This is a genomic window from Streptomyces sp. H27-H1 (genome assembly GCF_026627445.1).
Classification (GTDB): Bacteria; Actinomycetota; Actinomycetes; order Streptomycetales; family Streptomycetaceae; genus Streptomyces.
Window position 1 is genome coordinate 115,344 of the sequence record NZ_JAPNLJ010000004.1, and the last position, 56,589, is coordinate 171,932.

General features: G+C 71.9%; 52 protein-coding genes, 2 tRNA genes and 2 pseudogenes (2 of these 56 running past the window's edge). 43 read left to right on the plus strand and 13 right to left on the minus strand.

The features are described from left to right. Nucleotides 1–856 carry the 5' portion of a M48 family metallopeptidase gene (locus OTB20_RS05350; RefSeq protein ID WP_267815438.1) on the minus strand. It extends 248 nt beyond the left edge of the window, so the window shows 856 of its 1,104 coding nt (coding positions 1–856); the start codon lies at nt 854–856; its stop codon lies off the left edge, out of view. 141 nt (nt 857–997) lie between these two features. Between OTB20_RS05350 and OTB20_RS05355 the strand changes: the two genes are divergently transcribed. The 14 genes and pseudogenes from OTB20_RS05355 (at nt 998) to OTB20_RS05420 (ending at nt 15,385) form a co-directional block, all read left to right on the plus strand. After that, entirely contained in the window at nt 998–1,165 is a 168-nt protein-coding gene (locus OTB20_RS05355; protein ID WP_267815439.1) for a hypothetical protein, read from the plus strand. Between the two features lie 71 nt (nt 1,166–1,236). Continuing rightward, nucleotides 1,237–1,854 (plus strand): nicotinate-nucleotide adenylyltransferase, encoded by a 618-nt coding sequence (nadD, locus tag OTB20_RS05360; protein WP_267815440.1) that lies wholly within the window; start codon nt 1,237–1,239, stop codon nt 1,852–1,854. A 24-nt stretch (nt 1,855–1,878) separates the two neighbouring features. Then, a complete protein-coding gene (locus OTB20_RS05365) occupies nt 1,879–3,582 on the plus strand; it encodes an LCP family protein (RefSeq protein WP_267815441.1) in 1,704 nt (567 codons plus the stop codon). A 140-nt stretch (nt 3,583–3,722) separates the two neighbouring features. Next, nucleotides 3,723–4,169, plus strand: a complete 447-nt coding sequence (rsfS, locus tag OTB20_RS05370) for a ribosome silencing factor (RefSeq protein WP_267753261.1) — start codon at nt 3,723–3,725, stop codon at nt 4,167–4,169. Nucleotides 4,170–4,249: 80 nt separating this feature from the next. After that, entirely contained in the window at nt 4,250–4,882 is a 633-nt protein-coding gene (locus tag OTB20_RS05375) for a histidine phosphatase family protein (RefSeq protein ID WP_267815598.1), read from the plus strand. 112 nt (nt 4,883–4,994) lie between these two features. Next, nucleotides 4,995–5,067 (plus strand) — tRNA-Ala (locus OTB20_RS05380). 137 nt (nt 5,068–5,204) lie between these two features. Further along, nucleotides 5,205–5,438 carry a hypothetical protein gene (locus tag OTB20_RS05385; protein ID WP_254383020.1) on the plus strand — a complete coding sequence of 78 codons (234 nt, stop codon included), beginning with the start codon at nt 5,205–5,207 and terminating at the stop codon, nt 5,436–5,438. A gap of 146 nt (nt 5,439–5,584) precedes the next feature. After that, nucleotides 5,585–5,657: transfer RNA gene (locus OTB20_RS05390), tRNA-Ala, on the plus strand. A gap of 255 nt (nt 5,658–5,912) precedes the next feature. Then, complete coding sequence (gene leuS, locus OTB20_RS05395; protein WP_267815442.1) at nt 5,913–8,786, plus strand: leucine--tRNA ligase; 2,874 nt, start codon at nt 5,913–5,915, stop codon at nt 8,784–8,786. A gap of 187 nt (nt 8,787–8,973) precedes the next feature. Continuing rightward, nucleotides 8,974–9,648, plus strand: a complete 675-nt coding sequence (locus OTB20_RS05400) for a hypothetical protein (RefSeq protein WP_267815443.1) — start codon at nt 8,974–8,976, stop codon at nt 9,646–9,648. A 233-nt stretch (nt 9,649–9,881) separates the two neighbouring features. Further along, nucleotides 9,882–10,727: a DegV family protein gene (locus OTB20_RS05405; protein ID WP_267753266.1), complete on the plus strand. Its 846-nt coding sequence runs from the start codon at nt 9,882–9,884 to the stop codon at nt 10,725–10,727. Nucleotides 10,728–10,825: 98 nt separating this feature from the next. After that, entirely contained in the window at nt 10,826–11,815 is a 990-nt protein-coding gene (locus OTB20_RS05410; RefSeq protein ID WP_267815444.1) for a ComEA family DNA-binding protein, read from the plus strand. Beyond that, nucleotides 11,812–14,355 (plus strand): annotated as a pseudogene (locus OTB20_RS05415) (ComEC/Rec2 family competence protein); the annotation flags it as partial. The gene OTB20_RS05410 and the pseudogene OTB20_RS05415, both read left to right, overlap by 4 nt. A gap of 169 nt (nt 14,356–14,524) precedes the next feature. After that, entirely contained in the window at nt 14,525–15,385 is an 861-nt protein-coding gene (locus OTB20_RS05420; protein WP_267815599.1) for a YceI family protein, read from the plus strand. Between the two features lie 15 nt (nt 15,386–15,400). Here the strand turns inward: OTB20_RS05420 and OTB20_RS05425 are convergent, their stop codons facing one another. Further along, a complete protein-coding gene (locus OTB20_RS05425; RefSeq protein WP_267753270.1) occupies nt 15,401–15,643 on the minus strand; it encodes a hypothetical protein in 243 nt (80 codons plus the stop codon). 74 nt (nt 15,644–15,717) lie between these two features. On the opposite strand from OTB20_RS05425, the gene holA reads away from it, so the two are divergent. Then, a complete protein-coding gene (gene holA, locus OTB20_RS05430) occupies nt 15,718–16,710 on the plus strand; it encodes a DNA polymerase III subunit delta (RefSeq protein WP_267815600.1) in 993 nt (330 codons plus the stop codon). A gap of 469 nt (nt 16,711–17,179) precedes the next feature. On the opposite strand, the gene rpsT is transcribed toward holA, so the two are convergent. After that, nucleotides 17,180–17,446 (minus strand): 30S ribosomal protein S20, encoded by a 267-nt coding sequence (rpsT, locus tag OTB20_RS05435; protein WP_112449264.1) that lies wholly within the window; start codon nt 17,444–17,446, stop codon nt 17,180–17,182. 225 nt (nt 17,447–17,671) lie between these two features. On the opposite strand from rpsT, the gene lepA reads away from it, so the two are divergent. From lepA to hemW, 3 genes are all read left to right on the plus strand, one after another. After that, on the plus strand, nt 17,672–19,537 hold the full coding sequence (gene lepA / locus OTB20_RS05440) for a translation elongation factor 4 (protein WP_267815445.1): 1,866 nt from the start codon (nt 17,672–17,674) through the stop codon (nt 19,535–19,537). A 235-nt stretch (nt 19,538–19,772) separates the two neighbouring features. Beyond that, on the plus strand, nt 19,773–21,665 hold the full coding sequence (locus OTB20_RS05445; RefSeq protein ID WP_267815446.1) for an AMP-dependent synthetase/ligase: 1,893 nt from the start codon (nt 19,773–19,775) through the stop codon (nt 21,663–21,665). A gap of 56 nt (nt 21,666–21,721) precedes the next feature. Beyond that, nucleotides 21,722–22,954, plus strand: a complete 1,233-nt coding sequence (gene hemW, locus OTB20_RS05450; RefSeq protein ID WP_267815447.1) for a radical SAM family heme chaperone HemW — start codon at nt 21,722–21,724, stop codon at nt 22,952–22,954. An 89-nt stretch (nt 22,955–23,043) separates the two neighbouring features. Here the strand turns inward: hemW and OTB20_RS05455 are convergent, their stop codons facing one another. Together OTB20_RS05455 and OTB20_RS05460 are read right to left on the minus strand one after the other, a co-directional pair. Then, on the minus strand, nt 23,044–23,841 hold the full coding sequence (locus OTB20_RS05455) for a DUF3097 domain-containing protein (protein ID WP_267815448.1): 798 nt from the start codon (nt 23,839–23,841) through the stop codon (nt 23,044–23,046). 28 nt (nt 23,842–23,869) lie between these two features. Further along, complete coding sequence (locus OTB20_RS05460) at nt 23,870–24,595, minus strand: MBL fold metallo-hydrolase (RefSeq protein WP_267815449.1); 726 nt, start codon at nt 24,593–24,595, stop codon at nt 23,870–23,872. 140 nt (nt 24,596–24,735) lie between these two features. Here OTB20_RS05460 and hrcA point away from each other — a divergent pair, with 140 nt between their 5' ends. The 6 genes from hrcA (at nt 24,736) to OTB20_RS05490 (ending at nt 30,223) form a co-directional block, all read left to right on the plus strand. After that, the gene (gene hrcA, locus OTB20_RS05465; protein WP_267815450.1) at nt 24,736–25,752 is read left to right on the plus strand and encodes a heat-inducible transcriptional repressor HrcA; all 1,017 of its coding nucleotides are present in this window, start codon (nt 24,736–24,738) and stop codon (nt 25,750–25,752) included. Continuing rightward, complete coding sequence (gene dnaJ, locus OTB20_RS05470) at nt 25,753–26,889, plus strand: molecular chaperone DnaJ (RefSeq protein WP_267753280.1); 1,137 nt, start codon at nt 25,753–25,755, stop codon at nt 26,887–26,889. It abuts the gene before it with no gap. 168 nt (nt 26,890–27,057) lie between these two features. Next, on the plus strand, nt 27,058–28,149 hold the full coding sequence (locus OTB20_RS05475; protein WP_267815451.1) for a nitronate monooxygenase: 1,092 nt from the start codon (nt 27,058–27,060) through the stop codon (nt 28,147–28,149). After that, entirely contained in the window at nt 28,146–28,889 is a 744-nt protein-coding gene (locus OTB20_RS05480; protein WP_267815452.1) for a 16S rRNA (uracil(1498)-N(3))-methyltransferase, read from the plus strand. The genes OTB20_RS05475 and OTB20_RS05480 overlap by 4 nt, the downstream gene beginning before the upstream one ends. A gap of 65 nt (nt 28,890–28,954) precedes the next feature. Beyond that, nucleotides 28,955–29,314 carry a histidine triad nucleotide-binding protein gene (locus OTB20_RS05485; RefSeq protein ID WP_267815454.1) on the plus strand — a complete coding sequence of 120 codons (360 nt, stop codon included), beginning with the start codon at nt 28,955–28,957 and terminating at the stop codon, nt 29,312–29,314. Between the two features lie 3 nt (nt 29,315–29,317). Continuing rightward, a complete protein-coding gene (locus OTB20_RS05490) occupies nt 29,318–30,223 on the plus strand; it encodes a ribonuclease Z (protein ID WP_267815455.1) in 906 nt (301 codons plus the stop codon). A 39-nt stretch (nt 30,224–30,262) separates the two neighbouring features. On the opposite strand, the gene OTB20_RS05495 is transcribed toward OTB20_RS05490, so the two are convergent. Beyond that, nucleotides 30,263–31,702, minus strand: a complete 1,440-nt coding sequence (locus OTB20_RS05495) for an MFS transporter (RefSeq protein ID WP_267815456.1) — start codon at nt 31,700–31,702, stop codon at nt 30,263–30,265. A 249-nt stretch (nt 31,703–31,951) separates the two neighbouring features. Here OTB20_RS05495 and OTB20_RS05500 point away from each other — a divergent pair, with 249 nt between their 5' ends. The 6 genes from OTB20_RS05500 (at nt 31,952) to OTB20_RS05525 (ending at nt 37,052) form a co-directional block, all read left to right on the plus strand. After that, complete coding sequence (locus OTB20_RS05500) at nt 31,952–33,052, plus strand: PfkB family carbohydrate kinase (RefSeq protein WP_267815601.1); 1,101 nt, start codon at nt 31,952–31,954, stop codon at nt 33,050–33,052. Between the two features lie 189 nt (nt 33,053–33,241). Further along, nucleotides 33,242–34,288, plus strand: a complete 1,047-nt coding sequence (locus OTB20_RS05505; RefSeq protein ID WP_267815457.1) for a PhoH family protein — start codon at nt 33,242–33,244, stop codon at nt 34,286–34,288. A gap of 13 nt (nt 34,289–34,301) precedes the next feature. Next, nucleotides 34,302–34,799 (plus strand): rRNA maturation RNase YbeY, encoded by a 498-nt coding sequence (gene ybeY, locus OTB20_RS05510; protein ID WP_267753291.1) that lies wholly within the window; start codon nt 34,302–34,304, stop codon nt 34,797–34,799. Further along, entirely contained in the window at nt 34,796–36,100 is a 1,305-nt protein-coding gene (locus tag OTB20_RS05515) for a hemolysin family protein (protein ID WP_267815458.1), read from the plus strand. The genes ybeY and OTB20_RS05515 overlap by 4 nt, the downstream gene beginning before the upstream one ends. Then, the gene (locus OTB20_RS05520) at nt 36,097–36,459 is read left to right on the plus strand and encodes an MmcQ/YjbR family DNA-binding protein (RefSeq protein ID WP_267815459.1); all 363 of its coding nucleotides are present in this window, start codon (nt 36,097–36,099) and stop codon (nt 36,457–36,459) included. The genes OTB20_RS05515 and OTB20_RS05520 overlap by 4 nt, the downstream gene beginning before the upstream one ends. Nucleotides 36,460–36,695: 236 nt before the next feature. Then, nucleotides 36,696–37,052: a cytidine deaminase gene (locus OTB20_RS05525; RefSeq protein WP_267815460.1), complete on the plus strand. Its 357-nt coding sequence runs from the start codon at nt 36,696–36,698 to the stop codon at nt 37,050–37,052. Nucleotides 37,053–37,082: 30 nt separating this feature from the next. Here OTB20_RS05525 and OTB20_RS05530 read toward each other — a convergent pair whose 3' ends face one another. Further along, nucleotides 37,083–38,420, minus strand: a complete 1,338-nt coding sequence (locus OTB20_RS05530) for an MFS transporter (RefSeq protein WP_267815461.1) — start codon at nt 38,418–38,420, stop codon at nt 37,083–37,085. Nucleotides 38,421–38,491: 71 nt separating this feature from the next. Between OTB20_RS05530 and OTB20_RS05535 the strand changes: the two genes are divergently transcribed. The 4 genes and pseudogenes from OTB20_RS05535 to era all read left to right on the plus strand — a co-directional run bounded on the left by OTB20_RS05535 (nt 38,492) and on the right by era (nt 42,984). Next, nucleotides 38,492–39,523 carry a GlxA family transcriptional regulator gene (locus OTB20_RS05535; protein ID WP_267815462.1) on the plus strand — a complete coding sequence of 344 codons (1,032 nt, stop codon included), beginning with the start codon at nt 38,492–38,494 and terminating at the stop codon, nt 39,521–39,523. Nucleotides 39,524–39,631: 108 nt separating this feature from the next. After that, on the plus strand, nt 39,632–41,068 hold the full coding sequence (locus tag OTB20_RS05540) for a beta-xylosidase (RefSeq protein WP_267815463.1): 1,437 nt from the start codon (nt 39,632–39,634) through the stop codon (nt 41,066–41,068). 74 nt (nt 41,069–41,142) lie between these two features. After that, nucleotides 41,143–41,529: pseudogene (locus OTB20_RS05545) on the plus strand (WxL protein peptidoglycan domain-containing protein); the annotation flags it as partial. A gap of 504 nt (nt 41,530–42,033) precedes the next feature. Beyond that, nucleotides 42,034–42,984, plus strand: coding sequence for a GTPase Era (gene era / locus OTB20_RS05550; protein ID WP_420716334.1), 951 nt, complete (start codon nt 42,034–42,036; stop codon nt 42,982–42,984). Between the two features lie 117 nt (nt 42,985–43,101). Here era and OTB20_RS05555 read toward each other — a convergent pair whose 3' ends face one another. After that, the gene (locus OTB20_RS05555) at nt 43,102–43,767 is read right to left on the minus strand and encodes a class I SAM-dependent methyltransferase (RefSeq protein WP_267815464.1); all 666 of its coding nucleotides are present in this window, start codon (nt 43,765–43,767) and stop codon (nt 43,102–43,104) included. 128 nt (nt 43,768–43,895) lie between these two features. Here OTB20_RS05555 and OTB20_RS05560 point away from each other — a divergent pair, with 128 nt between their 5' ends. Then, on the plus strand, nt 43,896–44,120 hold the full coding sequence (locus OTB20_RS05560) for a hypothetical protein (protein WP_267815465.1): 225 nt from the start codon (nt 43,896–43,898) through the stop codon (nt 44,118–44,120). A gap of 5 nt (nt 44,121–44,125) precedes the next feature. Here OTB20_RS05560 and OTB20_RS05565 read toward each other — a convergent pair whose 3' ends face one another. From OTB20_RS05565 to OTB20_RS05575, 4 genes are read right to left on the minus strand one after another with little or no spacing between them, the layout of a single operon-like run. Continuing rightward, complete coding sequence (locus OTB20_RS05565; protein ID WP_267815466.1) at nt 44,126–44,956, minus strand: GNAT family N-acetyltransferase; 831 nt, start codon at nt 44,954–44,956, stop codon at nt 44,126–44,128. Between the two features lie 4 nt (nt 44,957–44,960). Then, entirely contained in the window at nt 44,961–45,197 is a 237-nt protein-coding gene (locus OTB20_RS42720; protein WP_420716335.1) for a pentapeptide repeat-containing protein, read from the minus strand. After that, entirely contained in the window at nt 45,128–45,397 is a 270-nt protein-coding gene (locus tag OTB20_RS05570) for a protealysin inhibitor emfourin (RefSeq protein ID WP_267815467.1), read from the minus strand. Before OTB20_RS05570 ends, OTB20_RS42720 begins: the two co-directional genes overlap by 70 nt. A gap of 10 nt (nt 45,398–45,407) precedes the next feature. After that, a complete protein-coding gene (locus tag OTB20_RS05575) occupies nt 45,408–46,463 on the minus strand; it encodes a M4 family metallopeptidase (protein ID WP_267815468.1) in 1,056 nt (351 codons plus the stop codon). Nucleotides 46,464–46,839: 376 nt separating this feature from the next. On the opposite strand from OTB20_RS05575, the gene leuA reads away from it, so the two are divergent. After that, nucleotides 46,840–48,603 (plus strand): 2-isopropylmalate synthase, encoded by a 1,764-nt coding sequence (leuA, locus tag OTB20_RS05580; protein ID WP_267815469.1) that lies wholly within the window; start codon nt 46,840–46,842, stop codon nt 48,601–48,603. 288 nt (nt 48,604–48,891) lie between these two features. Continuing rightward, nucleotides 48,892–49,587, plus strand: coding sequence for a TerB family tellurite resistance protein (locus tag OTB20_RS05585; protein WP_267815470.1), 696 nt, complete (start codon nt 48,892–48,894; stop codon nt 49,585–49,587). Between the two features lie 18 nt (nt 49,588–49,605). On the opposite strand, the gene OTB20_RS05590 is transcribed toward OTB20_RS05585, so the two are convergent. Continuing rightward, complete coding sequence (locus OTB20_RS05590) at nt 49,606–50,508, minus strand: alpha/beta fold hydrolase (protein ID WP_267815471.1); 903 nt, start codon at nt 50,506–50,508, stop codon at nt 49,606–49,608. Nucleotides 50,509–50,571: 63 nt separating this feature from the next. On the opposite strand from OTB20_RS05590, the gene OTB20_RS05595 reads away from it, so the two are divergent. From OTB20_RS05595 to OTB20_RS05620, 6 genes are all read left to right on the plus strand, one after another. Then, the gene (locus tag OTB20_RS05595) at nt 50,572–51,204 is read left to right on the plus strand and encodes a TetR/AcrR family transcriptional regulator (protein ID WP_267815472.1); all 633 of its coding nucleotides are present in this window, start codon (nt 50,572–50,574) and stop codon (nt 51,202–51,204) included. 511 nt (nt 51,205–51,715) lie between these two features. Beyond that, nucleotides 51,716–53,296 (plus strand): nucleobase:cation symporter-2 family protein, encoded by a 1,581-nt coding sequence (locus OTB20_RS05600; RefSeq protein WP_267815473.1) that lies wholly within the window; start codon nt 51,716–51,718, stop codon nt 53,294–53,296. A 115-nt stretch (nt 53,297–53,411) separates the two neighbouring features. Then, nucleotides 53,412–54,725, plus strand: a complete 1,314-nt coding sequence (locus OTB20_RS05605) for a phospholipase D-like domain-containing protein (RefSeq protein WP_267815474.1) — start codon at nt 53,412–53,414, stop codon at nt 54,723–54,725. A 52-nt stretch (nt 54,726–54,777) separates the two neighbouring features. Then, on the plus strand, nt 54,778–55,524 hold the full coding sequence (gene recO / locus OTB20_RS05610) for a DNA repair protein RecO (RefSeq protein ID WP_267753320.1): 747 nt from the start codon (nt 54,778–54,780) through the stop codon (nt 55,522–55,524). An 11-nt stretch (nt 55,525–55,535) separates the two neighbouring features. Further along, nucleotides 55,536–56,363, plus strand: coding sequence for an isoprenyl transferase (locus OTB20_RS05615; RefSeq protein ID WP_267753322.1), 828 nt, complete (start codon nt 55,536–55,538; stop codon nt 56,361–56,363). A gap of 11 nt (nt 56,364–56,374) precedes the next feature. Next, nucleotides 56,375–56,589 carry the 5' portion of a YcxB family protein gene (locus tag OTB20_RS05620; RefSeq protein ID WP_267815475.1) on the plus strand. It continues 298 nt past the right edge of the window, so only the first 215 of its 513 coding nucleotides appear in the window; its start codon is at nt 56,375–56,377; the stop codon falls past the right edge of the window.

The following is a 56,589-nucleotide window of genomic DNA, read 5'->3' on the forward strand; positions in this document are numbered from 1 at the left end:
CGCGCCGCGGGTAGTGGCCGTCCATGATCCGCTGGTAATCCCGGTTCCGGGACCACTTCTTCAGCTCGGCCGCCCGCACCGTCGTGAAGGGGTGCGTCCGCGGCAGCACGTTGAGGATCTTCAGCACGGAGTCGCGCAGATCGCCGCTCTTCTCGTACTCCTCGGCCTGGGCGAGGAACGCGTCGACATTCATCTCGTGGAGGTGGTTTCCGCCCGCGAGCTTCATCAGCCCGCGCATCGAGGCGTTCACGTCCTGTCCCACCAACAGCCCCGCCCGGTCCGCGGACAGCTCCGACTTGCGGAACCACTCGCGCAGCGCCGTCACGATCCCCATGATCGCCACGTTGCCCAGCGGGATCCACGCGATCTTGAGCGCCAGGGTCGTCAGGAACAGCAGGATCGTGCGGTACACGGCGTGCCCCGACAGCGCGTGGCCCACCTCGTGGCCCACCACCGCCCGCATCTCCTCCTCGTCGAGCAGCTCGACGAGTCCCGTGGTGACCACGATGATCGGCTCGTCCAGCCCGATGCACATGGCGTTGGGCTTCGGGTCCTGCTGCACGTACATCTGCGGGACCTTCTCCAGGTCCAGGATGTAACAGGCGTCCAGGAGCATCGCGTGCAGGTGCGGGAACTGCGTCTCGCCCACCCGGACGGAGTCCGACAGGAACAGCAGTCGCAGACTGCGCTCCGGCAGCAGCCCGCTCAGTGCCTTGAACACCGTGTCGAAGCCGGTCAGCTTGCGCAGGGCGACGAGCGCGGAGCGGTCCGCCGGATGCTCGTACGCCCGTGAGGAAATACCGGGGAACCTCTTGCGGTCCCGCGCCGGTGCCTTCTCGAATCCCGTTCCCGTCATAGCGCCCTCCCCGTTGATGTGTGCGGCTGGCCGCCGGTCTATCCTCTCCAACGCCTGAGTCGGCGTGAGCGTGCCCCAGGCCCCCGCATACGATGTGAGCGAAGTCTCCGCCCGCTCCCCGACTCGATAGGTACCTGCCTGATGAGCCTCGCCTCCACCGCCCACAACCTGGTCGTCCTCGCCTCGGAGGGAGCCGAGCACCACGGCGGCAACCACGACAGCCTGAGCCCGTACCTGACCGGCGGCGCCGCCTTCGGCATCCTGCTTCTGCTGCTGTGGGTCACCACGCGCCTGAACCGGGACCGCTGAAACCGCGGACGCCGAGTACGCGCCCGTAGGCGGGTCCCTGCCGCGCCACCGGGCCAGTAGGCTCTGCGCTCATGGGAGAGCAGGAAATGCCTACCGGCCCGGTCAAGCGCAGGCTCGGGGTGATGGGCGGGACATTCGACCCGATCCACCACGGACACCTGGTGGCCGCCAGTGAGGTGGCCGCGCTGTTCCACCTCGACGAGGTGATGTTCGTACCGACCGGCGAGCCGTGGCAGAAGTCGCAGCGGGCCGTGTCGCCCGCCGAGGACCGGTATCTGATGACGGTCATCGCGACCGCCTCGAACCCGCAGTTCTCGGTGAGCCGGATCGACATCGACCGCGGCGGCCCGACGTACACGATCGACACCCTGCGGGACCTGAGCGCGCTCAACGACGACGCCGACCTCTTCTTCATCACCGGCGCCGACGCCCTCGCACAGATCCTGACCTGGCGAAACGCCGAGGAGCTCTTCGCCCTCGCGCACTTCATCGGCGTCACCCGGCCGGGCCACGTGCTCACCGACGACGGCCTGCCCGAAGGGGGCGTCTCCCTCGTCGAGGTGCCGGCGCTGGCCATTTCCTCCACGGACTGCCGTGCCCGCGTGGCCAAGGGCGACCCTGTCTGGTACCTGGTGCCCGACGGCGTGGTCCGCTACATCGACAAGCGTGAGCTGTACCGGGGAGCCTGAGCTTCCGGAGAGAGGGGCCCCGCGGTGAACGACCGAAACGAGCCGTACGACCCGTATGCCGGCCAGGAGCAGCAGCTCGTCGGCTACGACGCGTACGGGCGGCCGCTGTACGGCCAGGCGCCCGCGCAGCCCGCCCCCGACCCCGGGCCCCCCTACGAGCAGCAGCAGTACGAGCAGGACTACGGCTACGACTACCAGGGCTACGGCCAGCCGCAGGGCCAGCCGCAGCCTCCGCAGTACTACCCGCCGCAGCAGCAGTACCCCCAGGCCCCGCAGTACGGGTACGACACCCAGGCCACGCAGCAGTACGACACCCAGGCCACCCAGCAGTGGATCCCGCAGCAGGCCGCCGCCGATGCCCCGGCGCAGGCGCCCGTACGCCCGCCCGTGCCCGAGCCGGAGCTCCGTCCCGCCGCGGCGCAGGTCCCGGAGCCCCGCCGGGCCGACGGGCCGGGCGCGCAGGGGCCCTCGTACCAGACCGGGCAGTTCGACTTCATCGACCAGCCGGACGAGGACTCCGAGGACGTCATCGACTGGCTCGCCTTCACCGAGAGCCGCACCGAGCGCCGCGAGGAGGCCCGCCGACGGGGCCGCAACCGGGTCGTGGCGCTGATCGTCGTCCTGGCGCTCTTCGTCGTCGCCGGACTCGGCTACCTCTGGTACGCGGGCAAGCTGCCGTTCCTGGAGGGCCCCGGCAAGGCGTCGAACGGCGCGGCCGCGTCCGGTCCGCAGAAGCGCGACATGATCGTCGTGCACCTGCACAACACCAAGAAGGGCGGCACCTCCACGGCGCTGCTCGTCGACAACGTGACCACCAAGCAGGGCGCCACCGTCCTGGTGCCGAACACGCTGACCGTCTCCAAGGACGACGGCACCACCGCCCCGCTGGGCAAGGCCGTCGAGGGCGGCGGTCTGGGCGTACGGGAATCCCTCGACTCGGTGCTCGGCACCCGCATCGGCGGCACCTGGCGGCTGGACACCCCCTTCCTGGAAAACTTCGTGGAGCTGGTCGGCGGCATCGAGGTCGACACGGACGTGGCCGTCCCGGCGGACGACGCGGCGAAGGTGCCGGCCGTCGGACAGGGCCCGAAGCAGAGCCTCAGCGGTGCGATGGCCGTCGCGTACGCCACGTACCGGGCCCAGGGCGAACCGGAGGCCAAGCAGCTGGACCGGCTCGGCAAGGTCTTGCTGGGCCTGCTGCGCAAGGTGCCCGGTGATCCGAAGTCGGCGGCGATGACGGTGGAGACCACCGGGCAGATCCTGGATCCGGCGCTGAACGCGCAGACGCTGGGAGCGCTGCTGGCCAAGCTCGGCGAGCACGCCAAGGTGGGCGCCTACCGCACCGACGTGCTCGGGGTGAAGCCGGACGGCGGCCTCACGGACGAGGCCAACAAGAAGGTGGTCAAGGAGGTCCTCGGCGGCTCCGTCACGGACGCCCAGCCCGGGGCCCTGCCGAGGGTCGGCCTGAAGGACGCCACCGGCAACGACAAGACGAACACGGCGGCGAAGGCGGCCCTGCTCAACGGCGGCTACACCCTGGTGGACGGCGGCAAGGCCGACAAGACCGTGGCCGCGTCACAGATCACCTACCAGGACGACGCGCAGCGCGAGAAGGCGATCGAGGTCTCCAAGACGCTGGGACTGCCCGAGACGGCCGTGAAGAAGGCCGAGAACGCCGTGAACGCGGACGTCGTGGTGACGCTGGGCAAGGATTACAAGCCGTCCTGAGCCGTCCTGAGCCGTCAGAGGCCTTCTGCGGCCGCGCCCGTCGGGCGCGGCTCCGCCCGCGCGACACGCTGCGCGCGGGCGGTGTCGGCGGTACATGAGACCCTTGTAAGGATCTGCCCGCCAACCCGAAAGCATGGCCAGTGACCGCCACGGACCGCTCCATCGAGCTCATCACCGCCGCCGCCCAGGCCGCGGCCGACCGGCTCGCGCACGACATCATCGCGTACGACGTCAGCGACGTGCTGTCGATCACCGATGCCTTCCTGCTCGCCTCGGCCCCCAATGACCGCCAGGTCAAGTCGATCGTGGACGAGATCGAGGAGAAGCTCCAGAAGGAGCTGGGCGTCAAGCCGGTGCGCCGCGAAGGCGACCGCGACGCCCGCTGGATCCTGCTCGACTACATCGACATCGTCGTCCACGTGCAGCACAGCGAGGAGCGGGTCTTCTACGCGCTGGAGCGCCTGTGGAAGGACTGCCCCGAGATCGACCTGCCCGAGGACGCCAAGCTCACGAAGGGCAAGGGCGAGGAGCACGCCGCCCTGCGCGCCACGCAGAGCGATGAGGAACTGGACGGTGATCTGTTCTGAGCACCACCAACGACGGCACCACCAACGACGGCACGACCCGTGACGCCGGGGCCCCGCGCGGTACGACCGGCGACGGTCGGATCAGCCGCAAGATCGTCCTCTGGCGGCACGGCCAGACCGCGTGGAACCTGGAGCGCCGCTTCCAGGGCTCCACGGACATCGAGCTGACCGAGGCCGGTGTGGCGCAGGCGCGCCGTGCCGCCCGGCTGCTCGCCTCGCTGAAGCCCGACGCCATCATCGCCTCGGACCTGCAGCGCGCCGCGGCCACGGCCGCCGAGCTGGCGGCCGTCACCGGTCTGGCCGTGGAGCACGACGAGGCGCTGCGCGAGACGTACGCCGGCGAATGGCAGGGGCTCACGCACGACGAGATCCTGGCCAAGTACGGCGACCAGTACGCGGCGTGGAAGCGCGGCGAGGCGGTCCGCCGCGGTGGCGGCGAGCTGGAGACAGAGGTCGCCGACCGGGCCGCGCCGGTGGTGCTGGAACACACCGACCGGCTGCCCCCCGGCGGCACGCTCGTGGTGGTCAGCCACGGCGGCACCATCCGTACGACGATCGGCCGCCTGCTGGGCCTGGACTCGTACTACTGGGAGGGTCTGGGCGGGCTCTCCAACTGCTGCTGGTCCGTCCTCGGTGAGGGCGCGCGAGGCTGGCGGCTGATGGAACACAACGCCGGCACGCTGCCCGAACCGGTGCTCGGCGACGACGACTGAGACCGCCTCGGAGCGGCTCCCACCCGGATTTCACTTTCCGGCTGGTCACAGGCTAGAGTTCTTCTTGTTCGCAGCGCAGAACACCGGAAACGGGGGGAGCGCGGCGGAGAGCGGGGCTATAGCTCAGTTGGTAGAGCGCCTGCATGGCATGCAGGAGGTCTGGAGTTCAATTCTCCATAGCTCCACAATCAAGATCCCGTCCCCAACAGGGGGCGGGATCTTTGCTTTTGTTCGCAGCTGCCCGAGCGGGCACCGGCATGGCAGAATCGGACGGCCGGAGGGGGGACGACGACGGCCCGACGCGGGAGGGAGTCGCTGACGGATGGGTGCACACCGGCGGCGGTGCGACTGGTGCAACAACGGCACGCCGATCGTGCGGGACATGGAGCCGGTCAACCCCGACTACCAGTACTGGTGCGAGGAATGCGCGCGGGCGCTGGTCATAAAAGGCGACCCGATCGAGACGTACCGCGAACTGGAGGGCGAGCCGATCTACGGGCGCCTGCTCGACGAACACTGCACGCTCAAACGGTTCTACCAGTTCGCCCGGGCGTGATGCGGACGAATGTGATGAACCGCCACGAAACGGACATGGCCCGGGACGCACGGAAACCGATTTTTGGACCAGGGCCATCACCGTGTAATGTTTGAGACGTCGCCAAGGGGAACCGGAAACGGGCCACGAAACGGCAGGCAAGACAAGGGGCTATAGCTCAGTTGGTAGAGCGCCTGCATGGCATGCAGGAGGTCTGGAGTTCAATTCTCCATAGCTCCACAGTGAAGAAGCGGGCCACCCGGAACGGGTGGCCCGCTTCTCGTTGTCCGGGTGGCGGGCGGTTCGAGCGGGCGCCGAGGCCGCTGCGGTACCCTGACGCCATGCGTGCCGTACGCCTTCTGCTTACCGAGCCGCGCTGAACAGTTCCGACCTCCACGAGACGGTCGGCCCCGGCGCGGCGCCCCCTCCTGTGCGAGGGGTTTTTTCGTTTGGGCAGCAGAGACGGCAGAGACGATCGATGGAGCTTCAGAAATCATGAGCGAGACGAACACCCCGGCCCCCGAGGCGGCCGAGGCGCACCGTTACACGGCTGCCATGGCCGCCGACATCGAGGCACGCTGGCAGGACGTATGGGACGCGCGGGGCACCTACGAGGCCCCGAACCCGGCCGGTGACCTGGCCGGTGACCCCTCGGTCGTGGCGCGGCCCAAGAAGTTCATCATGGACATGTTCCCGTACCCCTCGGGCGCGGGCCTGCACGTCGGCCACCCGCTCGGGTACATCGCCACCGACGTCTTCGCCCGCCACCAGCGGATGACCGGCCACAACGTCCTGCACACCCTGGGCTTCGACGCCTTCGGCCTGCCGGCCGAGCAGTACGCCGTGCAGACCGGTACGCACCCGCGAGTGTCGACCGAGGCGAACATCGAGAACATGAAGGTCCAGCTGCGCAGGCTGGGTCTGGGCCACGACAGGCGCCGGTCCTTCGCGACGATCGACCCGGACTACTACAAGTGGACCCAGTGGATCTTCCTGCAGATCTACAACTCCTGGTACGACGTGGACGCCGCGAAGGCCCGGCCCATCGCCGAGCTGGTCGCCTCCTTCGAGGACGGCACCCGTGAGCTGCCCGGCGGCGCCTCCTGGGCCGCGCTGAGCGCGGGCGAGCGGGCCGACGTACTGAACGAGTACCGGCTGGCGTACGCCTCGGACGCGCCCGTCAACTGGTGCCCCGGGCTGGGCACCGTACTGGCCAACGAGGAAGTCACCTCCGACGGCCGGTCCGAGCGCGGCAACTTCCCCGTCTTCAAGGCCAAGCTGAGCCAGTGGAACATGCGGATCACGGCCTACGCCGACCGTCTGCTGGACGACCTGGACGCGCTGGACTGGCCCGAGGCCATCAAGCTGCAGCAGCGCAACTGGATCGGACGCAGCGAGGGCGCGCGCGTGGACTTCGCCGTCGGCGACGGCGACGCCATCACCGTCTTCACCACCCGCCCCGACACGCTGTTCGGCGCCACCTACATGGTGCTGGCCCCCGAGCACGAACTGGTCGCGAAGATCGTCCCGGCCGAGTGGCCCGAGGGTACCCGCCAGGTGTGGACCGGCGGCGCCGCGACCCCCGGCGAGGCCGTGGACGCGTACCGCAAGCAGGCCGCGTCGAAGTCGGACGTCGAGCGCCAGGCGGAGGCCAAGGACAAGACCGGTGTCTTCACCGGCGCGTTCGCGGTCAACCCGGTCAGCGGCGAGCAGGTCCCGGTCTTCATCGCGGACTACGTGCTGATGGGCTACGGCACCGGCGCGATCATGGCCGTCCCGGCGCACGACACCCGCGACTTCGCGTTCGCGCAGGCCTTCGAGCTGCCGATGCGCTGCGTCGTACAGCCCTCGGACGACCGCGACGAGGACCCGGGCGAGTGGGACGACGCCTTCTCCTCCTACGACGGCACGATCGTCAACTCGACGGGTGAGGGCATCGCCCTGGACGGCCTGGGCGTGGTCGAGGCGAAGGCCGCGATCACCGACTGGATGGCCGGGCGCGGCATCGGCGAGGGCACCGTCAACTTCCGGCTGCGCGACTGGCTGTTCAGCCGTCAGCGCTACTGGGGCGAGCCCTTCCCGATCGTCTACGACGAGGACGGCGTCGCCTACCCGCTGCCCGAGTCGATGCTGCCGCTGGAGCTGCCGGAGGTCGAGGACTACTCGCCGCGCACGTTCGAGGCGGACGACGCGACCTCCAAGCCGGAGACCCCGCTGTCGCGCAACGAGGCGTGGGTCAACGTCGAGCTGGACCTGGGCGACGGGCGCGGGGTGCGCCCGTTCCGCCGCGAGACCAACACCATGCCGAACTGGGCCGGCTCCTGCTGGTACGAGCTGCGCTACCTGGACCCGAACAACGCGTCGGCCCTGGTCGACCCCGAGATCGAGCAGTACTGGATGGGCCCCCGCGAGGGCCAGCCGCACGGCGGTGTCGACCTGTACGTGGGCGGCGCCGAGCACGCGGTGCTGCACCTGCTGTACGCGCGCTTCTGGTCCAAGGTGCTGTTCGACCTGGGGCACGTCTCCTCGGTGGAGCCGTTCCACAAGCTGTTCAACCAGGGCATGATCCAGGCGTACGTCTACCGCGACGAGCGCGGCTTCCCGGTCACGGCCACCGAGGTCGAGGAGCGCGACGGCAAGTTCTTCTTCGAGGGCGAGCCGATCAAGCGCGAGATGGGCAAGATGGGCAAGTCCCTGAAGAACGCCGTCACGCCGGACGAGATCTGCGAGGAGTACGGCGCCGACACGCTGCGCCTGTACGAGATGGCGATGGGCCCGCTGGACGTTTCGCGTCCCTGGGACACCCGCGCCGTCGTCGGCCAGTACCGGCTGCTGCAGCGCCTGTGGCGCAACGTGGTCGACGAGGAGACGGGCGCCGTGACGGTCGTCGACTCCGAGCCGGGCGAGGACACCCTGCGCGCGCTGCACAAGGCGATCGACGGGGTCGGCGCCGATATGACCGCACTGCGGTTCAACACCGCCATCGCGAAGATCACCGAGCTGAACAACACCCTGACGAAGGCGGGCCGGCCGCTGGAGCGCTCGGTCGCGGAGCGGCTGGTGCTGCTGGTCGCCCCGCTGGCGCCGCACGTCGCGGAGGAGCTGTGGCAGCGGCTGGGCCACGCCGAGTCGGTCGTCCACCAGGACTTCCCGGTCGCGGACCCGGCGTACGTGGTCGACGAGAGCGTCACGTGCGTCGTCCAGATCAAGGGCAAGGTCAAGGCCCGCCTGGAGGTGTCTCCGGCGATCTCCGACGCCGACCTGGAGCAGCTGGCGCTGGGCGACGAGGCGGTCGTCGCGGCGCTGGGCGGGGCGGAGATTCGCAAGGTGATCGTGCGCGCGCCGAAGCTGGTGAACATCGTCGTCTGACGGGTCGGCCTGACGGGTCGGCCTGACCGGTTGGTCTGACCGGTTGGTCTGACGGGCCGTTTCGACGGGTCGGTCTGACGATCTAGGGGTAATCCCGTACGGGCAGGTTGGGGGTTCGATTGGAACCCGCGGCCTGCCCGTGGCGTTTACGGTGGAAGAGACCTAAACGGCTGGGGAAGGGAACCTCATGGAGGCGGCTTTTATCATCGTGGCCGTGGTGCTGCTGCTGGTTGCCCTTCTGGGGCTCGGGGCCTATGTGGCGACGAAGGCGGTCAAGGCCGCGGCGCGCGGCGTGGACAGGACCATCACCCAGGCCCGCCGCACCGTGGAGGACACCACCTTGAAGGCACGCAGCTTCGGCCAGGTCGGTGTCTCGGGCGCGCTGGCCCAGTTGAGGCTGGACCTGCGGGCGTCGATGCGGGCGACGCAGCAGGCGCTGTACCAGGGGGTCCAGGCGGACGCCTCGCTGAAGGAGTCGATCGGGCTGTTCGAGCGGCTGAGCCAGCACGGACACGAACTGGACGACGAACTGAAGCGCCTGGAGGCGGAGCCGGACCGCAAGCGCACCGCGGACAGCCTGCCCGAGCTGCGGGAGCGAACGGCGCAGATCAAGCAGGCGGCGGACTCGCTGCGCTGGGCGGCGCGCGACCGCGCGCGGCGCTTCGCGTCGGACGACCTGTCGGATCTGTCGGCCCAGATCGAGGTCGAGTCGGGCGCGCTGCGGGACTGGTCCCGCGCATCGGTCGACGACCTCCCCCACCCGGCCCCTACGTGGACCACCCCGCAGCCGGCCCTCACGGAGCCCGCTCCGGCACCCCAGTACCCGTGGCAGAAGACCCGGCGTCCGGAAGCCACGACCTGACCCGGGCCTTGGCAGAACCCGGCCGCCCGGCGCCCGGGGCCGCGTTTCAGCCCGTCCGGCGCTTGAGGGCCGGGTCCGGGCAGGTCCGGGGGGACGGTGGAACCGGAGGTCCCCGAGGACGGAGTCGGGGGGAGGGACGGGGCCTGCTGGCAGGGCCGCCCCGCGGGGGCCGCTCGCGACCGGCGGAGGCCCCGGGCTGCCGGAACACCTCCGCTGCCGGTAACCTCCGCCTCATGTCCCGCCATGTCGCGATCGTCACGGATTCCACGGCCTACCTGCCCCAACCGGCCATGGCGCGGCACGGAATCACCTCCGTCCCGCTGACCGTGGTCCTCGGCGACGAAGCCCTGGAGGAGGGCACCGAGATCTCGGCCAGGAGCCTCGCCCTGGCCCTGCAGAAGCGCCGCTCCGTCACCACGTCCCGCCCCAGCCCCGAGGACTTCTCCCGGGCCTACCGGGAGGCCGTGGAGGCCGGCGCCACCGGCATCGTCAGCCTGCACCTGTCCGCCGAGTTCTCCGGCACCTACGACGCCGCCGTACTCGCCGCGAAGACCGCCCCGGTGCCCGTTCGCGTCGTCGACACCGGCATGGTCGCCATGGCCCTCGGTTTCTGCGCCCTGGCCGCGGCGGAGGTGGCCGAGGCCGGGGGCTCCCTCGACGAAGCCGTCGCCGCCGCCGAGAAACGGGCCGCCGGAATGTCCGCGTACTTCTACGTCGACACCCTCGACTACCTGCGCCGTGGCGGCCGCATCGGGGCCGCACAGGCACTCCTCGGCTCGGCGCTGGCGGTCAAACCGCTGCTGACGCTCGAGGGCGGTCGGATCGAGATGCTGGAGAAGGTGCGCACGGCCTCCAAGGCCATAGCCCGCCTCGAGGAGCTGGCCGTCGAGCGGGCCGGATCCGGCGCCGTCGACGTGGCCGTGCACCACCTCGCGGCCCCGGAACGCGCGGACAAGCTGGCGAAGCGGCTCCGCGAGCGGATCCCGGGGCTGGTCGAGCTGCACGTCAGCGAGGTCGGCGCGGTGATCGGCGCACACACCGGGCCTGGGTTGCTGGCGGCGGTCGTGTCCCCGCGCTGATCACCGGATCGGGTGAGGGAGATATCCACAACGGTCCCGCCATCCACCGGAATTGAAGCTTCCGAACGCGTGTCCCGGCCCGGCCCTACCGTCGTGCCATGACTCTCCGTACACGCACCTCAGGCCCCGCCGGCGCGAGCAGCGGCCCAGGCCGTCCCCGCCTCTCCGACAACCGTCTCCGGCACCGCCGTGGACAGCGCCCCGTCCGTCCCGATCCCGCGGCGGTGCGGCGCAGGGCCGAGGCGCTGCTCGGAGCGAGCCGCCCACCGGGGGATCCGCCGCCGGGTGGTGCCATCCCGGGCGGGGCCACCCTGGCCGGGGCGGTGCCGCTGGGCTCCGGCTCCGTGGGGGCGGTGCTCACGCCCGAGGCGGAGTTCCGGGCCGAGGCTCCCGCGCGGGCCGAGGAGGAGGCTCCGCCCGAGGTCGGGGCGGCGCCCGGCGGGGTCTTGCGGCGGCTCGCGGTACGGGAGCGGCTGCCCTTGTGGCTGCAGGCCCGCTGTGGCGTGGAGCCGCGTACGGTGGTCGCCGTCTCGGTGGTGCTGGTCGTCGCGGTGGGGTTCGCCGCACAGCAGTACCGCTCGACCCGGCCGAGGCCGGTGAACGCACCGGCCGTGGTGGCGCCCGCGGCGGCCGACGTCCTGCCGGTACCGACCGCGGCGCGTGCGAGCACCGGCGCCGGCCCGATCCTGGTGGACGTGAGCGGCAAGGTCCGTGACCCGGGAGTGCGCAAGCTGCCTCCCGGCTCACGTGTGGAGGACGCCTTGGCCGCCGCCGGAGGAGTGCGGCCCGGGACCGACACCACCGGGCTGAACCGGGCCCGGGTCCTGATGGACGGCGAGCAGGTGCTGGTGGGCGCTCCGGCGCCGCCGCCGACGGGCGGGGCAGGCCCCGCCCCCGGGCCGCTGAGCCTCGGCACCGCCACGGCCGAGCAACTGGACGGCCTGCCGGGGGTCGGCCCCGTCCTCGCGCAGCACATCGTGGACTTCCGCACGGCGCGCGGGGGCTTCCGCTCCGTGGAGGACCTCCGGCAGGTCACCGGGATCGGTGAGCGGCGGTTCGCCGACCTGCGCGAACTGGTGCGGCCATGAGCCGGGTCGGGGGAGCGGGGGCGGGTCCGCCGGGGCGGGGTCCGACTGAGCCGGGTCCGGCTGAGCGGGATTCGTCGGAGGCGGGTCCGACCGGGCGGGGTGCGACCGGACGGGGTGCGGCTGAGCGGGGTCCGGCTGCGGGAGGTTCGTCTGAGCAGGGGCCGGTCGGTCGGGGGCCGGTGGATGCGGGGCCGGCGGATCTGCGGTTGGTGGTGCCGGCTTCGGCCGCCTGGGTGGCGGCCGCCGGCGCCCTCGACGTACCCGTCGGCCGGAGCGCCGCGGTGGCGGGGCTGGGGGTGGGCGTGGCCGGGCTGTTGATGCTGGCCGGCCGGCGACGCTCCACACCGTTGCGGAGGGCTGGGACAGCCGTGGCGGCGGCCCTGCTGTGCGCGGCCGCCGGGGCCGGGGTGGCAGGGCTCCAGCGGGCCGAGGCGCGGGCCGGGCCGGTCCCGGAACTGGCCCGGGACCATGCCCGGGTGCTGGCGGACCTCACTGTCGGTTCCGACCCGCGGACGGCCCGGACCGGCAGCGGGCCGCCGGTGGTGGTGCTCGACGCGGTGGTGACCGTGGTGACCGGGCCCGACGGCGCCCGGACCCGGGTGTCGACCCCGGTACGGGTGCTGGCGGGGCATCCGGGGTGGGCCCGGTTGCAGCCCTCGATGCGGGTCGAGGTGGCGGCCCGGCTGGCCCCGGCGCGGGGCGGGGAGCGAGCCGTCGCGCTGCTCCGTCCGGCCGGGGACGCCCCGCCACGGGTGACCGGCGGCCCGGACGCCGCGCAGCGGATCGCCGGGCGGCTGCGGGCCGGGCTGCGCGAGGTCACCGACGGGCTGGCCCCGGACGCCAGGGCCCTGCTGCCAGGGCTGGTGGTCGGGGACACCTCCCGCGTGGGGCCCGATCTGCACGAGGCGTTCCGCGCCACGGATCTGCTGCACCTGCTGGCCGTCTCCGGCTCCAACCTGACCGTGGTGCTCTTCCTGCTCATCGGCGCCCCGGCCCGCGCGCAGCGGGCCGAGCGGGGCGGTCTGGCGCCGCGCCTGGGGCTCTCCTTGCGGGCGACCGCCCTGTGCGGGGTCGCGCTGATCCTGGCCTTCGTGGTGGTGTGCCGGCCGGAGCCCAGCGTGCTGCGGGCGGCGGCCTGCGGATCGGTCGCCTTGCTGGCCATCGCCACCGGGCGGCGCAGATCCCTGATCCCGGCACTGGCCGCCTCCGTCCTGCTGCTGGTGCTCTACGACCCCTGGCTGGCCCGGAGCTACGGCTTCCTCCTCTCCGTCCTGGCCACCGGAGCCCTGCTGACGCTGGCTCCGCGCTGGAGCGAGGGCCTGCAGCGGCGTGGGATGCGGCCCCGCGTGGCCGACGCGCTGGCCGCCGCGGCGGCGGCCCAGGCGGTGTGCGCGCCGGTCGTCGCGGTCCTGTCGGCCCGGGTGAGCCTGGTGGCGGTGCCCTGCAACCTGCTGGCCGAGCTGGCGGCGGGACCCGCGACGGTCCTCGGGTTCGCCGCGCTGGCGGCAGCCCCGCTGTGCCGGCCGGTGGCCGAGCTGCTCGCCTGGTGCGCGGGAGTGCCCGCCGGGTGGATCGCCGCCGTGGCCCGGGGTGGGGCGAGGCTGCCCGGGGCGGAGCTGGGCTGGCCCGGCGGGGTGGGCGGAGGGCTGCTGCTCGCCGCGGCCACCTTGGCGGCGGTGCTGCTCGGCAGACGGCTCGGCCGCGGGCGATGGCTCGCCTCCGCCCTGGCCGTGGTGCTGCTCCTCGCCGTCCTGAGGCCGCCGCTGGTCACTCGTACGGTCAAGGGCTGGCCGCCACCCGACTGGATCTACGCCCAGTGCGCCGTCGGCCAGGGGGACGCCGCCGTACTCGCGGTAGGCCCGGGTACGGCCGTGGTGGTGGACGCCGGCCCCGAGCCGGGACCGGTGGACACGTGCCTGAGGGAACTGGGGGTGAACCGGGTGCCGTTGATCCTGCTGACTCACTTCCACGCCGACCACGTGGGCGGGTTGGCAGGGGTGTTGAGGGGCCGATCGGCGGGTGTGGTGCAAGTCACCCGCTTCGAAGAGCCGCCGGGGCAGGCGGAGTTCGTAAGGCGGACGGCGGCGGCCGCCGGAGTGGCCGTCGTCCACGCCGTGGAGGGGGAGAGGCGCCGCGCCGGTCCGCTGGAGTGGCAGGTGCTGTGGCCGCCGCTCGATGCCGCTCCCCCCGAGGGCCCCAACGATGCGAGCGTGGCCCTGCTGGTGCGCGGCGCGGGACTGACCCTGCTCCTGCTGGGCGACCTCGAACCGGCCTCCCAGCAGGCCTTGCTGAGGAGCCATCCGGAGCTGGGGCCGGTCGATGTCCTCAAGGTCGCCCACCACGGCAGCGCCCATCAGGATCCAGGCCTGTACGAGCGGATCCGGCCGCGCCTCGCGATCGTCCCGGTGGGCGCCGGGAACAGATACGGGCACCCCGCGGCGGGTACGCTCGCGCGGCTGCGGGAGCTGGGTGCGGCCGTGCTGCGCACGGACGAGGACGGTTCTGTCGCCGTCACCGGCAGCGGCCCGCGGCTGCGCGCGTTCCCGGCCATCCGGCGGCGCGTGCGCCGCCGGGCCCGGCACGGGCATACCAGGCGCGACCGCTCCGTTTGCCCACAACCCGACAGCGTGATCGAATGCGTTTTCGCCAGAGCGGTCCAAGTCCACACAGCACGGGGGTGCATAAACCATGTTCAGTCGCAGACGGGGGATGGAGACGGCGGGAAGCGCCAGTCCCCAGACATCCGCGACACTGATGCTTCCTCATACGGCGCGGCTGCTCAGCTGCCGGGTTCTCGACACGGTCCACCAGCCCGTCCGGCAGGCCAAGTTCGAGGTGACCGACCCGATAGGCCGACGGATCGTCAGCGGGGAGACCGACCCGTACGGCGGGTTCACGGCGGCGGTGCCGGCGGGCGAGTACAGGCTGGCCGTCACGGCCGAGGGCTACGCGCCCTTCCACGGGGCGACGCTGGTGGGGGATCCGGCGCAGCCCGGCACCGGGGAGATCATCCTGGACCCGGTGGATCCGCCGCTGCTGCCGCAGCCGGGTCACTGGGAGCTCGACCGGGCACACTCGTCGATCGGGTTCTCGGCCCGGCACATCGGCTTCGCCCGGATCAACGGCCGGTTCAACACCTTCGCCGGTGCGGTGCGGATAGCCGAGCGCATGGAGGACTCCTCCATGCACGTGATCATCGACGCGACGAGCATCGACACGGGGCTGCGGATGCGGGACGACCACCTGCGCTCCGCGGACTTCCTGGACGCGGCCCGCCACCCGACGGTGGAGTTCTACAGCGAGCGGTTCATCCACCGCAGCGGCAGCCGCTGGTCCGTGGCGGGCGCTCTCACCCTCCACGGGGTCAGCCGGTCCGTCACCCTGGACACCCAGTACCTGGGCCTGGGCACGGGCCTGGAGGGCGAACCGAGGGCGGCCTGCCGGGCGACGGCCGAACTGAACCGCGAGGACTTCACGCTGAACTGGCAGTCGATGCTGGCGCACGGGATCGCGGCGATCGGTTCGAACGTGGAAGTGGCCCTGGACATGCAGGTCGTGCACAAGACCTGACCCGGGGGCCGACGACTACGGGGCTTCGAGCCAGCCGTCGTAGTCGGCGGCGAGCTCGTCCAGCGCCGTGGCGTCCAGCCGGTCGTTCGGGTCCTCGAGGACCACCAGCCACTGGGCGTCCTCGGCGTCGTCCTCGCCGGCGAGGGCGTCGCGGACCAGCTGTGGTTCCTCCGGGAGGCCGAAGCGGTCGACCACCTCCCGCGCCACCTCCTCGGCGGTGTCGCGGTCGGGCAGGACCAGTACATGTCGCACGTTCACCCGGACATTCTCGGGTACGGGGGAGGGGGCCGGGGCGCGAGGGTCTGTCAGTGCGGCGTGGGATGCTGGAGGCGATGGCCACCAGGAAGAATTCCACCGACGATCTGCTCGCCCCGATCACCCTCGCGGTGGGGCAGGAGGACCTGCTTCTCGACCGCGCCGTGCGGGAGATCGTGATGGCGGCGCGGGCCGCCGACGTCGACACGGACGTGCGTGACCTCGCCTCCGAACAGCTCCAGCCCGGCACACTGGCCGAGTTGACCAGCCCCTCGCTGTTCTCGGAGCGCAAGGTACTGGTCGTACGCAACGCGCAGGACCTCTCGGCCGACACGGTCAAAGAGGTCAAGGCGTACCTCGAGGCACCGTTCGAGGAGATCGCCCTGGTCCTGCTGCACGCGGGCGGGGTCAAGGGCAAGGGCCTGCTGGACGCCGCGCGCAAGGCGGGCGCCCGCGAGATCGCCTGCCCGAAGATGACGAAGCCGGCGGACCGGCTGGCGTTCGTACGGGGAGAGTTCCGGACGCTGGGCCGTTCCGCCACGCCCGAGGCCTGCCAGACGCTGGTCGACGCGATCGGCAGCGACCTGCGGGAGCTGGCGAGTGCGGCGGCGCAGCTGTGCGCGGACGTCGAGGGCACGATCGACGAGGCCGTGGTCGGCCGCTACTACACCGGCCGGGCCGAGGCTTCGAGTTTCACCGTCGCCGACCGGGCGGTCGAGGGGCGGGCCGCGGAGGCCCTGGAGGCCCTGCGCTGGTCCCTGTCCACCGGGGTGGCCCCGGTCCTGATCACCAGCGCGCTGGCCCAGGCGGTACGGGCGATCGGGAAGCTGGCCTCCGCCCCGCGGGGGGCGCGTCCCGGGGACCTCGCGCGTGACCTCGGCATGCCCCCGTGGAAGATCGACCGGGTCCGGCAGCAGATGCGCGGGTGGTCGGCGGATGGTGTCGCCGACGCGTTGCGGGCGGTGGCCGAGGCCGATGCGGGGGTCAAGGGCGGGGGGGACGATCCGGAGTACGCGTTGGAGAAGGCGGTCGTCGCGATCGCCCGGGCCGCGCGGACCCGGAAGGGCTAGGGCCCGGTCCTGGCCCCCCGGCCCTGCCTTGGCCCTGGCCCTGCTCTCCCGGCCCTGGCCTGGTGTCCGTCCGTGAGGGGGCGGCCGGCAGCGGGGTGCGGGTGGTGGGCCCTGCGGGGCGGAGCCCCCTCCCCGCCCTTCCACCGTTCCCAGGGCCCGGCCCTGACCCGGTCCTCAAGCGCCGGACGGGCTGAAGAGACCCTGGGGCTCCGCCCCAGAGCCTGGTCCTCAAGCGCCGGACGGCTGGGTTGGCTGGGGTGGTCCCCGGACCGGGTCCACACGGGTGGGCCTCGGGGGCAAGGCGAAGGCCCCGGTTGCCGCCCTGGGGAAGGGTGGCGGCCGGGGCCTTCGGTCAATTCTTTGGGTGCGCCGCACGCGCGTGGCGAACGCTTCGTGTGCGGCGCGGGGTGCCGGTCGGGAGCGGGAGAGAGGGCCCGCTGGATCCTTGCCCGGCGATCACATCAGGGGCTCAGCCCTGAAGGGAGGCAACCTTGATCGCCAGCGCCGACTTCTTGTTGGCGGCGGCGTTCTTGTGGATGACACCCTTCGAGACGGCCTTGTCGAGCGCGCGGGAAGCGTCGCGGGAAGCCACGGTGGCCTTCTCGACGTCACCGGCGACAACGGCCTCGCGGGCCTTGCGGATCGCGGTCTTGAGCGAGGACTTGACGGCCTTGTTGCGCAGGCGCGCCTTCTCGTTCGTCTTGTTGCGCTTGACCTGGGACTTGATGTTCGCCACGAAAGAGCCTTTGCAGGTTCAGAGATTTGATCTTCGGATTGCGTCCCGTAGAGCTAGATGGGCACACGAGACACAGCTGCTCAGGCTACCAGCTGCCGTCCGACCGGCCCAAACCGAGCGCACTCCCCGGTTCATGGGACGATGGGAGTCTGCGTACAGATCCGACTTCGCGCAGACCGACGCCCACACTTCGTTCCGACTGCGACCCGAGAATCAGGACACTGCGTGCCCGCGATCCCCAGCCACGTGCCCGAGCCGAGCCGTACCGACCCGGCGCTGATCCGCAATTTCTGCATCATCGCGCACATCGACCACGGCAAGTCGACCCTTGCCGACCGGATGCTCCAGCTCACCGGTGTGGTGGACTCGCGGCAGATGCGCGCCCAGTACCTCGACCGCATGGACATCGAGCGTGAGCGCGGCATCACGATCAAGTCCCAGGCGGTCCGACTGCCGTGGGCGCCGAACACGGGCGAGGACGAGGGCAAGACCCACATCCTCAACATGATCGACACCCCGGGGCACGTCGACTTCACGTACGAGGTCTCGCGCTCGCTGGCCGCCTGTGAGGGCACGGTCCTCCTGGTGGACGCCGCCCAGGGCATCGAGGCGCAGACCCTCGCCAACCTGTACCTGGCGATGGAGAAGGACCTCGCGATCGTCCCGGTCCTGAACAAGATCGACCTGCCGGCCGCCCAGCCGGAGAAGTTCGCCGAGGAGCTCGCGAACCTGGTCGGCTGCCAGCCCGAGGACGTCCTGCGGGTCTCGGCGAAGACCGGGCTCGGCGTGGACGTCCTGCTCGACAAGATCGTCGCCACCGTCCCGGCCCCGGTCGGGCCGAAGGACGCCCCGGCGCGAGCGATGATCTTCGACTCGGTCTACGACTCGTACCGCGGTGTCGTGACCTACGTCCGTGTCGTCGACGGCCAGCTCAACAAGCGCGAGCGCATCCGGATGATGTCCACCGGCGCCACCCACGAGCTGCTGGAGATCGGTGTCTCCTCCCCGGAGATGACCCCGGCCGACGGCATCGGCGTCGGCGAGGTGGGCTACATCATCACCGGCGTGAAGGACGTCCGTCAGTCCAAGGTCGGTGACACCATCACCAGCCTGCACAACGGCGCGACCGAGGCCCTCGGCGGCTACAAGGACCCGCGCCCGATGGTCTTCTCGGGCCTGTACCCGCTCGACGGCTCGGACTACCCCGACCTGCGCGAGGCCCTGGACAAGCTCCAGCTCAACGACGCCGCGCTGGTCTACGAGCCGGAGACCTCGGCGGCGCTGGGCTTCGGCTTCCGCGTCGGCTTCCTCGGCCTGCTGCACCTGGACGTGGTCCGCGAGCGCCTGGAGCGCGAGTTCGGCCTCGACCTGATCGCCACCGCGCCGAACGTGGTCTACCGAGTCGTCCTGGAGGACGGCAAGGAGGTCACCGTCACCAACCCGAGCGAGTTCCCCGAGGGCAAGATCTCGGACGTGTTCGAGCCGGTCGTACGGGCCACCCTGCTCGCGCCCTCCGAGTTCATCGGCGCGATCATGGAGCTCTGCCAGCTGCGCCGCGGCACGCTCCTCGGGATGGACTACCTCTCCGAGGACCGCGTAGAGATCCGCTACACCCTCCCGCTCGCGGAGATCGTCTTCGACTTCTTCGACCAGCTGAAGTCCAAGACGCGCGGTTACGCCTCCCTGGACTACGAGCCCACCGGCGAGCAGGCCTCCGGCCTGGTCAAGGTCGACATCCTGCTGCACGGCGACAAGGTCGACGCCTTCTCCGCCGTTACGCACAAGGACGCCGCCTACGCCTACGGCGTGCGCCTGGTCGCCAAGCTGCGCGAGCTCATCCCGCGGCAGGCCTTCGAGATCCCGATCCAGGCCGCGGTCGGATCCCGCGTCATCGCCCGCGAGACCATCCGCGCCATCCGCAAGGACGTCCTCGCCAAGTGCTACGGCGGCGACATCTCCCGTAAGCGGAAGCTGCTGGAGAAGCAGAAGGAAGGCAAGAAGCGCATGAAGATGGTCGGCTCCGTGGAGGTCCCGCAGGAGGCCTTCATCGCCGTCCTCTCCAGCGACGAGTCCAGCGGCAAGAAGAAGTAGGCAGCCGGCAGGCATCGCAGACCAAGCAGGCCCCCGCGCTCCGGCGCGGGGGCCTGTTTCGTTATGAATCGGCTCCCCAGGGCCTCTTACGCGCCAGGCGGAGGGCCCCTAGTCTGATCACTGATCGTTGGTTACTCGCCAGTTACAAGCCTGACTCAGCCACCCACCCTGACCCACCACCGGTCAGTTCGCCCCTGTGATGAGCAGGCCCTGCCGCGTGGTCCGGAGGATGTCCGTGAGCGACACACAGACCTTGATCGAGAACCGCCCGCCCACCGTGGCGACCCTCTTCCTGGAGCGTGTCGCCGCCACGCCGAACGGCGAGGCCTACCGGTACCCGGTCCCCGCCGCCGACGGACAGGGCGGCCCGGACGAGTGGAAGTCGCTCAGCTGGGGCCAGGCCGCGGAGCGGGTCTTCGCCATCGCGGCCGGAATCATCGACCTCGGGATCCAGCCGGAGCAGCGCGTGGCGCTGTCCTCCAACACCCGGGTCGACTGGATCCTCGCCGACCTCGGCGTGATGTGCGCCGGCGGCGCCGTGACCACCATCTACCCGAGCACGAACGCCGAGGAGTCGGCGTTCATCCTCTCCGACTCCGAGAGCCGGATCCTGATCGCCGAGGACGCCGGGCAGCTGGCCAAGGCCCGTGCGCGCCGCGCCGACCTGCCCGAGCTCGCCCACGTGGTGGTCCTGGAGGCCGCCGACGCCGTCCCGGCCGACGGGGACCCCGAGGGCTGGGTGCTCTCCCTCGCCGACCTGGAGGCGCGCGGGCGGGAGTACCTCGCCAAGCACCCCGAGGTGGTCAAGGAGCGGATCGCGGCGATCACCGCCGACCAGCTCGCGACCCTGATCTACACCTCCGGTACCACTGGGCGCCCCAAGGGCGTACGGCTGGCGCACGACGCCTGGTCGTACATGGCCAAGGCCACCGTCGCCACCGGCCTGATCACCAAGGACGACGTCCAGTACCTCTGGCTGCCCCTCGCGCACGTCTTCGGCAAGGTGCTCACCTCCGGCCAGATCGAGGTCGGCCACGTCACGGCCGTCGACGGCCGCATCGACAAGATCATCGAGAACCTGCCGATCGTGCAGCCGACCTACATGGCGGCCGTCCCGCGCATCTTCGAGAAGGTCTACAACGGGGTCGCGGCGAAGGCCCGGGCCGGCGGCGGCGCCAAGTACAAGATCTTCCAGTGGTCCGCCGGCGTGGCCCGCGAGTACGCCAAGGTCACCCAGGACAACTTCCGCCGCACCGGCCGGGCGAGCGCCCCGGTCGGCCTCGCCACCAAGCACAAGATCGCCGACGCCCTCGTCTACTCCAAGCTCCGCGAGGCCTTCGGCGGCAACCTGCGCGCCGCCGTTTCCGGCGCCTCCGCCCTCGCCCCCGAGATCGGCTACTTCTTCTCGGGCGCCGGCATCCACATCCTGGAGGGCTACGGGCTCACCGAGTCCAGCGCCGCCTCCTTCGTCAACCCCGGCGAGGCCTACCGCACCGGCACCGTCGGCAAGCCGCTCCCCGGCACCGAGGTCCGCATCGCCGACGACGGCGAGGTCCTCCTGCGCGGCCCCGGCATCATGCAGGGCTACCACGGGCAGCCCGAGAAGACCGCCGAGGTGCTGGAGGCCGACGGCTGGCTGCACACGGGCGACATCGGCGAGCTGTCCGCGGACGGCTACCTGCGCATCACCGACCGCAAGAAGGACCTGATCAAGACCTCGGGCGGCAAGTACGTCGCCCCGGCGGAGATCGAGGGCCAGTTCAAGGGGCTCTGCCCGTACGTCTCCAGCATCGTCGTCCACGGCGCCGACCGGAACTTCTGCTCCGCGCTCATCGCCCTCGACGAGCCCTCCATCCTGGGCTGGGCCGCCGACAACGGCCTGGAGGGCAAGACGTACTCCCAGGTCGTGGCCGCCCCCGAGACGCAGCGGCTCATCGAGACCTATGTCCAGACCCTCAACGAGGGCCTCCAGCGCTGGCAGACGGTCAAGAAGTTCCGGCTCCTGCCGCGCGACCTCGACGTGGAACACGGCGACCTCACCCCGAGCCTCAAGCTGAAGCGGCCGGTCGTCGAGCGAGAGTTCAAGCACCTCATCGACGAGATGTACGAGGGCTCCCGGGAGGCGTAGGTCGTCTCTTTCCCGAGCCCGTAAACGACCTTGGGGCAGTGCGGGACAATGGGCCCATGCCTTCCGCACTGCCCGACGGTGAACCCATGCCCGAAGACGGCTCGCTGCCGCTCCACGCCCTGGCGGGAGCCGAAGAGCGGCCGCTCGGGTTCTACCTGCACGTTCCGTACTGCGCCACGCGCTGCGGGTACTGCGACTTCAACACCTACACGGCCACCGAGCTGCGGGGCACCGGCGGTGTGCTCGCCTCCCGGGAGAACTACGCCGACACCCTGATCGACGAGGTCAGGCTGGCCCGCAAGGTCCTCGGCGACGACCCCAGGGCCGTACGGACCGTCTTCGTGGGCGGCGGCACGCCCACACTGCTGCCCGCCGGCGACCTCGTACGGATGCTCGCGGCGATCCGCGAGGAATTCGGGCTGGCCGAGGACGCCGAGATCACCACCGAGGCCAATCCCGAGTCGGTGAACCCGGAGTACCTGGCGGAGCTGCGCGCGGGCGGCTTCAACCGGATCTCCTTCGGCATGCAGAGCGCCAAGCAGCACGTCCTGAAGGTGCTCGACCGCACCCACACCCCCGGGCGGCCGGAGGCCTGCGTCGCCGAGGCGCGGGCGGCGGGCTTCGAGCACGTGAACCTGGACCTGATCTACGGGACTCCGGGGGAGTCCGACGAGGACTGGCGGGCGTCGCTGTCGGCGGCGCTGGGCGCCGGGCCCGACCACATCAGCGCCTACGCGCTGATCGTGGAGGAGGGCACCCAGCTCGCCCGCCGGATCCGGCGGGGCGAGGTCCCGATGACGGACGACGACGTCCACGCCGACCGGTACCTGATCCTCGACGCGGTGATGGCCGAGGCGGGTTACTCCTGGTACGAGGTCTCGAACTGGGCCACGTCCGAGGCCGGGCGCTGCCTGCACAACGAGCTGTACTGGCGCGGGGCCGACTGGTGGGGGGCCGGGCCCGGGGCGCACTCGCACGTGGGCGGGGTGCGGTGGTGGAACGTCAAGCATCCGGGCGCGTACGCGGCGGCGCTGGCCGAAGGCCGCTCCCCGGGCGCGGGTCGTGAGCTGCTGTCCTCGGAGGACCGGCGGGTGGAGCGGATCCTGCTGGAGCTTCGGCTCGTGGACGGGGTACCGCTGTCCCTGCTCGCGCCGGCCGGGCTCGCGGCGTCCCGCCGCGGCCTGGCGGACGGGCTGCTGGAGCCGGGGCCGTACGAGGCCGGGCGGGCCGTGCTGACCCTGCGGGGGCGGTTGCTGGCCGATGCGGTGGTCAGGGACCTGGTCGACTGACGCTGGGGTGTCGCCTCAAGCGCCGGCGGGGCTGAGGGGTCGCCTCAAGCGCCGGCGGGGCTGGAGGGTGGCCGGGAGGCGGTGGAGGGTCATGCCGTGACGTGGTCGATGAGGTGTTCCACCGCGCCCAGGAGGGTGGGCTCCAGGTCCTTGTACGAGGTCACGCGGGACAGGATGTGCTGCCAGGCGGCGCCCGTGTTCTCCGGCCAGCCCAGGGCGCGGCAGATGCCCGTCTTCCAGTCCTGGCCGCGCGGGATCACCGGCCAGGCCGGGATGCCGAGCGCGGACGGTTTCACGGCCTGCCAGACGTCCACGTACGGGTGGCCCACGATCAGGACGTGCGGGGAGGTCACGGAGGCCGCGATGCGGGATTCCTTCGAGCCCGGCACCAGGTGGTCCACCAGGACACCGAGGCGGGCGTCCGGGCCCGGGGCGAAGTCGGCGACCACCGACGGGAGGTCGTCGATGCCCTCCAGGTACTCCACCACCACGCCCTCGATCCGCAGGTCGTCGCCCCAGACCCGTTCCACGAGTTCGGCGTCGTGGCGGCCCTCCACGTAGATCCGGCCCGCCCGGGCCACCCGCGCGCGGGCCCCGGGCACGGCCACCGAGCCGGAGGCCGTACGGAGCGGGGCCGAGGGGGCGCGGACCGGCCGGGTCAGGGTCACTACCGCGCCGTCCAGGAGGAAACCGCGGGGCTCCAGGGGGAACACCCGGCGCTTGCCGAAGCGGTCCTCCAGGGCGACCGTGCCCGCCTCGCAGGCCACCACCGCGCCGCAGAAGTCCGTACCCGCCACCTCGATCACCAGGCCGGGATCGGCCGGCACCTCCGGGACGGTCTTGGCGCGCTTCCACTGCGGGGTCAGGTCGGGGGAGTACTCACGCATCCGGCCGAGGGTAGGAGAGCGGGCCGTCTCAGGTGTCCGACACGCCGAAACGGGCCGCCAGTGTGTCGCGTTGGGCACGCACGAAGGTCGCGTCGACCACCGCTCCGTGACCCGGGACGTACAGAGCGTCGTCACCGCCCAGGGCGAGGAGCCGGTCCAAGGCCGCCGGCCACTGCCGGGGCACGGCGTCCGGGCCCGCCAGTGGCTCGCCCGATTCCTCGACCAGATCGCCGCAGAAGACCACCTCGCGCGCTCCGGGCACGAAGGCGGCCAGATCGTGCCGGGTGTGCCCGGGGCCCACGTTCGCCAGCAGCACCTGCACCCCGCCCAGGTCGAGCGTCCACTCGCCCGACACCAGGTGCCGGGGGACCACCAGCAGGTCCGCCGCCTCGGCGGCCTCGGCCTCCGCCAGGCCCTGCTGGACCGCGTCGGCCCGCAGGCCGTCCCGGTCGGCCACCAGCTGGGTGTCCAGCCCGACCGGACCGTAGACCTCCGCTCCCGCGAACGCCGCACCGCCCAGCACGTGGTCGAAATGTCCGTGTGTGTATGCGAGATGGGTCACGCGCCGCCCCGCCAGCCGCTCCGCCTCGACCCGCACCTGCGCGCCTTCCCGCAGGCAGGACCCGGGGTCGATCAACAGGGCCGAATCCTCACCCACCACCAGTCCCACGGTGCAATCCCATACCGGCAGGCGCCGCCTGCCGGCCCGTTCGGAGAGCCGTTCCCAGCCCGCCTCTTCCCAATGCACGTCCATGCGGCGACGCTACCTTGGCGGGCCGCCCTTGCTACGGGTGGACTACCCCGCCGTACACTGACCGGGGGTTCTCTGGCACTCGAACGCGCGGAGTGCCAGAACGGCCCGACGCAACGACGGAAACGATGGAGGTGTGCGCCATGCTCAGCGAACGCAGACTCGAAGTGCTGCGCGCCATCGTCCAGGACTACGTCGGGACGGAGGAGCCGGTCGGCTCCAAGGCGCTCACCGAGCGGCACCGGCTCGGCGTCTCGCCGGCCACCGTGCGCAACGACATGGCCGTGCTGGAGGACGAGGGCTACATCGCACAGCCCCACACCAGCGCCGGCCGGATCCCCACCGACAAGGGCTACCGCCTCTTCGTCGACAGGCTCGCGGGGGTCAAACCCCTGTCGACGCCCGAGCGCCGGGCCATCCAGAACTTCCTCGACGGGGCCGTTGACCTCGACGACGTCGTCAGCCGGACCGTACGGCTGCTCGCACAGCTGACCCGGCAGGTCGCGGTCGTCCAGTACCCGAGCCTGACCCGTTCCACCGTCCGGCACGTGGAGCTGCTCCCGCTGGCCCCGGCCCGCCTGATGCTCGTCCTCATCACGGACACCGGCCGGGTTGAGCAGCGGCTCGTCGACTGCCAGACCCCCTTCTCGGACATCTCGCTCGCGGACCTGCGGGCCCGTCTCAACAGCCGTGTCGTCGGCCGCCGGTTCACCGATGTGCCGCCGCTGGTGAAGGATCTTCCGGAATCCTTCGAGAACGAGGACCGGGTGACGGTGAAGTCCGTCCTCGACACCCTTCTCGAAACGCTGGTGGAGGAGGCGGAGGAGCGGCTGATGATCGGCGGCACCGCCAACCTCACCCGCTTCGGACACGATTTTCCCCTGACGATCAGGCCGGTGCTCGAAGCGCTGGAGGAGCAGGTCGTGCTCCTCAAGCTGCTGGGCGAGGCCAGTGAGTCGGGAATGGCCGTAAAGATCGGGCATGAGAACGCCTACGAGGGACTGAACTCCACGTCCGTCGTCTCGGTCGGCTACGGTTCGGGCGGCGAAGCAGTCGCCAAACTCGGCGTGGTCGGACCGACCCGCATGGACTACCCCGGAACGATGGGAGCGGTACGCGCAGTGGCACGTTACGTCGGACAGATCCTGGCGGAGTCGTAAGTGGCCACGGACTACTACGCCGTTCTCGGCGTGCGCCGCGACGCATCGCAGGACGAGATCAAGAAGGCATTCCGGCGGCTCGCACGCGAGCTGCACCCGGATGTGAACCCCGATCCCAAGACGCAAGAGCGTTTCAAGGAGATCAACGCCGCCTACGAGGTCCTCTCGGACCCGCAGAAGAAGCAGGTCTTCGACCTCGGCGGCGACCCGCTGTCCTCCTCGGGCGGCGGCGGCGCGGGCGGCTTCGGGGCGGGCGGCTTCGGCAACTTCTCCGACATCATGGACGCCTTCTTCGGCCAGTCCTCGCAGCGCGGACCGCGCTCGCGGACCCGCCGCGGCCAGGACGCCATGATCCGCCTCGACCTGGAACTGGACGAGGCCGCCTTCGGCACGACCAAGGACATCCAGGTCGACACGGCCGTCGTCTGCACCACCTGCTCCGGCGAGGGCGCGGCCCCCGGCACCTCGGCGCAGACCTGTGACATGTGCCGCGGCCGCGGTGAGGTCTCGCAGGTCACCCGGTCCTTCCTGGGCCAGGTCATGACCTCGCGGCCCTGCCCGCAGTGCCAGGGCTTCGGCACCGTGGTCCCGACCCCGTGCCCCGAGTGCGCGGGCGACGGCCGGGTCCGCTCCCGCCGCAGCCTCACCGTCAAGATCCCGGCCGGCGTCGAGAACGGCACCCGCATCCAGCTCGCGGGCGAGGGCGAGGTCGGCCCCGGCGGCGGCCCCGCCGGCGACCTGTACGTGGAGATCCACGAGCTGCCGCACTCGACCTTCCAGCGGCGCGGGGACGACCTGCACTGCACGGTCACCATCCCGATGACCGCGGCCTCCCTGGGCACCAAGTGCCCGCTGGAGACACTGGACGGCCTGGAGGAGATCGACATCCGGCCCGGCACCCAGTCCGGCCAGGCGATCCCCCTGCACGGCCGGGGCGTCACGCACCTGCGCGGCGGCGGACGCGGCGACCTGATCGTGCACGTCGAGGTCACCACCCCCAGCAAGCTGGACGCCCCGCAGGAGGACCTGCTGCGCCAGCTGGCGAAGCTGCGTGGTGAGGAACGCCCGACGGGCCAGTTCGCGCCGGGCCAGCAGGGCCTGTTCAGCCGGCTGAAGGACGCCTTCAACGGGCGCTGAGCCAAGCGCGCAGCAGCGTACGAGCACATCTGCGAGCCCGGTCCGGGGATGCCCCGGACCGGGCTCGCGGCATGCCCGAAGGCGGTATCCGGGCAACCCGTGAAGGGGACTATGCCAGGCGAATGCGGTGATTCGGTCCCGTGAGCGGGACATGGCACGATGCAGCTCATGTCCTCCGCACCGAACGGTCTCTTCGCGTACCCGATCGTGCAGGCGCCCATGGCGGGCGGCGCGTCCTGTCCGCCGCTCGCCGCCGCCGTGTGCGAAGCGGGCGGGCTGGGGTTCCTCGCCGGCGGCTACAAGACCGCCGACGGCATGTACCAGGAGATCAAGCGGCTGCGTGCGCTCACCCGGCGCCCCTTCGGAGTCAACCTCTTCCTGCCGCAGACCGGTCACGTGGACCCGGCCGCCGTCGAGGCCTACCGGGGGCAGCTCACCAGCGAGGCCTGCTGGTACGAGATCTCCCTCGCCGACGAGGACATCATCGGCACGAGCGACGACGGCTACGACGCGAAACTGGCCATTCTCATCGAAGACCCGGTACCCGTGGTCTCGTTCACCTTCGGCCTGCCCTCGCCCGCGGCTTTCACCTGCCTGCGCAACGTCGGAACGTACACGATCGCCACCGTGACCTCCGTCGAAGAGGCCCGCGCGGCGCAGGCGGCCGGCGCCGACGCCGTCTGCGTCCAGGGCGTGGAGGCGGGCGGCCACCAGGGCACCCACCGCGACGACCCGCAGGCCGACGGGACGGCCGGAGTGGGCCTGCTCGCCCTCGTCGCGCAGGTACGCGAGGCCGTGGCGCTCCCGATCATCGCGGCCGGCGGCCTGATGCGCGGTTCGCAGATCGCCGCGCTGCTGGCCGCGGGCGCGGAGGCGGCGCAGCTCGGCACGGCCTTCCTGGCCTGCCCGGAGTCCGGCGCGCACCCCCTGCACAAGAAGGCGCTGACCGACCCGATGTTCGTCCGGACGGAGTTGACCCGGGCCTTCTCGGGCCGGCCGGCCAGGGGGCTGGTGAACCGGTTCATGCGCGAGCACGGCCCGTACGCCCCGGCCGCCTATCCGCAGGTCCACCACCTGACCGCGCCGCTGCGCAAGGCCGCCGCCGCGGCCGGGGACCCGCAGGGCATGGCCCTGTGGGCGGGCCAGGGGCACCGGCTGGCGCGGGCGCTGCCGGCCGGGCAGCTGGTGGAGGTGCTCGCGGCGGAACTCGCCGCGGCCCAGAACGCGTTGAAGACAATGCAGATGAGGAGTGCGTCATGACCGCCCCGGTGTTCGTGGTCGAAAAGGTTCCCGCGGGGCCGGAGTTCGTCCTGGACGGATCCGAGGGCCGCCACGCGGTCTCCGTGAAGCGGCTGGGCCCCGGCGAGGCCCTCGTCCTGACCGACGGCCGGGGCGGCTGGGCCGAGGCCGTCGTGACGGCCGCCGAGGGCAAGGACCGACTCCTCGTCTCCGTGACCGGGGCCTTCGAGGAGGCGGAGCCGGCCGTCCGGATCACCGTCGTCCAGGCTCTGCCCAAGGGCGACCGGGGCGAGGTCGCCGTCGAGACCATGACGGAGACCGGCGTCGATGCGATCGTGCCCTGGCAGGCCTCGCGCTGCATCACCCAGTGGCGCGGCGACCGGGGTGCCAAGTCCCTCGCGAAGTGGCGGGCCACCGCCCGGGAGTCCGGCAAGCAGTCCCGCCGGGTCCGCTTCCCCGAGGTGGCGGAGGCGCTGTCCACCAAGCAGGTAGCGGCGCTCCTCGCCGAGGCCGACCTCGCGGTGGTCCTGCATGAGGACCGGGACGCGCCCTCGGGCGCGCTGGCCACCGCGCAACTGCCCGCCGAGGGCTCGATCGTGCTGGTGGTCGGCCCCGAAGGCGGGGTCTCCCCGGACGAGCTCGCCGCCTTCGCCGAGGCCGGCGCCCACCCGTACCGGCTGGGCCCCTCGGTCCTGCGCACCTCCACGGCGGGCACGGCCGCGGCGGCGGTCCTCCTGGCGCGGACGGGACGCTGGTCCTGACCGGTCCGACCGGCGGCGGTGGATACGATGCCGGGAACGATCACATGTCACGAAGGGCTCAGCACATGGCCGGGGAACCACAGGCCGACTGCCTGTTCTGCAAGATCGTCGCGGGGACCATCCCCGCGACCGTCGTCCGGGAGACGGACACGACCGTCGCCTTCCGCGACATCAACCCGCAGGCGCCCACCCACGTCCTCGTCATCCCGAAGGCGCACTACCCCGACGCCGCCTCCCTCGCGGCCGCGGAACCCGGGATCGCCGCCGACGTCCTGTGCGAGGCCGGCCGGGTGGCGGCCGAGGAGGGGCTGGCCGAGAACGGCTACCGGCTCGTCTTCAACACCGGCGCCGGCGTCGGCCAGGTCGTCTTCCACGCCCACGCCCACGTCCTCGGCGGCCGCGGCTTCGAATGGCCCCCGGGATAAACCGTGTCCGCACGCGAATTCGTGGTCCTCGGCACCGCCAGCCAGGTGCCCACCCGCCAACGCAACCACAACGGCTACCTGCTGCGCTGGGACGGCGAGGGAATCCTCTTCGATCCGGGCGAGGGCACCCAGCGCCAGATGCTCCGCGCCGGGGTGGCCGCGCACGACATCAACCGGATCTGCATCACCCACTTCCACGGCGACCACAGCCTCGGCCTCGCCGGGGTGATCCAGCGGATCAACCTCGACCGGGTCCCGCACCCCGTCACCGCCCACTACCCGGCCTCGGGGCAGAAGTTCTTCGACCGGCTGCGGTACGCCACGGCCTACCGCGAGACCGTCCAGCTGGCGCAGGAGCCGGTGGCCGAGGACGGGATCCTGGCGCGCGCAGACGCGTACACCCTGGACGCCGTGCGGCTTTCGCACCCGGTGGAGTCCTTCGGCTACCGGATCACCGAGCCCGACGGGCGCCGGATACGGCCCGAACTCCTCGCACGGCACGGCATCAAGGGACCGGACGTGGGCCGGATCCAGCGCGAGGGCAGTCTCGGCGGGGTCACCCTCGAGGAGGTCAGCGAGGCGCGCACCGGCCAGCGGTTCGCCTTCGTGATGGACACCCGGCTCTGCGAGGGCGTCGAGGCGCTCGCGGCGGGCTGCGACATGCTGGTGATCGAGTCGACGTTCCTCGACGAGGACGTACGCCTGGCCACCGACCACGGGCACCTCACCGCCGGTCAGGCCGCCCGGGTGGCACGGGACGCGGGCGTACGGCACCTCGTGCTGACCCACTTCTCGCAGCGCTACACCGACCCGTCGGAGTTCGAACGCCAGGCCCGCGCGGCCGGCTTCGAGGGCGAGCTGACGATCGCCGCCGACCTCGTACGGGTTCCCGTGCCGAAGCGGGCCTAAGGCGGGCCCCGGGGGCCGGCTCCGGCCCCCGGCCCCTGCCTAGAACCCGGCGCCGATCCGCCGCCGGGCCCGCTCGCGGCCCCGGTGGGCCGCCGCCGGGGAGGGCAGCAGCACCCGGAGCGGGGGCAGGCGCAGCGGGCGGGCGGTGCGGGCGCGGATCCCGGTGAGTGCCACGACCTCCAGCTCCTGCGCGCCGACCCTCGGCACCGAGCCGGCCGGAGTCCCCGCTCCGGCGGCGAGCAAGGCCGCCGGGGCCCCGCCGCGCCGGCGCACCGAGCCGGGGGTCAGCGGGCGTCCGCCGAGGTGGAGGGCGACCCCGGCCATCGGCCCGGCCACGGCCAGCAGCAGGCCCCCGAGGATCAGACCCATGCCGGGGAACCCCGCATCCTCGGCGAGCAGGCTCCCGGTGACGGGCCCGCAGGCCACGCCGAGCGAGGACGCGGAACCGGCCAGGACGGCCCAGCGCCCGCGCGGGTCGAGGGCGGCGGCGAGGCCGATCGCGTAGGAGAGCACGACGGGGTACGCGGCGTTCCACAGGATCTCCCCGGCCGCGAAGGAGCCCAGGTCCCGCGCGTGCGAGGCCAGCACCACGCAGCAGGCGATGACCGCCGTGCCCACGCCCACCGGAACCGCCCGCCCGAGCCGGGACCCGAGCGCGGAGGCCGCGGTGACCCCGAGCAGCCCGGCGCCGAGCGCGACCGCGAAGACCATCCCGAGGGTGACCTCCGACAGGCCCGCCTGCTGCGCGCCGATGCGTCCGCTGACGCCCCACAAGGCGTTCTGGGCCAGCGACCACAGCATCAGGGACCCGGCCAGCACCATCCCGGCGCGCGGGTACGGCAGCCGGCCGGCAACCCGTCCGGCCCGGCCGGCGGCGCCGTCGGCGCGGTCCGCGGGGTTCGCGGGGTCCGTGTGGTCCGTGTGGTCCGTGTGGCCGGCCGCGCCGAGGCGGCCCGTCGCCGGCCAGCACACCAGGGCGATCAGGGCGATCGCCGCGAACGGCAGCCAGTGCCCGCCGCCGAGCCGCGGCAGGGCCAGGTACAGGGCCCCGGCGGTCGCCGACACCGACAGCAGCCCCAGCGCGGAGGTCCGGTGCGGGTCGCGCTGCGCCGCGATCCCCGAGGCGGCCACGGCGGTGGCCGTGCCCGAGCCGAGGCCGCCGACGACGGCGCCGGCGATGACCAGCGGGAGGTACGGGGTGGCGGCTGCCGTGCCGTACCCGAGGACGGCGAGCAGCAGCCCGAGCCGGGACAGCGAACCCGGCCCGTGGCGGGGGATCTGGGAGGCGAGGGTGAATCCGGCGGCGGCCGAGCCGAGCAGCAGGGCCGAGCCGATCAGTCCGGCCTGCGCGGGGCTCAGCGGGAGGTGCGCGTCGAGCCGGCCGACGAGGGTCGGCAGCAGGTACGGGGCGACGTAACCGGAGGTGAAGAGTGCGACGAGCGGCCAGGCGGCGGGCGGCGCGGGGGTGCGGTCGGGCACGGGTTTTTCCTGGTGGTGCTGGTGGAGCGTGAGATTCCGCAAGAGCGCGGGGCTCATATTTACCAAGCGGCCCAAACTCCCGAGAAGGGCGTCCGGGCGGTGATCTGCGTCACACTGTATTCCGGGTCCTCCCGGGCGGGAGGGCCTGACGGCGGAGATGGGTTGAGCCCAGTGGAGAGACGTGGGTCAGCCGAGTGAAGAAACGACCCGCCAAGATCTGAAGCGCGCGCCGAACCGAACGGGGAGTACATCGTGACCAGTCGCAGCAGCCGGGACAGCCTCGACCCCGCCGTGGACCCGCTCGGTCCGCTGCGAGACCCGCAAGAGCCGGGCTGCGACGTCTTCCTGACCGGCACGGTCTTCCTCGACATCATCTTCACCGGCCTCGACTCGGCCCCGGTGCGCGGCACGGAGTCCTGGGCGCGCGGCATGGGTTCCAGCCCCGGCGGCGTCGCCAACATGGCCACCGCCCTCGCCCGGCTCGGCCTGCGCACCTCCCTCGCCGCCGCCTTCGGCGACGACCACTACGGGGAGTACTGCTGGGACGCCCTCGAGCAGGGCGAGGGCATCGACCTGTCGATGTCACGCACCGTCCCCGGCTGGCACAGTCCCGTCACCGTCTCGATGGCGTACGAGGGCGAGCGCACGATGGTCTCCCACGGCCACGAGGCCCCGCCCCCGGCGGGCCCCGGACCGTTCCCCCAGTGCCCGCCCCGCGCCCGCGCGGCCGTGGCCTCGCTCGGCCCGGGCGGTGGCGAGGCCTGGGTCGGCGAGGCGGCCCGGCGCGGGGCCCGGGTCTTCGCCGACGTCGGCTGGGACGACAGCGGGCGCTGGGACCTGGGGACGCTGGCCGGCCTGGAGCACTGCGAGGCCTTCCTCCCCAACGCCGGGGAGGCGATGGCCTACACGCGCACCGACTGCCCGCGCGCGGCGGCCCGGGCGCTCGCCGACCGGGTCCCGATCGCGGTGGTGACGATGGGCTCCGAGGGCTCCTACGCGGTGGACGGGCGGACCGGGGAGACGGCCGAGGTCCCCGCGATCGTGGTCGACGCCCTGGATCCGACCGGCGCGGGCGACGTGTACGTGGCGGGCTTCCTGACCGGCACCCTCGCCGAGTGGCCGCTGGCGGACCGGCTCGCCTTCGCGGGCCTGACAGCGGCCCTGTCGGTGCAGGAGTTCGGCGGCTCCCTGTCGGCGCCCGGCTGGCCGGAGGTGGCCCACTGGTGGCGCACCGCCCCGGAGGCCCTGCGCGGGCGCTACGGCTTCCTGGACGACCTGGTCCCGCGGACCGCCGCCCCGGCCAGCCGGCGCAGGGCGGTCCCGACGATCGGCTTCCGGCAGTCGGCGTAGGGCCCGGCCGGGCGGGGCCGTAAGGGCGGCGCCCCCGTACCGGACCGGCGGCCCCGTACGGGAGCTCCTGCGGGAGCCCCGTAAAACCCCTCGGGGACCGAGCGTCGGCGACGTACCCTTGGAAGTCCGGTGGCCGTCGATCGGCGCGGCCCCTCAGTGGGAGGTATGCGCAGGCCACAGTGCCGGCCCATGACTCAGACACCGACAGCCAAGACTCCGGCGCCGGGACAGGCGCGAGCCCACTTCACCGTCCCGGCCACCCATCCGATGGTGTCCGTCCTCGGTTCGGGCGACGCCCTGCTGCGCGTGATCGAGAAGGCCTTCCCGAAGGCCGACATCCATGTCCGGGGCAATCAGGTCAGCGCGATCGGCGCGGCGGCGGAAGTCGCGCTGATCCAGCGCCTGTTCGACGAGATGATGCTGGTGCTCCGCACCGGGCAGCCGATGACGGAGGACGCAGTGGAACGCTCGATCGCCATGCTCAAGTCCAGTGGCAACGGCAAGGGACCGAACGAGACGCCCGCCGAGGTGCTCACCCAGAACATCCTCTCCAGCCGCGGCCGCACCATCCGCCCGATGACCCTCAACCAGAAGCGGTACGTCGACGCGATCGACAAGAACACGATCGTCTTCGGAATCGGGCCCGCTGGTACCGGCAAGACCTACCTGGCCATGGCCAAGGCGGTCCAGGCCCTGCAGTCCAAGCAGGTCAGCCGGATCATCCTGACCCGCCCGGCGGTGGAGGCCGGCGAGCGCCTGGGCTTCCTCCCCGGCACCCTCTTCGACAAGATCGACCCGTACCTGCGCCCGCTCTACGACGCGCTGCACGACATGATCGACCCGGACTCGATCCCCCGCCTGATGGCGGCGGGCACGATCGAGGTCGCGCCGCTGGCATACATGAGGGGTCGCACGCTCAATGAGGCGTTCGTCGTGCTCGACGAGGCGCAGAACACCACCCCCGAGCAGATGAAGATGTTCCTGACCCGGCTCGGGTTCGACTCGAAGATCGTCGTCACCGGCGACGTGACCCAGGTCGACCTGCCCGGCGGTGCCAAGAGCGGTCTGCGGCAGGTGCAGGACATCCTCGACGGGGTTCCGGACATCGCCTTCTCGCGGCTCACGTCCGAGGATGTCGTCCGGCACAAGCTGGTCGGCCGTATCGTCGACGCGTACGAGAAGTACGACGACAGCCAGGACGGGAAGCCGTCCCGGAACGGCTACCAGCGGAAGTAGAACCCAGCGCACCATGTCGATCGACGTCAACAACGAGTCCGGAACCGAGGTCGACGAGCGGGCGATCCTCGACATCGCCCGCTACGCGCTCACCCGGATGCGGATCCACCCGCTCTCGGAGCTCTCCGTCATCGTCGTCGACGAGGAGGCGATGGAGCAGCTCCACATCCAGTGGATGGACCTGCCCGGACCCACCGACGTCATGTCCTTCCCGATGGACGAACTGCGTCCGCCGTCGAAGGACGACGAGGAGCCCCCGCAGGGGCTCCTCGGTGACATCGTGCTCTGCCCCGAGGTGGCGAAGAAGCAGGGCGAGGACGCCCCGACGCAGCACTCCATGGACGAGGAGCTCCAGCTCCTGACCGTTCACGGAGTGCTGCACCTGCTGGGGTACGACCACGAGGAGCCGGACGAGAAGGTCGAGATGTTCGGCCTCCAGGCGGCCATCGTCGACGGCTGGCGCGGTGAGCGCGGCGTCACGGGCCCGTCTCCGGCCCCCACCGTCTCGTGACCGCCCCCCAGCTGATCACCGGGGCCGTCCTGCTGGTCGTAGTGGCCTGGTTCGCCGCGTGCGCCGAGTCCGGGATCGCCCGGATCTCAGCCTTCCGCGCCGAACAGGCCGTACGGGAGGGCCGGCGCGGCAGCGCGAAGCTGGCCCAGGTCGCCGGCGACCCCACCCGCTACGTCAATGTCGCGCTGCTGGTCCGGGTGACCTGCGAGATGGCGGCCGGCGTGCTCGTCACGTACGTCTGCCTCGACGAGTTCGGGGAGAACTGGACGGCGCTGCTCGTGGCCATCGCCGTGATGGTGCTCGTGTCGTACGTGGCGGTCGGGGTGTCCCCGCGCACCATCGGCCGGCAGCACCCGCTGAACACGGCGACGGCGGCGGCCTACGTCCTCGTACCGCTCGCCCGGATCATGGGGCCGATCCCGCAGCTGCTGATCCTCCTCGGCAACGCGCTCACGCCCGGGAAGGGCTTCCGCAAGGGCCCCTTCGCCTCCGAGGCGGAATTGCGCGCGATGGTCGACCTGGCGGAGAAGGAATCGCTGATCGAGGACGACGAGCGCCGCATGGTGCACCAGGTTTTCGAGCTCGGCGACACGCTCGTGCGCGAGGTCATGGTGCCGCGCACCGACCTGGTCTGCATCGAGCGGTACAAGACGGTCCGTCAGGCGACCACGCTCGCCCTGCGGTCCGGCTTCTCGCGCATCCCGGTGACCGGGGAGAACGAGGACGACATCGTCGGCATGGTGTACCTGAAGGACCTGGTCCGCAAGACGCACATCAGCCGGGACGCGGAGAGTGACCTGGTGTCCACGGCGATAAGGCCCGCGGTGTTCGTGCCGGACACCAAGAACGCGGGCGACCTGCTGCGCGAGATGCAGTTGGTACGCAACCACGTGGCGGTCGTCATCGACGAGTACGGCGGTACCGCCGGCATCGTCACCATCGAGGACATCCTCGAGGAGATCGTCGGCGAGATCACCGACGAGTACGACCGCGAACTCCCGCCGGTGGAGGAGCTGGGCGGGGACCGCTACCGGGTCACCGCACGACTGGACATCACCGACCTCGGTGAACTGTTCAAGGTGGACTCCTTCGACGACGAGGACGTGGAGACGGTCGGCGGACTGCTCGCCAAGGCTCTGGGCCGGGTGCCGATCGCCGGCGCCTCCGCGGTGGTGGACCTGCCGGACGGGCGGCCGCTGCGGCTGACGGCGGAGTCCCCGGCCGGACGACGGAACAAGATCGTGACGGTGCTCGTGGAGCCGGTGGGTCCGGCCGCGGAAGCGGACGGGGGTCCGGAATGACACCGGCGCAGCTGCGCGCGTTCTGCCTGGGGTTCAACGCGGCGGTGGAGGAGTTCCCTTTCAACCCGGAGACCTCGGTGTTCAAGGTGCTGGGGAAGGTGTTCGCGCTGAGCGCGCTGGACGCCGACCCGCTGAAGGCCAACCTGAAGTGCGACCCGGAGCAGGCGGTGCGGCTGCGGGCGGAGCACGAGGCGATCGTGCCGGGCTGGCACATGAACAAGCGGCACTGGAACACGGTGACGGTGGGCGGGCCGGGGGCGCTGCCCGATGCGCTGGTCCGGGAGCTGGTCGAGGACTCGTACGACCTGGTGGTCGCGGGGCTGCCGAGGGCGGAGCGGCTGAGGCTCGACCGGCCGTAGTGGCTCGGGCCCGACAGGGCCCGGCGTTCCGGCGGACCCGGCGTTCCGGACCGCGGAACGGAGGAGGGGTCCAAGGTCATCGATCACGGGACCTTCAGGGCCGTGGATCCGCTTACGCAGCGCTTAGTTTTGTCCCTGCGCCACCAAGAGCCCGGGGGGACACCGGGGGTGGAGGGGAGAGCGCGTCGGCGGGGTCGTCGTGCGGCCCCGCCGACGCGCTCCATATGCTTCGGGCTATGACCGACAGCACCGGGATCGACCCCGAAGACACCAAGATCATCACACTGGCGCGCAGCGCCCGGGCCCGCAACGGCGTGCCCGAGGGCGCGGCGGTCCGGGACGAGACCGGCCGTACGTACGTCGCCGGCACGGTGGCGCTGGACTCCCTGAAGCTGAGCGCCCTCCAGACGGCCGTCGCGATGGCGGTGGCCAGCGGCGCCCAGTCCCTGGAGGCGGCGGCGGTCGTCAGCGCGGCGGACGCCCCCGCCGACGCCGACCGCGCGGCGGTCCGCGACCTCGGCGGTCCGGACACGCCGGTCCTCCTGGCAGACCCGGACGGCACCCTGAAGTCCACCACGGCAGCGGGCGCCTAGGCCGTCAGGCGGGGCGGGGCGTCGGACCGGTCAGGCCGTGGCGGCCCCGGCGGCCGAGCGGCGGCGGATGACCATCGCCATCAGGGCGGCCATCGCGCACAGGGCGCCCGAGGCGTACCAGACGGGGTCGTACGAGCCGAAGGCGTCGCGCGCCAGGCCGCCGAGGAAGGCCACCGTGGCCGCGCCGATCTGGTGCGAGGCCAGGACCCAGCCGAAGACGATGGCGCCTTCCTCGCCGTAGTGCTCGCGGCACAGCGCGATCGTCGGCGGGACGGTCGCGACCCAGTCCAGCCCGTAGAAGACGATGAAGAACAGCATCGGCGGGTGCACGGTCGGGGCCAGCAGCATCGGGAGGAAGAGCAGAGAGATCCCGCGCAGGGCGTAGTAGACGGCGAGGAGGCGGCGCGATTCGAAGCGGTCCGTCAGCCAGCCGGAGAACACCGTGCCGATCACGTCGAACACGCCGATCACGGCGAGGAGCCCGGCCGCGGCCGTCACCGGCATGCCGTGGTCGTGGGCCGACGGGACGAAGTGGGTCTTCACCAGGCCGTTGGTCGAGGCCCCGCAGATCGCGAAGGTGCCGGCCAGCAGCCAGAAGGGTCCGGTCCGGGCCGCCTTGACCAGTACGCGCACCGCCCGGCGGGCGGCCCCGGGGACGGGCGCGGGCTTGGCCGTGTACGCGCCCCCGTACGGGGTGGTCCCGATGTCCGCAGGATGGTCGCGCAGCAGCAGCCAGACGAAGGGCACGACGGCCAGGGCCGCCAGCGAGACGGTGACCGCCGCCGGGCGCCAGCCGTGGTGTTCCACCTGCCAGGCCAGCAGCGGCAGGAAGACCAGCTGGCCGGAGGCGCCGGCGGCGGTCAGGATGCCGGTGACCAGGCCGCGCCGGGCGACGAACCAGCGGTTGGTGACCGTCGCGGCGAAGGCCAGTGCCATCGAGCCGCTCCCGAGCCCGACCAGGACGCCCCAGTACAGGATCAGTTGCCAGGAGGAGGTCATCCACACCGTGGCGACCGATCCGGCGGCTATGACGGTCAGCGCGAGAGCGACGACCCTGCGGATGCCGAAGCGGTCCATCAGCGCGGCGGCGAAGGGTGCGGTGAGCCCGTACAGCGCGAGGTTCACGGAGACGGCGAGGCCGATCGTGCCGCGCGACCAGTCGAACTCCTCGTGCAGCGGCTCTATGAGCAGTCCGGGGAGCGAGGCGAAGGCGGCGGCGCCGATGATCGTCACGAAGGCGACGGCCGCGACGAACCAGGCGCGGTGGACACGGTGTCGCCGCGGTGCGCCGGGGGCGGGCGTGGAGGCGGGCGTCGAGGCGGGTGCAGGTGCGGAGGAGGGGCCGGGTCCCGGGGCTGTGTGCGTCACGCCGCCAGTTTCCGGCCGTGGGCGACTCCTACGACAGTGGCCTGAACGACATGCTTCGATATGATCGGGCCATGGAGACTCGCGCGCACCGTGTCGTCGTCCTGGCCCTCGCGGGGCTGCTGCCCTTCGAGCTCGGGATCCCGCACCGGATCTTCGGCCGTGCCCTGGGCGCGGACGGGCGGCCGCTCTACGAGATCCTCACCTGCGGGCTCGCCCCCGGCCCGGTGCCCACGGACGCCGACTTCGCCATCCACGTCGAGCACGGCCCGGAGCTGCTGGCCACGGCCGACACCGTGGTGGTCCCCGCCTCCTACGAACTGGGCCCGGTCCACAGCGAGGGCCGGCTCACCCCCGAACTCGTCGCCGCCCTCGCACACATAAGGCCCGGCACGCGGCTCGTCTCCATCTGCACGGGCGGCTACGTCCTCGCCGCCGCCGGCTTCCTGGACGGCCGCCGGGCCACCACCCACTGGGCCTCCGCCGAGCACTTCCAGCGGACCTTCCCGGCCGTACTGGTCGACCCCGGCGTGCTCTACACCGACGACGGGGACGTTCTCACCTCCGCCGGAGTCGCCGCCGGGATCGACCTGTGCCTGCACATCGTGCGCCGCGACCACGGCGTGGCCGTCGCCAACGACGTGGCCCGGCGCACCGTCGTACCGCCGCACCGCGAGGGCGGGCAGGCGCAGTTCATCGCCCGCCCGGTGCCGCAGCCGCAGCGGTCGGCCACCGGCGCGGCCCGCGCCTGGGTGCTGGACCGGCTGCACGAACCGCTGCTGCTGACCGACCTGGCCCGGCAAGAGGCGGTCTCCGTGCGGACCTTCACGCGCCGGTTCCGCGAGGAGTCGGGGCTCAGCCCGGGCGAATGGATCGTCGGGCAGCGGGTGGAGCGGGCCCGGGCGCTGCTGGAGCAGACCGACCTGCCGATGGAACACGTGGCCCGGGAAGCGGGCTTCGGGACCGCGCAGTCGTTGCGCAAACACGTCCAGGCGGCGCTCGGCGTGAGCCCGACGGCCTACCGGCGGACCTTCCGGGAGACCGCACCGGGCGCCACCCTGCCATCTCCTGATGGGACATCAGTTGGTGCCGGGTCCGTGCATTGACTTATCCCCCCGCCCACTCGTGAATGGCCCCCTGGCGGGGTTCGGGATCCCAGGGGGCGGTCAGTGCGGACATCGGCGCGACACAGAGGGTGGTCGGCGGCCGTCGGCATGGCGGTACTGGCCGCCGCGGCCGGGGGCGCGCTGAGCGCGCCCGCCGCCGCGGAGGGGGCCGGGCCGACGGCCGGGCCTCCGGGGCAGGTGGAGTTCCGGACGCACTGCCTGCCGCCCCAGGAAGCCGGACTGCCGCCGGCCGACGGGCCCACCACCGCGCGGATCACCGTGGACGACCCCGCGCCGCGCGTGGGCGACACCGTCACCGTCACCTACCAGGTGGCCCGGACCCCCGCCGTGAACCCGCTCTCCGTCGGCCTGCCCGCCGATGTCCTCACCCCGACCGGGCGGATCGTGCTCGGGGGCGCGCAGCAGGGCGAGGTCACGGTCGTCGGAGCCAAGCGCAACGACCCCGTCGAGGTGGGCGGGGCGCTGCCCGCCGTCACCATGACCGGCACCTTCACCGTGACCGCTCCCGGAGAGATCACCCTCTCCCCGGGCGACTACACCCTGCACACGGGTCACCTGCTCGAACTCGACACCGTCTGCGCGGCCGCCGGGAGCGTGGCGCCGGGGCCGTCGCCGTCGCCGTCGCCGAAGCCCTCCGGGTCCGCGTCCGCACCGGCCTCCGCGGCGCCGTCGCCGGCGTCCCCGTCACGGTCGCCGTCGCCGTCGCCGTCGCCGTCGCCGTCCCCGGCCGGGCCGCCGGTCGCGCAGCGGATCACCGCGAGCCCGCTGCCGACGGCCAACCTGCGAGCCGTCGCCCTCGGTACGGCCGCCGGCGGCCCGGGCGCCAAGGTCGAGGTCACCGGCGCCGGCTTCGCCCCCGGCGCGGACGTCACCGTGGCCGGCCGGGCGGGTACGGCCGAGACCGCCGACCGGGTCACCGCGAAGGCGGACGGACTGGGCGTGGTCCTCGCGGAGCTGCCGGTCACGGACCGGGCGACCACCGCCGTCGTGGCGTACGAGGGCGCCGCCTGGACTCCGGAGCGGGGCTCCGGCCCGGCCGCGTACACGGTGATCGTCGCCGCCCCGATGCCGCCGGGCAGCCAGAAGGTGACGGCGGTCGTGGAGCCGGGTGAGCTCGGCATGACGCAGGAGGGCGATGCCGTGACCCTGGGCGCGGTGCCGTACGGGGACGGCGGCGCGGCGGCCGGCCGGATCGGCACCGTCACCGTCAAGGACGCCCGCGGCGGGCCGGCCGGATGGTCGCTGATCGGCAAGGTCACCGATTTCACGGGCACCGGCGGGGTGCGCATCCCGGGTGCCTCCCTGAGCTGGACCCCGGCGTGCACGGCCGCGCCCGGCAGCCCCAGCGCCTGTACGCCGGGCAGTACGGGCACCGTCGGGCCGGACGGTGCGGTCCTGGCCTCCACCGGAGATGCCGCGCTCGTCGGGGGCACCTTCACCGTCGACGCGGCCGTCACCCTCCAAATCCCCCCGTACACCCCGCCGGGCGCCTACACGGCGGTGCTGACGCTGACGTTGTCGTGACCCGGCACCGACCCGCAGCCGCCGCGTGGGCGCGGGTGAGGCGGTGGCGGGCCGCAGTGGCGGCAGCCCTCGCCGTGCCGGTCGCGGCCGGGCTCCTGCTGCTCGGGCCCGCCGGGCCGGCCGCCGCGGCCGACAACGGGCAATGGTCCGTCCTGCCCGCCGCCAACACCCTCGGACAGCGTCCCTACTTCTACCTGGCCGCCGCCCCGGGCCAGGCCGTCACCGACTCCGTCACCATCGCCAACCGCACCGACCGCCCCCGCACCTTCCGCCTGTACGCCGCCGATGCCTACAACACCGCCCGCGACGGCGGCTTCGCCCTGCGTGGGCCCGAGGAGCCGCGCAGGGCCACCGCCGCCTGGACGGTGCTCGCACGGGAGCGGATCACCGTCCCGGCGAAGACGGCGCTCGACGTCGGCTTCACCCTCACCGTCCCCGACCGGGCCGAACCCGGGGACCACCCCGGAGCCGTCGTCGCCCTGGAGGACCGGCCGGCCGGTACGGCGGTGCGGGGGATCGGCGTCCAGCAGGCCGTCGCGGCCCGCCTCTACCTCAGGGTCACCGGCCCCACCGCCCCCGCCCTGGCCGTCGAGGAGCTCCGCACCGCCCGTCGAGGCGCCGGCGGCGCGGAAATCTCGTACACGCTCCACAACCTCGGCAACGTCACCCTGCGCCCCCGCGCCACCCTGACCGCCTCCGGGGCCCTCGGCCGGGGCCTCCTCTCCCGCCCCCTCACCGGCCTGCCCGCGGAGCTGCTGCCGGGCCAGCGGGTCCGGCTCACCGCGCACTGGGCGGACCCGCCCGACCTGGAATGGACCGAGGTCGCGGTGACGGCCCGGGCCGACGGGGCGGCTGCCCGGGCCGCCGCCGGAGACGCCGCGCACCCCGCCCTGAACGGCCTGCTCGCGGCCGCTCTGGCCCTCCTGGCGGTGGCCTGGTCGGCGCTGGGAGCCGCATCGGGGAGAATGGCCCGTATGAGCGATCGTTCCCCCGAGACCACCAGCCCGCACCGTGCGGGCTTCGCATGCTTCGTCGGCCGTCCCAACGCGGGGAAGTCGACCCTGACCAACGCGCTCGTGGGTACCAAGGTCGCGATCACCTCCAACCGGCCCCAGACCACGCGCCACACCGTCCGCGGCATCGTGCACCGCCCCGACGCCCAGCTCGTCCTGGTCGACACGCCCGGCCTGCACAAGCCGCGCACGCTGCTCGGCGAGCGGCTGAACGACGTGGTGCGCTCGACCTGGTCCGAGGTCGATGTCATCGGCTTCTGCCTGCCCGCCGACCAGAAGCTCGGCCCCGGCGACAAGTTCATCATCAAGGAGCTCGCGGGGATCAAGAAGACCCCCAAGATCGCCATCATCACCAAGACCGACCTGGTCGAGCCCAAGGTGGTGGGTGAGCAGCTCATCGCCGTGCACCAGCTCGCCGAGGAGCTGGGCTTCGAGTGGGCCGAGATCGTCCCCGTCTCGGCGGTCGGCGACAACCAGGTCCAGCTGCTGGCGGACCTGATCGCGCCGATGCTGCCGAAGAGCCCGCCCCTGTACCCCGAGGGCGATCTCACCGACGAGCCCGAGATGGTCATGGTCGCGGAACTGATCCGCGAGGCCGCGCTGGAAGGCGTACGGGACGAGCTCCCGCACTCCATCGCGGTCGTCGTCGAGGAGATGATCCCCCGGGAGAACCGCCCGGCGGACCGCCCGCTGCTCGACATCCACGCGAACCTCTACATCGAGCGGCCGAGCCAGAAGGGCATCATCATCGGCCCGAAGGGCGCCCGCCTGAAGGAGGTGGGGATGAAGTCGCGCAAGCACATCGAGGCTCTGCTCGGCACCCCGGTCTTCCTCGACCTGCACGTGAAGGTCGCCAAGGACTGGCAGCGCGACCCCAAGCAGCTCCGCAAGCTCGGCTTCTGATCCTTTTGACGCGCCCCGCGCATTGTTCGGCGCCGGGGCGCCTCACAAGCTTCGGGGCGCTGCGACGGACTCCGTCCGTCGTGGGCCGGCCCTGATCCGCAGGAAACGGGTCAGGGGTCAGGCGAGCCGCCGCACCTTCACCGCGTTGTCCGTACGGGTCCCGGGCCGGCCGTCAGGCTGGTTCTGGGCCCGTTCGTGTTCCTCCGCGAGCAGCACCTCCCAGGCGCCGACGGGCAGCTCCAGCTGGGCGACGACCTCGTCGGGGGTCGGGAAGGCCACCTTCGGACGGTCCTCCTGCCAGGGCGCCCAGCCCGCGTGGCCGACGACCAGCAGGATCCCGCCGGGGGCCACGGCCGCGGCCGCCCGGCGCAGGATCCGCTCGCGCGGGAACTCGCCGAAGGTGTGCAGGAAGCACGCGGAGACCAGGTCGTACCGCCCCGCCGGGAAGGACTCCGCGAGGTCGTGCCGCTGCCACTCGGTGAGGTCCGCGACCCCGGCGTCGGCCGCGTGCGCCGCCGCCCGCTCCAGGGCGACCCCGGAGATGTCGGTACCGGTGACGTGCCAGCCCTTGCGCGCGAGCCAGACGGCGTCGCCGCCCTCGCCGCAGCCGAGATCCAGGGCCCGGCCCGGAGCCAGTCCCTCGGCCTGCCGGGCCAGCACGGCATTGGCGTCACCGCTCCAGACCTTTCCGCTCTCTCGGTAGCGGGAGTCCCAGTACTCCTCACCCACGATGTCCGCCTCGGGCGCTTGCCCGGGGGAGTGGTGGTGGTGCTCGTGTGCCATGGGGACCTCCGGTCGGTACGGGTACCTGCGCCGCCCATGCTCCGTCCGTCGCGCCGCCCGCGCCAAGCAACCTTGCCGTTCCGGCAAACCGGTTCCCCGGCACGCCCGCGGGGCGGAGGACGGGCCGGGTGTTGCCCTACGACGCGGGCAACCTCCGCCGGCCCCCGACGGCCTGGCAAGTGGCGGGACGCACGCTGACGGCCGTGCTCGCGCTCCTCGTGCCGGGCGTCCTGAGCCTGGCCTTCGCGGTGTTCTGGTCCCTGGGCCACAGGGTGCCCGGCCCCCAGAACCGCAGGTCCGGTGTCGGGGAGCCCCGGACCGGGGAGACCGGCGCCGCGTACCCGTCCCGGTAAGCCGCTCAGAGCGGCCGGTCCGCGATCAGGGCCGTGCCGATCCGGTGGAAGCCGAGGCGGGCGTAGACGCGGGCCACGTCCTCGTCGCCCGCCGAGAGGAAGACCGTGCGCGCTCCGCGGGCCAGGGCGTCCGTGACCAGGGCCGCCGTCACCGCGAGGGCGAGGCCTTGGCGGCGGGCCGAGGGCAGGGTGCCGACGCCGACGACCTCGGCGACGTCGCCGACCGGGATGTACTGGCCGGAGCAGAGCACCACTCCGCCGCGGGTGGCCGCGGCCAGGGCGGTACGGCCCGACTCGATCATTCCGGCGACCCGGATCCGGCGCCCTTCCACGGCCGGGTCGCGCTCCGCCACCGCGAGCTCCGCGGGGCCCGCCTCGCCCACCGCCGTGCCCGGTGCGGCGAAGGCCAGCATCGGCACCGTCACTGCTGATCGGAGCATGGGGTCGGCCGGGCCGAGCACGCGCACGTCCGGATCCGCGGGGAGGCGTACTGCCTCGGCGGCGGGGTCCAGCACCATCAGCGGATGCGCGTGGACATGCAGTCCGGTGGCTTCCACCGCGGCCCGCAGGGAGGGGGCGTTTTCGGCCACCCATTCGAAGGACTCCGGGACCTTCAGCTCACGTTGCCGGGCCAGCACCCGCTCGACGTCGGCCACCGTGACGTCCGGGGCGGTGTCAGGACGGCCGAGCGCGGGCCGCGCGTAGTAGGGCCAGCCCGCGCTCTCCTGGACGAACAGGGTGAGCGGACCGAAGTCCTCGGTCCGCGCCCCGCCCGCCCGGGGAGCCGCGTCGTAGTACTGCTCCAGCTCGGACAACTGCTCGGAAGTCGTAGTCATCCGGTCATCCAAGCAAGCGGCGACGCCAGGGGCACCCGCATTTCGGCGCCTCACGCAGGCCCGTCCCGCGCAGGCCCGTCCCACGCAGGCCCGTCCCGCGCAGGCACGCCCCGCTCAGGCGCGCCCCGCTCAGGCGCGCCCCGACCAGACGCGCCCCGCCGGGGCGACCGCTCAGGCGCCCTCCTTCAGGACGCGCGAGATCAGCTCCCGCTGCGCCTGGGACAGGCTCGGGTCCTGGCAGAGCGCCGTCCGCCCGTCCACCGTGATCCGGTACGAGAAACCGTCCCGGACCCCGTCCGCCGGGGCCCCCGGCGGGCCGCCCCGCAGGGCCAGCTGCGCGAGCGCCTTCCACTCGGCCTCGTCGGGCAGGCCCGAGGTGTCCACCTCGGCCCGCCGCTCGATCCCCGCGAAGCCGCCCGTCCGCACCACCTGAATCCGCATGACGGCCCTTCTACCCCAACCCGACCGCCGACCACGCCTTCTGCAGCGCCTGGTGTTCCGTACCGCCCTCGCCGTACCGGGTGACGGCCGCCGCGGTCGTCAGGGCGGCGAACCGGGCGAAGTCCGCCTTCGGGCCCAGCTCGCCGCCGGTCAGGGTGTCGTACCAGATCCGTCCGGCCCGCTCCCAGGCCTTGCCGCCGAGCTCGGAGGCCACGATGTAGAAGGCGTGGTTGGGGATGCCGGAGTTGATGTGCACCCCGCCGTTGTCGCGCGAGGTGCGGACGTAGCCGTCCATCGTCGCGGGCTGGGGGTCCTTTCCGAGCTCGTCGTCCTCGTACGCCGTCCCGGGCGCCTTCATCGACCGCAGGGCGAAGCCGCTGTCCACGGACGGCCCGAGCAGTCCGGCGCCGATCAGCCAGTCGGCGTCCTCGGCCGTCTGGTCCAGCGAGTACTGCTTGATGAGGGAGCCGAAGACATCGGACATGGACTCGTTGAGCGCGCCGGACTGGCCGTAGTACTCCAGGTCGGCGGTGTGCTGGGTGACCCCGTGGGTCAGCTCGTGCCCGATGACGTCCACGGACACGGTGAAGTCGAGGAAGAGATCGCCGTCGCCGTCGCCGAACACCATCTGGCTGCCGTCCCAGAAGGCGTTGTTGTACAGCCGGTCGTAGTGGACGCTGGCGTTCAGCGGCAGGCCGGCGTCGTCGATGGAGTGGCGTCCGAAGGCCTTGAGGTAGAGCTCGAAGGTGGCCCCGAGCCCGGCGTAGGCACGGTTCACGCTGGCGTCCTGGCCGGCGTCCCCGCCCTCGCCGCGGACCTTCTTCCCGGGCAGCCGGGTGTGGTGCTCCGCGTCGTAGACGGTCCGTTCGGGGCCGTCGGAGACCGTCTCCTCCGCGGGCGGGAGGACGGTCATCAGGCGCCGGACCCGGTGGGAGGCGTCCAGTTCGAGGGTGCGCCGGGCGGCGGCCGCGCGGGCGGGGTCCTCGGACTGGGCGATCTTGTTCAGCAGGTGGGGCGGCACCACGGTGCAGAAGACGGGGTGACGGTGGGGGAGGAAGGCTTCCATACCCGGCAATGTGGCAGTGCGTAATGACTCTGTCACTAGCTGCGACCATGATTCATTCGCTTGTCTGAAAGCCTTCGCGTCAGGTTGACGGATCGACCGGACATCGGGTCGGGTAGGCGAGCATCAAAGAGGCTTAATTCACAAAGGGTGCAAAACAGACCCACGGGTCTTGCATACTGAAACAGGTCCCGCAGGACGGGGCGGCTCGGTTAGGCTCGATCCATCATGCGTTTCGGGCTGCTTCTCCTTAGCTGCCGCGGCGAGGGTCTGTAGTCGTAGGCCGACCCCCTCCCCGCGGAGTTCGGTGTTGCGGTTATGCGACCGCCCGTCGGCCGTCCCAGCGAACTACACGCGGACACGCGAGGAGCCCTACGCCATGAGCCAGCACAGCTTTGCCGGTCGCCCCACGCCCATCACGAACGCGACCCACACCCAGAAGCCCTCCGGGATGCCGATCCACAAGTACGGCTCGTACGAGCAAGTGGACATCCCCGACCGCACCTGGCCCGAGGCCCGCGTCACCAAGGCGCCCCGCTGGCTGTCCACGGACCTGCGCGACGGCAACCAGTCGCTGATCGACCCGATGACCCCCGCCCGCAAGCGCGAGATGTTCGACCTGCTGGTGCGCATGGGCTACAAGGAGATCGAGGTCGGCTTCCCGTCCTCCGGTGAGACCGACTTCAACTTCGTGCGCTCCATCATCGAAGAGGGCGCGATCCCGGACGACGTCACCATCTCCGTACTGACCCAGGCCCGCGAGGACCTGATCGAGCGGACCGTCGAGTCGCTGATCGGCGCCAAGCGCGCCACTGTGCACCTGTACAACGCGACCGCGCCCACCTTCCGCCGGGTCGTCTTCCGCGGCTCCAAGGAGCAGATCAAGCAGATCGCCGTCGACGGCACCCGCCTGGTCATGGAGTACGCCGACAAGCTGCTGGGCTCCGACACCGTCTTCGGCTACCAGTACAGCCCGGAGATCTTCACCGACACCGAGCTGGACTTCGCCCTGGAGGTCTGCGAGGCCGTCTGTGACGTCTGGCAGCCGGGCGAGGGCCGCGAGATCATCCTGAACCTGCCCGCCACCGTGGAGCGCTCCACGCCCTCCACCCACGCGGACCGCTTCGAGTGGATGGCCCGCAACCTGACCCGCCGTGCGCACATCTGCATCTCCGTGCACCCGCACAACGACCGCGGCACCGCCGTGGCGGCCGCCGAACTGGCCCTGATGGCCGGCGCGGACCGCATCGAGGGCTGCCTGTTCGGACAGGGCGAGCGCACCGGCAACGTCGACCTGATCACGCTGGGCATGAACCTGTTCTCCCAGGGCGTCGACCCGCAGATCGACTTCTCGCAGATCGACGAGATCCGTCGGACGAGCGAGTACTGCAACCAGATGGAAGTACACCCGCGCCACCCCTACGCGGGCGATCTGGTCTACACCGCCTTCTCCGGCTCCCACCAGGACGCCATCAAGAAGGGCTTCGACGCCAGGGACGCCGACGCGGCCGCCCAGGGCAAGACCGTCGACGAGATCGAGTGGGCGGTCCCGTACCTGCCGATCGACCCGAAGGACGTCGGCCGCTCCTACGAGGCGGTCATCCGGGTCAACTCGCAGTCCGGCAAGGGCGGCATCGCGTACGTCCTGAAGAACGACCACAAGCTGGACCTGCCGCGCCGCATGCAGATCGAGTTCTCGCGGATCATCCAGGCCAAGACCGACTCCGAGGGCGGCGAGGTCACCCCGAAGGCGATCTGGGACGTCTTCCAGGACGAGTACCTGCCCAACCCCGAGAACCCGTGGGGCCGCATCCAGCTGCGCTCCGGCTCGACGGCCACCGACAAGGACGGCACCGACACGCTGACCGTCGAGGCGGTCGTGGACGGCGCCGAGGCCGTTCTGGACGGCACCGGCAACGGGCCGATCTCCGCCTTCTTCGACGCGCTGGCCGCCGTCGGCATCGACGCCCGTCTGCTGGACTACACCGAGCACACGATGAGCGAGGGAGCCTCCGCGGTCGCCGCCTCGTACATCGAGTGCGCGATCGACGGCCGCGTCCTGTGGGGCATCGGCATCGACGCGAACACCACCCGCGCCTCCCTGAAGGCGGTCATCTCCGCCGTCAACCGCGCGGGCCGCTGATCCCCGTCCGGCTGACCGGCTCCCGCACGCCCGCCCCGGAACCCCGCCCCTCCTCCCGGAGGGGGCGGGGTTCCGCCGTTCCCCCGGGCCGGCGGGGTTCGCCGTTCCCGCGGGCCCCTGGCGGGGCGCCCGGACAGGCCCTCGGAGGGGGCGTGCGCGGGGGGCGCAGATCGGCCAAGTACGGGCCTCCGGGAGATGTTGTCTTGTCACACTGCTGACGCATCCTCACTGATGTGGCTAACATCACGCCAACCCGGCGATGTTGCCGGAAGGTTACGGAGGTGCGACGTGCTGCCAGTTCGGGGTGGGGACGGCCGGAAGCTGACGGTCTGGGGTATCCGCACCACCTGGAGCACCGTGGGGGACGGGGAGTTCTTCTGCCCCGACTGCGGTGGCGACCGTAACTACCGTCGGCGCACCGGGCGGCGCCGGTTCACCGTCCTCGGCGTGCCACTGCTGCCCCGCGGGCAGGCGGGTCCCGTCGTCGAGTGCCAGGGCTGCCGCGAGCGGTTCTCCACCGAGGTCCTGGACCACCTCACCACCACCCGCTTCTCCGCGCTGCTGCGCGACGCCGTGCACACCGTGACCCTGGCCGTGCTGGCCGCCGGCGGGACGGCCTCGCGCAGTGCGCTGGAGGCCGCCGTGAGCGCCGTACGGTCCGCGGGGTTCCAGGACTGCACCGAGGAGCAGCTGGAGTCCCTCGTCGACGGACTGGCCGCCGAGGAGGGACGGCTCGGGCTCTACGAGGGCCCCGACTACAGCGGTGCCGCGCTCTCGATCGAACTGCACGAGGCCCTGGAGCCGCTGGCCCCGCACCTGGCCGCCCCGGGCCGCGAATCGATCCTGCTGCAGGGCGCGCGCGTCGCGCTGGCGGACGGCCCGTACATCCCCGCGGAGCGCGAGGTGCTGGCGACGGTGGGCGCGGCGCTGCGGATCGGCGTGGACGAGGTCGCGCGGCTGCTGTCGGCGGTGCGGGCGCCGTAGGACGCCGCCCGCGGTGCTTCAGGCGGTGCCCCGCGCCACCGGGGCGGGGTGCGCCGCGATGAAGCGGCGCAGGGCCTCGGACAGGGCCTGCGGGTTGTCGAACGGGATCAGCGTGCGGGCGTCCGGGATCTCCACGTACTCGCCGTGCGGGAGCAGTTCGGCGAGCCGGCGGCCGGTCCGCGGCGGCATCATCCGGTCCTCCGCGCCCCAGACGACGAGGGCGGGGCGGTCGAAGGTGCGCAGCTGCTCGGCGGCCCGGAGGTAGGTGTCCTTGCGGGTGCCGCGCAGGAACGCGGCGAGGTCGCGGCGGATCGCCGGGTCGGTGAGCAGCGGGCCGTACCAGCGCAGGACCAGCTCGTGCGGGATCGGCCGCTTGGCCATGCCGCCCAGGGAGGTCCGCATCCCGGCGAGGAAGGGCGAGCGGAAGGACCGCAGGAGCAGGTGGAGCGCTCCGGGGATCTTGCTCGCGGTGTGCAGGGCCTTGCCCTGGAGGCCCGGCGGGTAGTTGTCGAGGGCTTCGCAGGAGGCGAGGACGAGGCGTGCGATCCGCTCGTCGCGGACGCCCACGAGGAGTTGGGCGATGCCGGCGTCGTTCTGGACGAGGGTGACCTCGCGCAGGTCGAGGCGGTCGAGGAACTCGGCGAGGAGGGCCGCGACCCCGTGGGCGGAGAGGTCTGCGCCGGGGTCCATGGGGAGCCGGTGGCCGCCGATGGGGAGCACGGGGACCACAACGCGGAAGTCGGCGCGCAGTTCGTCGACCACGGGCTGCCAGACGGACGCGTCGAAGCCGAGGCCGGGGACCAGGACGAGCGTCTCGCGGGCGGGGCTGTCCGCCCGGGGACCAGTACCGCTGTCCCCGTCGGTACCGCTGTCGGTGTCGGTGTACTCGATGGTGCCGGAGCCGAGCGTGATGTCGGGCATGCGGTTCCCCCTGGTCGGATCTGGACTGACTAGATAGACCGATCTAGTGAGACAGTAGACCCGATGACGACGACAGGCGATACGAGAGCGCGCATTCTGCACGCGGCGACCGAGCTCTTCCGCCGCCAGGGGTACGCGGCCACGGGCATGAAGCAGATCGTGGCGACGGCCCGGGCGCCCTACGGGTCCGCCTACCATTTCTTCCCGGGAGGCAAGGCGCAGCTGGGCGAGGAGGTCCTGCGCAGCTCCGGCGCGACCTATCTGGAGCTGATCGGCGAACTCTTCGGGCCGGGCTCCGGTCATCCCCGCGATCCCGCGGCGGCGACCCGGGACGCCTTCACCGGCGCCGCCGCCACGCTGGAGGCGCTGGACTTCGCCGATCCCTGCCCCGTCGCCACGGTGGCGCTGGAGGTGGCGAGCACCCACGAGGGGCTGCGCCGGGCCACCTCCGAGATCTTCACTTCCTGGGTCGACGCGCTGGCCGGCTACTACGCCGCCCACGGGATCGGCGCCGCGCACGACACGGCCGGCTCGGTGATCGCGCTGCTGGAAGGCGCCTTCATGCTGGGCCGCGCCCACCGCAGTACGGATCCGGTTCTGGCCGCCCGGGAGGCGGCGCAGGCGATCGTTTCGGCCGCTCTGGCCGCTTCGGACGGGGTTACGGGCGCCGGGACGGGAGAAAACGTCACATTCTGAGGTAACAATCGGGCCTCGCGACCCCGATTTCACACTTCTCCCGCTCCGTTCGAACCGCGGAGCCGTTGCATCCGTGTGAGCTGTTCCCGCCAGGTGGACGGCCGGAGGAGTGCCTCTGGGTTTGCCCGGCCGAACGGCTGCGAAGCGTTAACCCGCACGTCACCCCGTAGAGCCTTCGCGTTCGCGCAGTGGTAGGCGTCGATTCCGTGAATCATCGTCCATAGCCGACACCGGGGGTCCCCCGCCACTGGAGAAACCTCCAGATCGAGGGGGCCTGCGAGTCAACACTTTGTGGAAGTCGACGATATCTGTGAGCGGCCCCACAGGCGTTCAATTCCGGTCACACGAGGAGACGCCGCCGGTAACACCGCGGAGCTTCGATTCACGTGGACGTCCTGACAACCCTGACGGATCAACGGGCTAACGACCCACTCCGGCCAGGGATGACCAGATTCCCCAGCTTCCACCAGCTTCCTCTCGGTTACCTACCTCATTGAAGGGCAAGGCAGAGATGGCACGTGTCGCCGCACCGCTTTCCGCCACCGGAAAGCAGAGCACGCACCCGGTCGACGAGGTGCTCCCCCTCCCCAAGCTCGCGCTGTACGGCTTCCAGCACGTACTCGCGTTCTACGCCGGTGCGGTGATCGTTCCGATCATCGTCGGCGGCGCTCTCGGGCTCACCACCGAGCAGCTCGTCTACCTGATCAATGCCGACCTCTTCACCTGCGGTATCGCCTCGATCATCCAGGCGTGGGGCATAGGCAGGATCGGCGCACGGCTGCCCCTCATCCAGGGCGTCACCTTCACCGCGGTGTCCCCGATGATCGCCATCGGTCTCGGAGCGGGCGGCGGGACCGCCGGTCTCCTGGTCATCTACGGCGCGGTCATCACGGCCGGCATCGCCACCTTCGCCTTCGCCTGGCTGCCGCCCAAGGCCTTCCGCACCATCATGCGGATCTTCCCGCCGGTCGTCACCGGCACGGTGATCACCGTCCTCGGCATCGTGCTGATCCCGGTCGGCCTGAACGACGCCGCGGGCGGCCTCGGCAGCCCCGACTTCGGTGCCCCGAAGCACTTCGCCTACGCCGGCGGCACGATGCTCTTCATCCTCATCCTGATGAAGCTAGGCCGGCCCTTCCTCAACAGCATCTCGATCCTGCTCGGCCTGGTCGGCGGCACCGTCGTCGCCTTCCTGCTCGGCGACGCCAAGTTCGGTGACGTGAGCAACTCGGACTGGATCGGCATCACCACCCCGTTCTACTACGGAGCCCCGAAGTTCGAGTGGTTCCCGATCATCCTGATGCTCATCGTCATGCTGATCACCATGGTCGAGACGACCGGTGACACGTACGCCGTCGGCGACATCGTCGGCAAGGAGATCGACAGCGAGACCGTGGCCCGCGCCCTGCGTGCCGACGGCGCCGCGACCGCGCTGGGCGGCGTCCTCAACTCCTTCCCGTACGTGGCCTTCGCCGAGAACGTCGGCCTGGTCCGGATGACCAAGGTCAAGAGCCGGTTCGTCGTGGTCGCCGCGGGCGTCTTCATGATCGTCCTCGGTCTGCTCCCGAAGGCCGCCGCGATCGTCGCCGCCGTCCCGCACGGGGTCCTCGGTGGCGCCGCGACCGTGATGTTCGCCATGGTGGCCCTGGCCGGTATCCAGACCCTGGGCAAGGTCGAGCTCAAGGAGGAGAAGAACGCGCTGATCGTGGGCGTCTCCCTGGCCTTCGCCCTGCTTCCGGCCACCGTTCCGGTGTTCTTCAAGGAGCACATGAACGCGGACCTCTCCTCGCTGCTCAACAGCGGTGTGACGCTCGGTGCCACGGCCGCGATCGTCCTGAACCTGATCTTCAACGGGCTGGGCAAGGACGACGCCCACAGCGTCCCGGCGGCCGCCTCCCCGCTGGCCGACTCCCCGCTCGCCGAAGCCCCGGCGGCTGACAGCGCCGCGGCCGACGCCGACGCGGCTGACACCGCCGCGGCTGACACCGCCGCGGCTGACACCGCCGCGGCGGACGCGGACGACGAGCCCACGGCAGCCATCCCGGCCCAGTCGGCCGAGGGCGAGCGCAGCGCCCCCACGCCGACCGCCTGACCCTCCCAAGGGGTGTCCCCCGCCGGGCTCGCGCCCGGCGGGGGACGCTGCCGTCGTGGGTGCAGGGCCGCCGTAAGATCCAATTCTCCTGACCCGGACGAACGGATCTTCCTCGATGCGCATACGCGCCCTCGGCCGCGTGGCGGCGGCCACCGCACTGGCCGCCGTCGCCTCGCTCCTGTCGACGAGCGGGGCCCACTCCGCCGACTACCAGGTCCGCGACCCGGCCTTCGTCGCCGCGGCGACCCCGCAGGCCCTCTTCAACAACCCCCGCGAGGGCAACACCGACGAGATCCGCGACCGGCTCGTCGACCTCGTCGATCACGCCGAGCCCGGCACCTCGATCACCGGATCGATGTACCTGTTCACCGACGGTGCGGTGGCGGACGCCCTGGTCAACGCGAACAAGAACGGCGTCAAGATCCGGCTGGTCCTCGACAGCGAGGCCCTCCCCGTCCCCGCCGCGGACTGGCTGGCCCCGGAGAACACCAAGGCCACCGGCGTGGCCAGCGAGTTCCCCAAGCTCGTCCGCCAGCTCGGCGTGGACCGCACCAAGGACTCCTACGTCTACGTCTGCCCGCGCTTCCGCGGCTGCGTAGGAGGCCGCCCCGCCAAGGAGATCAAGAACAGCGACCCGATCAACCACAACAAGTACTTCCTGTTCGAGAAGGTCGGCGCCGTCCCGGCCGTCGTCTTCCAGACCTCGGCCAACCTGACCGACACCCAGAAGGCGAAGTACTACAACAACGCGGTCACGGTCCCCGACCGGCCCCTGTACGACGCCTACCAGAAGTACTTCGCCGACCAGCTGTCGTACTCGAGCGCGGCCGCCGGCAAGCCCGACTACCACCAGGTCGTCCCCGCCGGCCCGAACACGGCCTACTTCGGCCCCCGCCGCGAGACGGGCGAGGATCCGTACGCGGAGCCCGCCACCGACACCGTCCTGGACCTGCTCGCCCCCGTCGACTGCGCCGGCGGAGCCACCAAGATCCGTGTCGCGATGTTCGCCTTCACCCGCACCCAGGTCGCCGACCGGCTCGTCCAGCTGCGCGCCGCCAAGTGCCAGGTCTACGTCTTCCTGAACAACGAGCCCGGCAGCATCGGCTCCACCGTCAAGGACATCCTGCAGCGCGGCGGGCTCAACCACCTCGGCGCGTGCAGCTCCCCGACCGGCCAGGTGCCCGCGTACGGGCTCCACTCGAAGTACATGCTGATCGAGGGCACCTACGACGAGGTCCCGAACCGGGAGCTCGTCTTCACCGGCAGCCAGAACTACACCTACCCCTCGCTGCGCGGCTACGACGAGACGATCCTGAAGATCGACGATCACGCCGTCTACGGAGCCTTCGAGGACAACTTCGACCGCGAGCTCAACGGCTTCCCGGGCTACAGCCCGCCCCGCACGGGCAGCTGCGTCCCGCTGACCTGATCCCGGCGCCCGCGTGCCCCGTCCTGTCAGTGGGGTACGGGACAATGGGCCCATGAGTCTGTTCCGCGACGACGGCATCGTGCTGCGCACCCAGAAGCTGGGTGAGGCGGACCGCATCATCACGCTCCTGACCCGGGGGCACGGCCGGGTCCGGGCCGTCGCCCGCGGGGTCCGGCGCACCAAGTCCAAGTTCGGCGCCGGGCTGGAACCCTTCTCCCACGCCGACGTGCAGTTCTTCGCGCGCGGCAACGAGTTGATCGGCCGCAGCCTGCCGCTCTGCACGCAGACCCAGATCATCGCCCCGTACGGCAACGGCATCGTCACCGACTACGCCCGCTACACCGCCGGCACCGCGATGCTGGAGACCGCCGAGCGGTTCACCGACCACGAGGGCGAGCCCGCCGTGCAGCAGTACCTGCTGCTCGTCGGCGCCCTGCGGACCCTCTCGCGCGGCGAACACGCGCCGAACCTCATCCTCGACGCCTTCCTGCTGCGCTCCCTCGCCGTCAACGGCTACGCGCCGAGTTTCGACGACTGTGCCAAATGCGGGCTCCACGGACCCAACCGGCACTTCTCCGTCGGCGCGGGCGGGGTCATATGCGGCGACTGCCGCGTTCCCGGCAGCGTCGTACCCTCGTCGGAGGCCATCGCCCTGCTCAGCGCACTGCTGACGGGCGACTGGGGCCATGCGGACGCGTGCGAGGCGCGTCACGTGCGGGAGGGCAGCGGGCTGGTCTCCGCCTACTTGCACTGGCATCTGGAGCGCGGGCTACGCTCCCTTCGGTACGTCGAGAAATAGGAGCTGGGCACATGGCACGACGCGGGATTCTGGGACGCTCTCGCCGCGAGTACAAGGTTCCCGAGCCGCACCCGTCCGGTGAGCGCCCGCCGAAGATCCCCGGCGAGCTCGTCCCGAACCACGTCGCGGTGGTCATGGACGGCAACGGCCGCTGGGCCAAGGAGCGCGGCCTGCCGCGCACCGAGGGCCACAAGGTCGGCGAGGGCGTCGTACTCGACGTGCTCAAGGGCTGCCTGGAGATGGGCGTCAAGAACCTTTCCCTGTACGCCTTCTCGACGGAGAACTGGAAGCGCTCGCCCGACGAGGTGCGCTTCCTCATGAACTTCAACCGCGACGTCATCCGGCGCCGCCGTGACGAGATGAACGAGCTGGGCATCCGCATCCGATGGGTCGGCCGCATGCCGAAGATGTGGAAGTCGGTCGTCCAGGAGCTCCAGGTCGCGCAGGAGCAGACCGTCGACAACGACGCGATGACCCTGTACTTCTGCGTCAACTACGGTGGCCGCGCGGAGATCGCGGACGCGGCGCAGGCCATCGCGCGCGATGTCGCGGCCGGCAAGCTCGACCCGTCGAAGGTCAACGAGAAGACCTTCGCGAAGTACATGTACTACCCGGACATGCCGGACGTGGACCTCTTCCTGCGCCCCAGCGGCGAGCAGCGCACCTCCAACTACCTGCTCTGGCAGAGCGCGTACGCCGAGATGGTCTTCCAGGACGTCCTGTGGCCCGACTTCGACCGCCGCAACCTCTGGGCGGCCTGCTACGAGTACGCCCAGCGCGACCGCCGCTTCGGCGGGGCGGTGCCGAACCAGGGGGAGGGTCCCGGCACCACCGGGTAGCCTCCCGTGTCGTGGACAACGGGGAGATGGTTCTCGACTACCGGCCGACCGCCGACGACTACCGGACGGCGATGCGGGCCTGGTCCTCCGGGACCTGGCCCGGGCGCCGGGAGCTGGTCCTGCCCACCGTGATGGCGCTGACCGGGGTGGGGCTGTACGCGTGGGTGCGCGGCTTCGATCCCGTCATCAGCCTCATCGCGACCGGCGTCGTGCTCCTCACCGCGGT

Coding starts and splice junctions, on each gene's coding strand:
- OTB20_RS05355 (WP_267815439.1), top strand. CDS start 998: ATGAGCCTCGCCTCCACCGCCCACAACCTGGTCGTCCTCGCCTCGGAG.
- nadD (WP_267815440.1), top strand. CDS start 1,237: ATGGGAGAGCAGGAAATGCCTACCGGCCCGGTCAAGCGCAGGCTCGGG.
- OTB20_RS05385 (WP_254383020.1), top strand. CDS start 5,205: ATGGGTGCACACCGGCGGCGGTGCGACTGGTGCAACAACGGCACGCCG.
- leuS (WP_267815442.1), top strand. CDS start 5,913: ATGAGCGAGACGAACACCCCGGCCCCCGAGGCGGCCGAGGCGCACCGT.
- OTB20_RS05400 (WP_267815443.1), top strand. CDS start 8,974: ATGGAGGCGGCTTTTATCATCGTGGCCGTGGTGCTGCTGCTGGTTGCC.
- OTB20_RS05405 (WP_267753266.1), top strand. CDS start 9,882: ATGTCCCGCCATGTCGCGATCGTCACGGATTCCACGGCCTACCTGCCC.
- OTB20_RS05410 (WP_267815444.1), top strand. CDS start 10,826: ATGACTCTCCGTACACGCACCTCAGGCCCCGCCGGCGCGAGCAGCGGC.
- OTB20_RS05420 (WP_267815599.1), top strand. CDS start 14,525: ATGGAGACGGCGGGAAGCGCCAGTCCCCAGACATCCGCGACACTGATG.
- holA (WP_267815600.1), top strand. CDS start 15,718: ATGGCCACCAGGAAGAATTCCACCGACGATCTGCTCGCCCCGATCACC.
- hemW (WP_267815447.1), top strand. CDS start 21,722: ATGCCTTCCGCACTGCCCGACGGTGAACCCATGCCCGAAGACGGCTCG.
- OTB20_RS05455 (WP_267815448.1), bottom strand. CDS start 23,841: ATGCGTGAGTACTCCCCCGACCTGACCCCGCAGTGGAAGCGCGCCAAG.
- OTB20_RS05460 (WP_267815449.1), bottom strand. CDS start 24,595: ATGGACGTGCATTGGGAAGAGGCGGGCTGGGAACGGCTCTCCGAACGG.
- hrcA (WP_267815450.1), top strand. CDS start 24,736: ATGCTCAGCGAACGCAGACTCGAAGTGCTGCGCGCCATCGTCCAGGAC.
- OTB20_RS05475 (WP_267815451.1), top strand. CDS start 27,058: ATGTCCTCCGCACCGAACGGTCTCTTCGCGTACCCGATCGTGCAGGCG.
- OTB20_RS05480 (WP_267815452.1), top strand. CDS start 28,146: ATGACCGCCCCGGTGTTCGTGGTCGAAAAGGTTCCCGCGGGGCCGGAG.
- OTB20_RS05485 (WP_267815454.1), top strand. CDS start 28,955: ATGGCCGGGGAACCACAGGCCGACTGCCTGTTCTGCAAGATCGTCGCG.
- OTB20_RS05505 (WP_267815457.1), top strand. CDS start 33,242: ATGACTCAGACACCGACAGCCAAGACTCCGGCGCCGGGACAGGCGCGA.
- ybeY (WP_267753291.1), top strand. CDS start 34,302: ATGTCGATCGACGTCAACAACGAGTCCGGAACCGAGGTCGACGAGCGG.
- OTB20_RS05520 (WP_267815459.1), top strand. CDS start 36,097: ATGACACCGGCGCAGCTGCGCGCGTTCTGCCTGGGGTTCAACGCGGCG.
- OTB20_RS05525 (WP_267815460.1), top strand. CDS start 36,696: ATGACCGACAGCACCGGGATCGACCCCGAAGACACCAAGATCATCACA.
- OTB20_RS05535 (WP_267815462.1), top strand. CDS start 38,492: ATGGAGACTCGCGCGCACCGTGTCGTCGTCCTGGCCCTCGCGGGGCTG.
- OTB20_RS05540 (WP_267815463.1), top strand. CDS start 39,632: ATGGCGGTACTGGCCGCCGCGGCCGGGGGCGCGCTGAGCGCGCCCGCC.
- era (WP_420716334.1), top strand. CDS start 42,034: ATGGCCCGTATGAGCGATCGTTCCCCCGAGACCACCAGCCCGCACCGT.
- OTB20_RS05555 (WP_267815464.1), bottom strand. CDS start 43,767: ATGGCACACGAGCACCACCACCACTCCCCCGGGCAAGCGCCCGAGGCG.
- OTB20_RS05565 (WP_267815466.1), bottom strand. CDS start 44,956: ATGACTACGACTTCCGAGCAGTTGTCCGAGCTGGAGCAGTACTACGAC.
- OTB20_RS05570 (WP_267815467.1), bottom strand. CDS start 45,397: ATGCGGATTCAGGTGGTGCGGACGGGCGGCTTCGCGGGGATCGAGCGG.
- OTB20_RS05575 (WP_267815468.1), bottom strand. CDS start 46,463: ATGGAAGCCTTCCTCCCCCACCGTCACCCCGTCTTCTGCACCGTGGTG.
- leuA (WP_267815469.1), top strand. CDS start 46,840: ATGAGCCAGCACAGCTTTGCCGGTCGCCCCACGCCCATCACGAACGCG.
- OTB20_RS05590 (WP_267815471.1), bottom strand. CDS start 50,508: ATGCCCGACATCACGCTCGGCTCCGGCACCATCGAGTACACCGACACC.
- OTB20_RS05595 (WP_267815472.1), top strand. CDS start 50,572: ATGACGACGACAGGCGATACGAGAGCGCGCATTCTGCACGCGGCGACC.
- OTB20_RS05600 (WP_267815473.1), top strand. CDS start 51,716: ATGGCACGTGTCGCCGCACCGCTTTCCGCCACCGGAAAGCAGAGCACG.
- OTB20_RS05605 (WP_267815474.1), top strand. CDS start 53,412: ATGCGCATACGCGCCCTCGGCCGCGTGGCGGCGGCCACCGCACTGGCC.
- recO (WP_267753320.1), top strand. CDS start 54,778: ATGAGTCTGTTCCGCGACGACGGCATCGTGCTGCGCACCCAGAAGCTG.
- OTB20_RS05615 (WP_267753322.1), top strand. CDS start 55,536: ATGGCACGACGCGGGATTCTGGGACGCTCTCGCCGCGAGTACAAGGTT.